The following is a 57,671-nucleotide window of genomic DNA, read 5'->3' as shown; positions in this document are numbered from 1 at the left end:
GAATAGTGATGCAAATAAGAGTAGTGATGAAAATAAGAATAGTGATGCAAATAAGAGTAGTGATGAAAATAAGAATAGTGATGCAAATAAGAATAGTGATAAAAAAGATCAGAATGAAGATAATTAACTAAAGCAAAATCCTACCTTGAGAAGAAGTATGGGCTATGTTTTTCTGAAAACAAAAAGCATAGCCTTTTTTTATTTTCTTGAAATATTGGTAACACAAAAAACAAAATGGATCAGCAATGGTATCTGCAGCTCATCTGGAGTAACCCTACCCAAATAAAATAAAAACCGCCAAGACCCACTCGACGGTTAAATATTATGCTTTTCACTCCATTGGAGCGTACCAAACTTACTGAGTCTTGATAATCTACGTTTTCGATCCATTTTTTCCCAATTCGATCGTGTCCAAGTTAATTTTTGATTTAGATACAGAAATTCAGGGTTAAAATCACCATACCCGATAGGAGGGAAACTTATTTGCTTTTGACCTTTGTTTTGAATATCAATTCTAAATAAAATCGGCAGTGCCCTCTTGGAGGGTTTATTTGACCATTCTATTTCAGGTGACCTGGAAACAATTACATTCTTATCGCTCTGCCATGTAAAACTTAGATCAACAAAATTTTCGGGTGTCAAAATAAGAGATTGCAAAGCAGGGAGTTCTTTTACTTTCAAATTTTTGTTCTTGAATCCAAAGATCATTCTACCGCCCGCCACCTTGAATATATCCCAATAAATTGCTGGTGGGTGCCCATGAAGCAGTTGGATGGACAATATGTACTTTTTGCATGAGCAATGAGTGATCCCTGCAAACAAAATAGAAAAGTTGGGATCAATAAAAGTCTCTGCACCTCACCACCTCCAATTCAATGTGATTTTCCCTAAAATTGATCTATATATCCTTTTAAAAAGACCCTTTAAATAAAAAGTCCTGAACTTGACTTTCCATGTAGAGTAGAGAAATGCAAGTTAGCCACACTCAATGTGTCATAATAAACTATACTTCAACGTGACGTCTGCCGTGGGGAACAATAGCGTCAGATTAGGGTTAATTTATGATTTATCTGACGCTTTTCGCAATTCCCTTGTGATGTCTGTGTTGGGCTCTTTGCTCCATATACTCAGAGCATCGTCCAACGGATAAAACTCTCTTAATCGATACTCCCAACTCAAATCATAACTTAGGAATAAAGCGAGCAATATAGTTTCCAGATTTGGATTTAATTTTACGGGAACAAAAAGTGGACCCTAAGAATTCGAAAGACACGTTTGAATAGTTTCCTTTTCGGTTAGCATCTTTGCAATAAACAATTTTAGTTTTTTGTGGATGGGTGACAAGTTTGTGATTTCTGAATCTTTCTTGGATTTGGGACAGTAACTCTTTCGCGATGGATTCACTTTTGCAATGACAAATTATATCATCAGTGTAACGTTCGAAAGGAATTTTAGGATGATTCTTTTGCATCCACTCATCAAATATATAGTGCAAATAAAAGTTGTTCAGTAAAAAGTTTAGTTTGTTACCTTGTGCGAGCCCCTTCTTTGTCTTGATTAATGCCCCGGTTTTCTTTTGGACAGGTGCTATCATCATTCGGTGTGTGTATAACAATACCCATTTATCCCTTATGTGTTTCTCTAACATACTCATAAGTAATTGATGGTCAATGTTATCGCCAAATTTTTCAATATCCAGTACAAGAGCCCAATCATATCGTAAACACCGTTTTCCGGCCATTTCTATAGCGTCTTCCCGTGCCTGTGATTTTTGCTTATACCCATAAGAGTTCGGATGAAAGAGAACCTCCAATTTGGGGGAAAGTTTATTCTTTAAGACAGTTTGTACAATAAAATCTTTCACAGTTGGAATGCCTATAGGCCTCCATCCACCCTTTTTTTTTGGTATATAGACCCTGCGAACAGGGGAAGGAATATAATTGCCGGATGTCAACTGATCCCACTGTTCATGTACAAATTTTATTCGATTCCGATTATAGTATTGCATTGTCTGACCATCTACGCCTACGACTTTGGTTTTTTTTGATTGTTTGAATGCCTCCCAGAATACTTTCTTTGGTATTTGAAATCGTCTAGTTCTCTCCATTTTTCCCCTCCTTATTGATCAATGGATAACTATAAGAATGTTATATGCACTGGTGTTTGTTTTGCTTGTGTAGCAGCCTATTATGGGATTCGTCTTTTTCTTAATAAAGCGATGATCTTATTCGACAATGTTATTCAGGTATGTCGTTTGCCGAATACCTGTCTCTCGTTTAGAGATAAAATTCTTGATTATATAGGTCATAAAAATAAGTTGCCGTTTTTCACGATACCTTCACATTTAGCACTTTTATCGGGAAGGCGATGCTTAAGAGATTAAATATCCGATCGCCTTTTCACTTTTTATATGTTGTCACTGTCTACTCCACACATGTTGAATCGGTAGCGCAGTTAGTGCGAAAGGACAAGTAACCGGAGATCTATTGGAGGAAATAGTAAGGAAGGGGCGCCCCCCTCTTTTTTTTGAATTTATTGGGTGAGTATGCTTCTCTCTGGGTTATGATATACTTTGCTTTAACATGCTGTAATCGAAGAAGAAGTAAGGGCATAGACAGGTAAGTTTTATTCTACGGGATAAAGATATGTCCCGGTATCCATAGAGAGGTTTTTGATATGACAAAACATTTTTGGCGTGATTTACCACGGCCTTTTTTTATACTGGCGCCCATGGAGGATGTGACGGATGTTGTTTTTCGTCATGTCGTCAGTGAAGCGGGCAGACCGGATGTGTTTTTTACGGAGTTTGCGAATACAGAGAGTTATTGTCACCCGGAGGGGAACCATGCTGTGCGCGGGCGTTTGACTTTTACAGAGGATGAACAGCCCATTGTAGCTCATATCTGGGGAGATAAGCCGGAATTCTTTCGTCAAATGAGCATCGGTATGGCGGAAGAAGGGTTTAAAGGCATCGATATTAATATGGGTTGTCCTGTAGCGAATGTAGCAGAGAATGGGAAGGGGAGCGGCCTGATCTGCCGTCCGGAAACTGCAGCGGATATTATCCAGGCCGCAAAAGCCGGGGGACTGCCCGTAAGTGTAAAAACAAGGCTCGGTTTCAGTAGCTTAGACGAATGGCGCGACTGGTTAACCCATATTTTGAAACAAGACATTGTTAATCTTTCCATTCATCTGCGGACAAGAGAAGAAATGAGTAAAGTAGCTGCTCATTGGGAACTGATTCCAGAGATTAAGAAACTTCGTGATGAGGTGGCACCAGATACACTTCTGACCATAAACGGGGATATCCCTGACCGTCAGACCGGCCTCAAGCTCGCTGAGCAATACGGTGTGGATGGTGTTATGATTGGGCGCGGTATTTTTCATAATCCGTTTGCTTTTGAGAAGGAGCCTAAGGATCACAGCAGTGAGGAATTGCTTGATTTGCTACGGCTGCATCTGGATCTCCATGATCAATATTCAGGACTGGAACCACGTTCGTTCAGACCTCTTACTCGATTCTTTAAAATATATGTCCGTGGATTTCGAGGGGCAAGTGAATTAAGAAATAGCTTAATGAACACAAAGTCAACAAGTGAAGTGCGTACGTTGCTCAATGAATTTGGAAACAAGGAGCATGATGGGGCGGAGGAACGTGGAAATTAAGTTGCCAAGATTGGAGAAACAACAGAGAATTGGAGTAAAAACTGGTTAGTTCGATAGTAAGAATAAATCCATGTAGAAAATAGAAAAAAGACATGAAAAGATTGAGGATCGGATGAATGGAAATGGGAGAAAACCCAGAGCCACAAGCCTTTCCTTTATATTGATGGTTTTAAGAGAATAACAGAGATGTAACAGTTTGCTCAAAAGTATTGTTTATGTTAGTAGGCGGCTTAACTCAGTTGGTAGTCCAATATGCGTTCAGTATGAACATAGCGTTGCGATTACAGATAATGGACCCCAAATACTTATGTGCTATGACGATAGAGCGGCTTGTCTATTCAGGCGACCTTTTTGAATTATCTTCAAAAGGTTGTGGCTCAGTATCCGACAGGCAAAATCGTCATCGTGTTAGATAACACCCGCATTCATCATGCGAAGTTACTACAACTGTTTTCTCGGGAAGAACTCCTTCTCCTGTAACAGCGGTGAGGTTTTTTTGGCGAATAGATGCTGAGGCATTGTGTAATACAAAAGTAAACGGGTAGGAGCCGAATGCTCCTGCCCGTTTACTTTTATTATCTGGCAATGACCGTGAATCGTATTATTGAATTTTCACTTTGTGGTTTTCGTTTACAGGGGTTTTTACATACAGAACTTTCTCTCTCGAATCGAAATAGTAACCACTTTCCTGTTTGTTCAATTCTTCTGCACTGCCGGCTTTGGCATATTTGTTATTAGCCGCTTGCACTTTATTCGGTTCTTTAGCATTATGCAGTTTAAGCGTGTAGGACTTAATATCGGATGCATACTTTTGAGTCTTTTTGTCCTGCTTGAACTCGATGTGGTTACCTTTCTTCTCCACATGGAATTCTGTGACATTATATTCGCCTTGTTTGTAATCCAACGTCTTAGCATCGTCCTCGTAGAAGCTGTAGCTGGCTTTACCGTTCAGGTAAGTGTCAAGAATCAGATTTTCCAGCTTCTTCTCATCCGTGTGCTGCTCTACTTCCTGACGAGGGATGATCGAATTATTTTTCACGAAAATAGGTAGTGTTCCAAGATCAGCTTTAACTGAAATAGTCTGATTACCGTCAAACTCTTCTCCTGTCCAGTAATCCACCCATGTCTCGCCTGCCGGCAGGTACACTTCACGGCTCGTTTGACCTTCTTGTACAACAGGTGCAAGCATGAGTGAATCACCGAACATGTACTGATCTTCAATGTTGTAGGTTTTCGCATCATCCTGGAACTGGTAAACAAGCGGTTGCTGAACCGGTTGACCGTTTTTGGCTGATTTATTGAATTGATTGTACAAGTACGGCATCAGCTCGTAGCGCATCGAAATGTATTTGCGGCTGATATCTTCGACCTCTTTGCCGAATTCCCAAGGCTCCTGTCCGCTTCCGAGTCCTGATTTTGCGCTATTGTCATAGTGGTCTCGGGCAAATGGCAGGAAGGCACCGACCTCGATCCATCTTGCGAACAGTTCAGGCGTCGGAACATTGCCCGGCGATTTCGCAAAGCCGCCGATATCATTGCCGACAAACGGAACCCCGGACAAACCGACGTTGGCATTCATCGGAATCGACATTTGCAAATGCTCCCAGTTACTTACGTTGTCCCCGGTCCAGAGCGCCGCGTAGCGCTGCGTTCCAGCGTACATGTCGCGGGTTAACACGAACGGACGGGTATTCGGTTTATTTTTCAGAGCACCGTTATAAGTTGCTTGCGCTTCATCATGTCCATAAAGATTGTGGTATTCAGTATGCAGTTTCTTCTCTCCATTGTCGCCTTCAAACACGGTATCCAGCGGCATCGTATGGAATGGACCGTCAAAAACAGCAGGTTCGTTCATGTCATTCCAGATACCGTCAACTCCTTCGTTATAAAGGGTACCCAGATTGTCAGCCCACCAGTTGCGGACATCCTTCTTCAGGAAGTTCGGGAAAGCGGATTTACCCGGCCACACTTCTCCAATGAAAGTGGAACCGTCCGGATTTTTCGCCCAATAGTTATTTTGGGTTCCTTCTTGGTACATACGGTAGTTTTCGTCCTGCTTGACAGCAGGGTCATTGATTGTAACCGCGTGGAATCCCTGGCCTTTCAGCGTCTTAAGCGCTTGTTTATATTGATCGTTCCAAGTGAACACGCGGTAGCCATCCATGTAGTCGATGTCAAAATGCATCGTATCGAGCGGTATTTGTTTCTCACGGTATTTATTGGCCACATCCACCAGTTCTTCAGGAGTATATCCCCATTTACTTTGATGGAATCCAAGTGACCACATCGGAGGAGTTTCCGATTTTCCTGTAAGCTCAGTATATTGATCGATCACATCACCGATCTCCGGACCGTTGATGAAGTAATAAGTAAGCGTGCCGCCGTTGGCGTAGAAATAGTAATAATCGTCTTTTTCACTGGCCATTTCATAATAGGAGCGATACGTGTTGTCGAAGAAAATACCGTATGCTTTTGTATCTTTCAGACCTATGAAGAATGGAATGGACGTATACAGATATTTTGTATCCTTATTATAGGAATAAGCGTCCGTATTCCACATGCCAAGACTTTTGCCGCGTTTATTCAGCCCTCCTGATTGCTCACCGAATCCATAGAAATTTTCACTGGCATCGGTTTTCTTGAATACATATGGCTTCCCGTCTTCATAGCCTACACCTTGTGCTGCATCTTCGTTTATAACATTTCCCTGATTGTCCAAAAATTTGACACCGAACGGACTTTTATTAATTTTCACTGTAATTTCATTAGTAGATAGAGTGTATTCTTTATCCGTTTCTTCGGTCTTAAATTCAGGTGTTTCCCAATCCTTCTTAGCAATACCTGGGGAGATAAATTCTTCTTCACCGTTTTTCACTACCGAGACTTTCGCCATATCTTCATCGAATAGGCGGATATAGCCTTGGAAGTCGCCCAGGTTTAACTTCACTCCGTTCTCCAAAGCTTCTAACGATTGTACGGATAGTGGCTTAAGATTCTGTTTGTCCAGCGGGGTATCCGCTTCAGGCTGCGTTATCGCAGCAAAAGCCACGTTGGCCGGAAGCGCGACCGCGACCGTTCCTGTCAGCAGAGTTAGACACATAGCAGCTTGTGCCAGTTTTTTTGACGTGCTCAAAACCTTTAACTTCTTTATCATAATTTCTCTCCCACTCCGATTTAGTTTAGAAAGCAGGCATACTCTTTTCAAAGTAAAAACTTCGATTTCCGGTGCCTACTACAAAGTTAGCAAGTAAAAACGGCATGAACAATGGGGAAAACCTCCTATGGGCTTCCTTAACAAGTTGATTAACAGGAGAGAGAGGGTTCTCATATAGGTAGATCAATCAAAGCAAAACTAGTCCTGACATGGATTTATGCTTGTTCAAGTTTTTTTTTGAGGATTAAATTTGAAGTTAATCATTACCAAAAATATGTATATATATGGATAAACATAGTTCTATAGGGCTACGGGTTAGACATTTTAAAAAGTACATGATGTGAAGATCAACCTTTTTTATTATTGAATTTCGTAAATTAAGACACTTGAACCGACTAATTTTGGTATTATTGTATGTTTTTGTTAAAATTGAACTTTGACCTTCCAAATTTTAGGTGAAAATTGGAGGGGGTAATATATTATGCCTTTATGAAAATATAAAACACTTTATTGTTTGGGAACGATTACATGTACGTGTTAGCAAAAGAAAAATGTGAGATGGCTTATCATAATTGTTACTTGAGACATTTGATTGTAGAGCTGTTTTTCGGATAATGTTAAGAAACTATGGATAGGAGTGAGAGAAATGAGAAGTTTCAGGATGATGCGGCTGGTCGCGGCTCTTGCGTTCAGCGGGGTTATATTGATGATACCGACTTGTGGGAATGCTGCTGACAACGTTGCTGATTTTCGAAAGGATGTCCATATTCAAAGAGGTCCACTGCTCGAGGAGCTGTCTACGGATAAGGCGGCTTATAAACCTGGAGAGGATATTCAGCTTAATTTGAAGCTAAAGAAGTCTGTACGCAGAGGAACGTTTCATATCCGTTATTTGCACATGGACCGGATCATAAAGGAAGAAAGGCTGGAAGCGGAAGGCGATCAATTGACTTGGAACTGGAGACCGCCTGGGGAAGAAGGAAGAGGCTACTTAGCCGAAGTGTTCTATGAGCAAGACGGTAAAACGGCCGATCAAATGAATATTGCTGTGGACGTTTCCTCCGACTGGGGAAAATTTCCCCGCTACGGTTACTTGGCAGATTTTCCGGCGATGAATCAGGACGAGATGTCCCGAGTTATCGAACGTTTAAACCGGTTCCATATCAATGGCATCCAGTTCTACGACTGGCAATATAAGCATCAAGAGCCTATTCCCTTCGAAGACGGCAAGCCTGTGCGGGAATGGAAAGATATTGCTAACCGTTCTGTAGCGTTCGATACGGTAAAGGGCTATATCGACCTGTCTCACAATCGCAACATGAAGGCAATGAACTACAACTTGCTGTTCGGGGCTTATGCCGATGCGGAAAAAGACGGTGTGAAGCAGGAGTGGGGATTATTCAAGGACCCAATCCATATGGATCAGGATAAACACCCTCTTCCGAAAGAATGGGCAAGCGATATTTATATGTATGATCCCTCTAATACGGAATGGCAGAACTACTTGATCGACAAGGAACTCAAGACGTTTGAGGCACTACCCTTTGATGGTTGGCATGTGGACCAGTTAGGAGACAGGGGCGCACTTTGGACCTATGACGGCAAAAGCATCAACATGGCTGAGACTTATCCTGCATTCCTGAATAAATCCAAAGAGAGGCTGGATGTGGATTATGTTATGAACGCAGTTGGCCAATACGGTCAGGAATTCATTGCCCGTGAAGCTCCCGTCAAGTTTCTGTATACCGAGGTGTGGGGGAATCACCCGGGTTATCAGAATTTGAAAGAAGTGATTGAGGAAAATTCAAAGTACAGCGGGAACCAGCTAAACACGGTATTGGCCGCTTATATGAATTATCATTTTTCTGATTCACCGGGCGAGTTCAATACACCGGGGATCCTGCTGACGGATGCGGTGATTTTCGCTTCCGGAGGATCTCATCTGGAGCTTGGAGAAAACATGCTGTCCAAAGAATATTTCCCTCATAAGAATCTAAGACTGTCTCCGGATTTGGAAGAACAGCTGATCCACTATTACGATTTTCTGGTAGCTTATCAGAATCTGCTGCGGGATCACACGGAAGATTCCATACTGAAAGCCGAGGGAATGGGAGAACTAGCCGTTTCGGATCAAGCCGAGCAAGGTAAAGTGTGGTCCTTCACGAAACGGAAGGATGGTAAAGACATCTTTCATTTCATTAATTTCACAGATGCTTCCACTATGGATTGGAATGATGACAACGGAAAGCAGGCGGAGCAGACAGAGAGGCTGAATGTTAAGGTTTCTGTGAAAATGGAAAAACCGGTTGCCAAAGTATGGTTCGCTTCCCCTGATTATAACAAGGGTTCACCGCAATCTTTAGCGTTCTCGCAGCGGGACGGCATATTGCAATGGGAGCTGCCCAAGCTGAAATATTGGGACATGGCGGTTGTGGAGTATAAGGAGTAGAGGGCTCATTTCCTGCAAATGACATTGGTATTGCATCTTTCATCGTGTACACTCTTAGGAAGAAACAAAATAGGAGGTACTATGTTTCGAAAATTCAGAATATCAAATCGCTTCACGACTAAAATCATACTGATCCTCCTGCTCGTTATTTTAATCCCGATCATTTTTACCAGCTGGTCCTTCTATTGGGTAGCCGACTCCATCCTGAAGAAAAACGTACGGGAGTCCACCCTTCAAATCGCCGAGCAAACGGCGGAGTCGCTCTCTTTTATTTTAAACGTAGGAGTAGATACCTCCGATTTTATTTCCAGCGATCCAAACATTCAACGCGCTGCTTTGCAAGTAAACAGCAGTCCTTCGTACGAAGAAAACAGGAATTTTCAATATATTAATACTTTGCTGAACAACTATGTCTATTCTAATTCCTTTGTCAAAATCGTTTATTTATTGAAAGAGGAGGGTGGAGGGTGGGGCAGCGGCACCTTTTCCGGCTCTGGACTTAAGCAGTTACGTCTTTCAGATATGGAGTGGGTGAAAGACGTCAAAAGAAAAGATGGAGAGCTGGTTTGGCAGGGCCTTCAGTATGACCATTTCAGCGGAGGCGGTGTCAATACGGACCTCGTTTTGCCTGTCGGAAGGGTTCTGAAGGACTTTAATACCATGCGTAATATCGGACTGGTGCAGGTTCAGTTGAACGGGCAGTCGATTCTGAATACGATCCGGCAGCCGAAACTCGGGGTTACGGGAAAGTTTTTCGTTGTGGATTCCAAAGGGAGACTCATGATCGATTCCAACCTCGAAATGATTAACCAGAAAGTGAAGGATCAGGGCTTGTATCAAAGGATTGTGAGCGATGACGCGGTGGAATTTGAGTTTGACATGAAAGGGGTGCCTTATTACGGGGTTAAGCAGCTGCTGAGCAACGGTTGGATGATTGTAGGGACTGTTCCGGTCGAAGAAATCAGCGGACAGCTGGAAAATCTCCAGACCTGGATATTGTTGTCTTCCGCAGTTTTCTCCATGATTGCTATCGGTATTGGGCTTTTCATAGCAGGATGGGTGACCAAACCCGTAAAACAACTTACCCAAAGTATGCTTCACGTTCAACAAGGAGACCTAAACGTAAGGGCGGTCGTTCGAACCTCTGATGAAATCGGCTTTTTGAGCAAGCAGTTTAATAAAATGCTGCAGAAAATCGGGAATTTAATGCAGCAGGTGGAGGATGAACAAAGCGAGAAGCATCATGCTGAACTTCGGGTTGTCATGCACCGGGTTCATCCCCACTTTCTTTATAATACGCTCAGCACACTGCGGTGGCTTATTGATTCTGGCCAGAACGACCGGGCATCTCAAGTTTTGCACGCGCTAAACCATTTGCTCGAGGCTAACATGGGCAAAAGCGGGAGTATGATACCGGTGGAAGAGGAACTGGATATCATCCGGAAGTACTTGATCATTTTGGAGCTTCGCTACGAGAAAACATTTGATCTGGAGTTGGACGTTGAACCGGGTTCTGAGAAGTTTATGATTCCCCGCATGCTGCTGCAGCCATTGGTGGAAAACGCCATATTTCATGGGATCGTACCCAAAAATACGGCTGGCCGGATCTCGATAAGAATTCGTACGTGTAGAGGAGACTTGGAATTTCTCGTAGAAGATGATGGTTTAGGCATTGGGGATGAAAAGCTAAAAGCATTGAACGACCCGGGGACTGCTATTGAAAATGGAGAAGTTGGCATCGGTCTGCGCCATATCTATGACTCATTGCGGCTTTATTATGCCCGAAATTGGGAATGGTCTATCGTAAGCAGAACCGGCCAAGGAACCGCAGTACGCATTTTGTTAAAAAAACTTGTGGAATCGGCATCTGAGAACTAGCAGATCAGGGGGGAATATCATGTATAGAGTTCTTATTGTAGACGACGAGCCTGTCATCCGCAACGGTATCAGTGCGTTTATCGATTGGGAAAAGGAAGGGATGACGGTTGAAGACCATTACGCTAACGGTGAGGAGGCATTGTCTGCTTTAGAAAGTCTTTCCTTCGATATTCTTATCACAGATATCAAAATGCCTTTGCTGAACGGCATTCAACTGATGAAACAAGCGCTGGCGCTTTGCCCTTGGCTAAAGGTGATCCTCATCAGCAATTATAGTGACTTTGAATACGTAAAAGAAGGACTTAAGCTGGGGGCCGTCGATTATTTGTTAAAGCTGACCTTGAAGGGGGAAGACCTTCTTGCCGTCCTTCACCGTAGTATTTCCATGCTGGAGGAAGAAAGGAGAAGGGATTCTGAATGGAATCATTACCAACAAGGGGCTCTCTATCTGGACCGAAAGCGTGTCGAACAGGAAATCAAAAGATACATCGTCCAAGAACAGACCTTTCCTGAGTCTACCGGTTGGGCTCCGGCATGGCTGGAGGATTCCTATACCTGTGTTTATCTTATGCTGGATGCCGCTGAGGAATGGAGAGAAAATTACGGATATTTGTATGTGCAGCTGCTGCTTGAGGAACTGCAGGAAGCGTTTTATTTGCAGATAAGGGAAGGATGCGCACTGCTGGTGTCCGAAAGCAGCCTGTTTGTCATCTTTCCGGATCTCGAAGGGGAGGTTGAACAACAGCTCAGCCATTGGAAGCGGCAGCTCGAAGCGAAATGGGGAATTTCGACGTCGGTCGGCTTCGTCAAAGAGCAAGGAGTGAGCCGAATTCTTAAGGGATATGCCGAGAGCAGTTTGGCCTGCCAAAGACGATTTTTTGAAGGGCTGGGCGGCTTGTATCGAGGGAGCCGATCGGAAACCAATCCTGTTCAAACGTTAACAGATAGAGAACTAAATCATGATTGGGCTCCCTTCTTTGAGATGATTCATAACGGTGATCCGGCTTCATCCGCGGTTAATTTTGCGCTTGAACGCTGGAAGAGCGGGATCTTGAACCCGGGAGAAGTACAGCTAGAGGCGTACACCCTGCTTACAGGCGCTTATCAGCCGCATGAAGACGCAGGAGCCCTACTCTCTGAACGGTATGAACTGCTTTCCAAGACAGAAACATTGGAACAACTGGCATCATTCATGATTTGTGAGCTGGAGGAGATGGGCAAGTCTTTTATTCCTAAATTGTCCGATAACGGTTACAGCGGGCAGCTAATCACGAAGGCGCTGGAATATATAACAGCCCATTATACCGAGAACTTGACGCTCCAAAGCGTAGCGGATATCGTTCATCTCAGTAAAAGTTATTTCAGCCATTTATTCAAAAAACAAACCGAACGAAACTTTATCGATTATCTGATCGAGCTGCGGATTAGGGAAGCGAAGCGGTTGCTTACGCAAAATGACTGCCGGATTTACGATGTGGCCGGAGCCGTGGGATTTAAAGACGTAAAACATTTCAGCAAGGTGTTCAAAAAAATAACAGGACTTACTCCAGTAGAATATAGGGAAAGCATGAAATGACAGTTCCCGCACACCGATTAAGAAAGGAGAATTACCTAGTGGTCATCCGGTGGATATCCTTTTTACTGACTCTAGTGTTAACGGCCGGGTGTGGGAGTCCGTCCGTAATCTCGGATCCAAATAATGTTCAAACGCTCCACGGAAAGGATACAACCGTTATTACCTTCTGGCATACCTATAACGATGCAGAAACCCGGCTGTTAGTGCAAGAATTGATTCCGGCTTTTGAGCGCATGAACCCGGGCATTCGGGTCAATTACATTAACTTAGCCAACAATAATGAACTAAAGTACAATTTGATTGGACGGGCCTCCTCCAATCGTGGTCCGGATGTGGTACGAATGGACATCTCTTGGGTGCCAGAGTTCTCACATAAAGGGCTCCTTGAACCATTAAACGGGTTCCCGGGATTCGAACTTCTGCAGCAAGCGTTTCACCATAAGGACATGAGCGTTGGTTTTTATAAGAATCGATACTACTCCCTGCCGCTTAATTTATATACCAAGTCGGCCATTTTTAACCGGGAGCTTCTGGAGCGGGCGGGATATTCAGAACCTCCACGCACCATGGATGAAGTTCTGGAGCTTGCTTGTACGTATCACTTCACAATTGGCTTGGGGGGATTGGAGGCTTGGGATACACTTCCGTACCTTTTCAGCCTTGGAGGCTCGTTTATGGATGAGAATTCCACCAGGGCTTCCGGATTTTTGAACAGCAAAGCCACCATCCGGGCGGTAGAGAAACTGGTTGGTCTTTATAAGGAAGACCTGATTCATCTTTCTACGGTGACCCTAAACGGCGATAACTGGAGGGAAGTACGGAACGGAAACATGATTTTAACGGACGAAGCGCCGTGGTTTTACAGATTGTTAAAAGACTCGGAAATCAAACAAGCACTTCAGCAGACCGTACCTGTACCCTTTCCAAAGGGGAATGGCCCGTCTTCGATTATTGGCGGCGAAAACTTAGTCATTATGAAGGGCAGCAAACATCCTGCGGAAGCGTGGGCTTTTATGAAATGGATGACAGGAAAGGAAGCTCAGCTGATCATGGCACGAGCCGGTTTAATCCCGACTAACAAGGAGGCGGTTAAAGCGCTGAGTCTAGACAAGGATTTTTACCTTTACCCATACGTGGAAGCTATGGATGATACCTTTCTGAGGCCGACTGTGAAAAACTGGAGCAGAATCGATGAAGTGTATACCTTGTACCTGTATAAAATATTTATGGGTGAACTGCCCGTTAAGGTTGGATTAGATCGTGCGGCGGCTGAAATAGACAAACTATTGGAAGATTCTGATTGACATATCTTATTGAACGCACAGGATCTTAATGTGCATGAAGAGGAACGAATTGGGGACGATAGCTATCATCAAAGAGCGCATACAACACATGTGGAGAATGCAGACGAGCGGGCTCAGGGTAAGATTTCCCGCAGATATGCTGGGTACCAAGTGCAGCCAAGAAAAACGGTCTCCTTGCTTAAAGGCAGGCAGTGGACAGTTAGTTATGAAGAGGGACTGCAGAAGGTATACTACGCTGAGAATTTGATTGCGAACCTTTATGCGATGGCGGATTGGTTCTCTCCTTCGGAGATTGAAGCATAAATTACACCAGATCGATATGTGAACCTGACGGAATCATGAATTTCGTCAGGTTCTTTCTGCATTCTGACTCTTGTTGAATCAAAGCAATCCAATCAAAAATAAAGTTATTTAATTCATTTGTATAAGTATACTTTACCTTTGTAAAAAAATAGTTTATAATTTGATTCATGAGGTGATGGTTATGAAGAAAGATTTTGGTGATTCGATATCAAATAAGGTTTATGAATATCGCGTACTTGCCAGAATGTCTCAGCAAGAATTAGCAGAGAAAGTCGGGGTTTCCAAACAAACCATCTTCGTCATGGAAAAAGGAAATTATGTTCCGACACTACTGTTAGCCTTTCGAATTGCCGAATTTTTTAATGTTGATGTAAACGATATTTTTACTTATGAGAAAGGAAGTGATCATAGTGATTAATTTTTCTGATATCTCTAACGCTATTTTTAACCCGTTAAAGTCTTGGGCTGAACAATCACAAGGAAATTGGAATCTTCTCATTGTTAGCGGTTTTGTATTGGTTTTTGTCGGAGCTATTCTAACATACGTACTACACAAAAAAATGGGTAAAGCTGATGAAAGAACAAAGCAAATATCTTTAAATAGTGCCCTTATAGTGTTATGTGTAGTAATTTTATGCGACGTGATTTTCCCGAAAGAATATATGTGGCAGATTTTCTTCTTATTTAAATATTCTATTGCATTCCTTGCATCAGCAATCTATCTAGCGGTTCGATATAAAAAAGACTTTTTTTAACTAAAGAACGAAACAGGAGGACCTGAGAAATGCTTGTAAATTCAATTGCTAGAAATATAGTGGCTTAGTGGTTTTAAAAGATCTCACTTTCGATTTCAGTCAAGGAGAAATTGTTGGCCTGATTGGAAGAAATGGTGCTGGAAAAAGTACTCTGATGAAGATCATAGTGCAAACGATTCAAATCTATGATGGATTAGTTGTAGACAATAATCAGGCGGTTGAACTGCTAACTGCCATTCTCGGAACGATCCATATTCAAGGTACAATTCATAAGCTGTTACTTGAGGCGTTTCTTGAAGAGTCGAGAACAAAATTGCTGCAAGCGATTCTGCTTGATCCGCAAGCACCAACCTATTATCAAGCTTGTGCAATGATCGATGAAATGTGTGAACTGCAAAAAGATGTGTCTCCAAAACTGGAGTGGAAATAAGAAATAATAAAAATTGCCTCAGTCTGCTGATATTCAGGACTGAGGCCGTTTATTTGATTATTTTGATACACCTAACTCTAATTCTTTATCTAAAAAAGGTTGTACTAAACGACGTACCTCATCTGTTGAATTGGCTTGCATTAATTGATTTTTTAGTTCGATTGCATCAAATCCACGAATATAGATTTTGAAGAAGCTCCGAAGTGGATTAAATAGACGTGGTTCGAGTTCTTTAGAATATTTTTCGTGAAGATCTAAGTGTAAGAATAGCAAATTGAGAAGATCCTCCACGCTATGTTCTTTAGAATCTTTTTCAAAAACATATGGATTGGTGAAAATACCGCGCCCAATCATTACGCCATCAACGCTGTATTGTTCTACTAATTTTAAACCTGTTGCGCGGTCAGGAATATCTCCATTAATCGTTAACAACGTATTTGGAGCAATTTCATCGCGTAATTTTTTTATTTCAGGGATGAGTTCCCAGTGAGCATCTACTTTACTCATCTCTTTTTTTGTACGAAGGTGAATGGAGAGATTCGCAATATCTTGTTTGAATATATGTGTTAACCAATCGCGCCACTCATCAATTTCACTATAACCCAATCTTGTTTTGACACTAACCGGCAACCCACCTGCTTTTACTGCTTGAATAATTTCTGCGCCACTTCAGGATGTCGAATTAATCCAGCGCCTTTTCCATTGGAAGCGACGTTTGATACTGGGCATCCCATGTTGATATCGATACCGCGAAAACCAAGTTTTTTCATATCCATGCTCATCTGTTTAAAATACTCCGGTTTATTGCCCCAAATATGAGCGACAATCGGTTGCTCATCTTCTGTGAATGTTAATCGACCACGTACACTTTCTTTTACTTTTGCTTTAGGATGACAGTAGTTTTCTGTACTTGCGAATTCCGTGAAAAACACATCGGGTTTTGCAGCTGCACTAACCACGTGACGAAATACAACATCTGTGACATCTTCCATAGGTGCTAATATAAAAAACGGCTTCGGTAAATCAAGCCAAAAATTTTGTTCGTTACTCATAATATCTCCTTCTTCTGCAACATTTTGCCCATCATACATAGTATCATTTCTTTTCGTTTAATGCACAGAATTAAAGGAGGCCTCTTTTTTGCATACTGAATTGATATTGTATGTGCTGATTTTAATCTCAAACATTTATCTTTTTTCTATAATCGCTCGGGGTTATACCAGTACTATTCTTAAATAAACGATAAAAATACGAACTACTAGTAAATCCCGTTTTTTCCGCGATATCAACAATGGTACATTCAGAGGTCTTCAGCAGCTCTTTGGCTTTATTCAACCGCATTTCGCTAATTTTATCGGGTAGTGCTTTTGTAGTTAATTGTTTATATAACCGGCTCAAATATATTGGAGACATCGAGAGCTCGTCTGCAATTGAATTTATGCATAGGTTGGAATTGCTATAATCTCGCTCAATAATTTGATGTACTTTTCTAATGAGATCTTCTTGTTTTGTACTTCGTTTCTCTTCGAGTTTTTCACTTATTTCTTCAAATATCTTGAAATATGGAGTGTTGATTTCTTCCATGGTTTCAACATGATTTGGTAGTAAGAACGTTGTATCGAATTCGGGTAATGTTATAATCGCATTGTTCTTTTTTAATGTTCGCAAGACGTTATTAACAGTAAGTGCTAAATGCGATACGACAAGTTGAACAACGGTAAAAGAATATTCTGATATTTCTCCTACGATATCGATATAGATGCTCCGTGCCTTTTCCGCATTTCCTGACATCAAGGATTCAATAAACTGTTTTTCTTTGTGAACTGGAAACATATATTCTTTGGTTTTTAAGTTCATAATGTCAATCGAAAAGAGGATGCTGCCGTATCCTTTGAATAATCGATGGTAAGAAGCCTCAAGTACTTGGTTGTAGACTAAGATGCATTGCTCGATTGATTCCTTCACAGGACTAAAGGTAATCGTGATGGATAATTTTAAATGTTTGGTGATTGACAACTGCATAAGCTCTGCCATTTCAATCAGCGAATCCCGTTCCGTTATATAAAGCGGATCATGAAAGTTTAGCAAAAGTAAAAGACTATCATCCCCCATATCAATGGCTTCGACTTGAAAGATCGGTGAGGAAATTTCTGTACAAATGTTCATTATGGCATATTTGAGCAATTTTATATCTTCTTTGTATTTCTCAAGGACAGTGGGGAATTGATCGATCCTTATCAAAACAATCAGTGATTTACTATTAACCATAAGCTCTGAATTGAAGTAATGTAATTTCTGTTGTAACACCTCAGCATTATTCGTTTCTCTACCTAAAATCGTATTTCTAAGGAAATCCTGCTTGAGAATATGTTGATGGTTACGTCTTTCTGTTTCCAGGGTTTTGAACTTGCGTATGACTTTGTCAATCGGGCGATATACGCTATGGGATAAAGTTAACGAAATCAACAATCCTAAGAGAAGAATGCCAATACAGATAAATAATATTCGATACTTCATTTCATTTATTTCTTGAGTGATATTGCTATAAGGGGTAATCCGAACATATTTCCAGCCTAATGAATCGGGTGTAGTAAACGTTATTAAAGATTTAACTCCATCCACAGTGTCTACAAAATATGTAGATTCTGAAGTATCCTGAATAATTTTCTGTATATAGGTTTTATCAGATATATCAGTTAGCATCTCTTGCTTATCATTACTGGAATATAATATTCCATCCTGATTAATGATAAACGTGTTATTCTCCGAGATCTCTTTCCCCGACTGATCCATTCGCAGGCCTAACCATGATGCCGAGATATTGACAACAACAGCTGTATTTAAATCTTTATTATCATCAATGACGCTATAACATAAGTAAGTGTAGCTTGATACTGGAGTGGTCTGAACCGAACCGATGTTATAGGTTCTGGGAATCGGTTGAAAGGGGCGATGTTCTTTGAATTTCATAAAAAGGTCTAGAATTCCATCATCATCCAGTTCGGACTTCGGTTGAATTCCGCTTCGTGAATTATTGGAACTAATATAGAACTGATTGGATTTCGCATTATATACATAAATGGATTCAATGAATGGTAAAGATGCGCGATAGTTATCAAGTTGTTGCTGTGCAAAAATGACATCATAGATATTCAAGTCCGCATAATACAACAACTTAGATACCGCAGAATCATAGTAAATCTGGGAGGACAGTGAGGTAACAGTCTCTGTCATAGTAGATAATTCTGTTTTAATTTGATTTAGACTATTTGAATCGGAACGATAAACTTGTTTAAGTGCGATGCTTGTAAAGTTCATATAAAGAATAGTTGAAGTTATCAAAAGGGTAATAACAACACATCCAATAGAGCCAAGGAGTATTCGGCTGTAAACTTTTTTATGCTCTTTAGACCACAGTTTTATCATTTGTTGAAACCCCTTTCATCGCTGGTCTGAGTATAAATCATCAGTCTGGTGCTTTCAATCAAATTTATAAATCCAGCAGCCGAAATTAGGTTAAATGTAGTGAATATTCACAAAAGTACAGAAATTTCATACTTCACAAGTACCGAGATTACAGCAATATGTGTCATTGTACAGTATATTATCGAATCCGCTTCTTCTATGATTCGGAAGTAAGATTCACGAGCAATTCTATTCAGGAGGAGGTCAGTCATGTTTAAGAAGAAAGGTTTTTTATATGAATTAAATAAGAATAGAATCATGTTTTTGATGATAGCACCGACACTGCTTTTTTTCTTAATAAATTCTTATGCTCCAATGGTCGGCATCTATTATGCATTCACAAGTTATGATTTTGCAGGTGGTTTATTTGGAAGTCCGTTTGTAGGATTAGACAATTTTAAATTTTTAACGCAATCTGGAATTCTGTTGAAGTTGACAATCAATACGCTTGGATACAACGTGGTGTTTATCATATTAGGGAACGTGATATCTATAGGGGCAGCAATCCTATTAAGTGAAGTCCGAGGGAAGTTATTTAAAAAATTATCACAATCCATTATGTTTCTACCCTACTTCGTTTCGTTTGTTCTGATTAGTGTTTTAGCGTTTAACATGTTTAATGCTGATTCCGGTTTTGTTAATCAGTTACTCAAATCGTTAGGATTTGATCCAGTAGACATATACAATACACCATGGCTCTGGCCATTTCTGATCACAGCATTTTATATATGGAAAAACTTGGGTTATTCCATGGTCATTTATCTTGCATCCATCATGGGAATCAGCGATGAGTATTACGAAGCTGCCAAAATTGATGGTGCAAATATTTTTCAGCGAATTTGGTATATTACCATACCTATGCTGAAGTCAACATTTATCATTCTGCTCTTATTTGCACTCGGAAGCATTATGAAAGGTCAATTCGATCTGTTCTATCAGCTTGTCGGGAACAATGGAGTGCTCTTCAACGTTACGGATATTGTCGATACTTACGTTTATAGATCTTTGAAAGTTAATTTTGATATTGGTATGGCAACTGCTGCTGGCTTGTATCAGTCTATCTTCGGATTTGTGATGATTATGACAGTGAATTATATCATCAAGAAAATTAATGATGATTATGCATTGTTCTAAAATAGGGAGGAGGGATTACATTGGATGACAACATTCTAAGTTCTAGAGTTTTCCGCATGATGGCTTATCTGATCATTACGATTTTTTCTTTGCTCTGTCTCTTTCCTTTCCTTCTGATCATTTCAGGCTCATTGACAGCCAATGAATCCATTATTCGCGACGGTTTTCACTTGATTCCTAAAGTGTTCTCGCTGGAAGGTTATGAAATGGTGTTTATCTTTCCAGCTCAGCTAATCAAGGCTTATAGTGTTACGATTTTTGTAACTGTGGTTGGAACGCTGGTGGGATTGTTTCTTATTACAATGGCAGGTTATGTGCTGCAGAGGAAAGATTTCAAGTATCGCAATCCATTGTCCTTCTTCATTTATTTCACCACGCTGTTTGGAGGGGGGCTTGTGCCCTGGTACATCATGCTGACTACATACTTTGGGCTGGCAGACACCTATGCCGTACTGATATTACCTGGTCTTATGACACCTTTTCTCATTATTTTAATGAAAAACTTTATCAAATCTGCGATTCCGGAAGAATTATTCGAATCGGCCAAAATCGATGGCGCGAACGACTTTAGGATCTACTACAGTATCGTGCTGAAGCTTGCTATGCCTGGCATAGCGACTGTCGGTCTGTTCCTTGCTCTGACGTACTGGAACGACTGGTTCATGTCTTCTTTGTTCATTAATGACGTTAGCATGTATCAGCTTCAATACTACTTGTATAACACGATCAATACCATGATGTTCGTTTCTCAAATGGCCACTGGAACTGGTGTAACCCTAGGGCGTGACATTCCGACAGAGTCGACCAAGATGGCAATGGCGATCGTCGTTACTGGACCCATTATTTTCTTATATCCGTTTGTGCAGCGATATTTTGTGAAGGGATTAACGATTGGTGCGGTGAAGGGTTAGTACCGAAAGCAAACGAAAGGAATTCGTATGCGATCGGCTGACATAGATCATTTAATTAAGGGGAGGGTTAGTATGAGAAAAGGAAAAAAGAAATTGTTAACGATCGGCACTTCTTTATTCTTAACTGCAAGTTTGTTTGCTGGTTGCAGTGGTAATGCCAAAACTGGGGAGACTACGTCAAATACCAGCACGGAGGCTCCAACTGTAAAAGAAGAGGCTGTAAAAGAAGAGACTGTAAAAGAAGCGACTGGAATCGACACATCCAAGAAAGTGGAGCTTCAGTTCTATATGTTGGGCGATGCCCCAAAGGATTTAAAGCTCATTCAGGATGAAGTTAACAAAATGGCATTAGAAGATTTGAATGCAACCGTCAAATTCAACTTCACAACCTGGACAGATTGGGATCAGAAGTATAAGCTTCTGTTGTCCTCAGGGCAGCCGATTGACCTGATCTTTACGGCAGAATGGACAAATTACCAGTCATATGCGATGAAAGGGGCGTTCCTTCCGCTAGATGATCTCATACCGAAGGCTGCGCCTAAGCTACAAGCATATGTACCACAGGATTTCTGGGAAGCAGTCAAGGTTGACAAGAAAATTTACACCGTTCCAGCTATCTGGAAGGAGTATGTAAATGATGGTATTGCCTATCGGGAAGATTTGCGTAAAAAGTATAATTTGCCAAAGCCGGAATCACTCGAAACGCTAGAGCAGTATTTGGATGGCATACGCAAGAATGAACCGGATATGCTACCTCTGGCGGATACTGAGGTTAGTCATGTAGATTCCATCCGTCAAATGACTACTAAAACTGTGAATACCAACGATAAAGTTCCATATGGACTTAGCATCATGTATGACACTCCAAGAGACGTAACCAGCTATTGGGGCTCTCCGCAGCATTTGGAAGATTTAAAAATGTTCAGGAGTTGGCAAGAAAAAGGGTACTTTATGAAAAATATGCTGAATATTAAAGATAGTGGTAGTGATATATTTGCTGCCGGTAAAGCCGCAGCAATTTTGGGAAGTGAGAATCCAAACCGCTTTGGTGATGCTGTTGTCAAAGTGAAATCACTGCATCCGGATTGGGAGCTAGGCTATTCCCCGTATCCGAACATGAAGGGATTCTCTTCACCCGTTCACCCGATTCATAATGGCTTTGCAGTTCCGCGCAGCAGCAAAAACCCAGAGAGAGCTCTTGCTTTCTATGAGAAAATGGTCACGGATAAACGCTACAATTGGCTGACGCAATACGGTATTGAAGGCAAGAATTTTGAAATTGAAGATGGGAAATATTATAAAATGCTTGGTGATGCCCAATCAAATGGATTCACAAGAGAAGGTATGAATGGATGGGCATGGAGAAATCCGGAGTTCATGTTGTTTGATAAGAGCTATCAAGCTGTACTAGACATGTTCGATGAAATGGATAAGATAGCAAAACCGAATATTTTCCAAGGTTTCGGAGAGGATTGGACGTCTTATCAAGCAGAGAAGGCGGCCCTTCTACAAGTTGAAAAGCAATACTTATATCCTTTGAATGATGGTATGGTTAAGGATGTTGAAGCCGGCTTGAAGTTATTTATGGAAAAGGCGAAAAAAGCTGGTCTCGATAAAATTCAAGCGGAATACACGAAGCAGTGGATAAAGTATTTGGATGATAATAACATTAAGTAAGCTAGTCTAGCGTTACTTAGAGAGAACAACAGGACTAACGTCCTGTTGTTCTCTACTACAAAGGTGGAATTTTTATGAAGGTTCATTTTCATGGAACAGCTGCATTTGAAGGAATCCCTTCCTTATTCTGTCATTGTGAGACTTGTAAGCAAGCCAAAGTACTTGGTGGGAAAAATATCCGTACACGCACTTCGGTCTTGATTGATGAAGTACTTAAGATCGATTTTCCGGCGGACACCTTACATCATTCCATTCGTGATTCTGTAGATATGGATAAGGTTCGTGATTTATTGTTTACACATTCACATTCCGATCATTTGTATCCTGAAGATTTACTGATTCGTGCGCTTGGTTATGCTCAATTTAATGAAGAGGAAGAACTTCATCTATACGGTCATGATTTGCCTATTAAGCACTGTAGTCAATTGCTTGCCACGGAAAGGCATCGCTTCCAATTTCACAACTTGAAGCCCTTTGAAACCGTACAAACACAAACAGCTACGATAACGCCATTGCTTGCCAATCATGATTCTAAAGAAACTTGTTTATTGTATTACATAGAAAAGGATGAAAAAGCCATTTTCTATGGTCACGACAGCGGTTGGTTTCCCAAACAGACTTGGGACTGGTTGAAAGGAAAAAAACTGGATCTTGCTATTCTAGAATGTACGACTGGGAATGCCCCAAATTGTGAAGTTCACATGAATGTTGAGGATACTCTAAAAACACGGGAATGGTTAATCGAGAATTTTGTTATGAAAGCAGAAGGGCGAATCGTAGTCACTCATTTCTCTCATAATGCTCATCTGTTGCATGAAGATTTGGTTCATATTTTTGAGCCGAATGGGATTACAGTAGCATTTGATGGGATGCAGCTGGACATATGAGTTAGCGCATAAGTGAAATGAGGATATTTCTATGATTTCAATGGCAGTCTTTTTAGTTTTATTTTCAGGTATTACACATGCGGTATGGAACCTATTTACAAAGAGAAGTCTGAATAAATACGTATTTCTCTGGTCGATTCATATTGTTGGTACACTTGCTCTATTACCTTATTTTATTATTGAGCTGCTCCAAGTTGAGCTTCCGGCGGAGACACTTGGCTATATGGCGATATCTGCTTTATTTCAAGGGTCGTACTTCATTTTCCTCTCTAAATCGTATTCCTATGGTGATTTATCGCAGACCTATCCAATCATGCGAGGTACTGGTGTCATGCTAGTGACCTTGTTAAGTGTTGTGTTATTCGGGGATTCCTTAACTCTAGTAGGCTGGATAGCCTTTTGTTGTATCATAGTAGGGCTCTTTATTATTAGTGGAATCGCTAATCGTCATGCAAATCAAGGGGAAACGACTCATTCTATATCCATTCTTTATGCAATTGTAGTAGGGATGTGTGTTGCGGGCTATACATTAATGGACAAACTAATTGTCCAGCAATTATCTCCACTATCAACACTTGAATTATCCAATATTAATTATGTAATCGTCGCTTTCTTCATGGTTATAAGAGCCGGTCGTGCACAAATTATAAGGGAATGGCAACAAAACTGGAAAATGATCTTGATTGGTTGTATTTGCTCGCCAGCTTCTTATTTTATGTTTCTGATGGCTATGAAGCTTGCTCCACTAGCTTCAATTGCGCCAATACGAGAAATTGGAACTGTTGTAGGTACGATTCTTGGCATACTTGTTCTAAAAGAGAAGCAAGGCGTGCGAAGAATAATCATGTCGGCTGTGATTACCTGTGGGATCATCTCCATTGCCATATGGGGATAAGTTGACTTTACTAGAATTGAGGACTACGTTCTGACCGTATAGGGTGAAAATGAAAGGCCTCTCGTAGGAATACGAGAGGCCTTTCATTCTGTTTAGCATTAGATAGTTCGATTGAAATGATTCTTGATTAGAAGGAACGTTATCAGCAATAAATTCACAGGTGAATATGCCTCATTCTAATTCTTGCTCTAAAACAGTTTTTACTAAACGACGTACTTCATCTGTTGACCTTGTATCCATTAATTGGTTTCTTAATTCGCCTGCGCCTCTAAATCCACGAACATAGATTTTGAAAAAGCGCAGAAGTGGTTTAAATAAACGTGGCTCGAGTTCTTTTGAATATTTATCGTGAAGATCCAACTGTAATAGAAGTAAATGGAGAAAATCCTTCGCACTATGCTCTTTAGGTTCTTTTTCAAAAGCAAATGGATTGGTGAAAATGCCGCGGCCAATCATGACGCCATCAACGCCGTATTGTTCTACTAATTGCAATCCTGTTGCGCGGTCAGGAATATCTCCATTAATAGTTAACAACGTATTTGGAGCAATTTCATCGCGTAATTTTTTAATTTCAGGGATTAGTTCCCAGTGTGCGTCTACTTTACTCATTTCTTTTTTTGTACGCAGGTGAATGGAAAGGTTCGCAATATCTTGTTTCAATATATGTCCTAACCAATCGCGCCACTCGTCAATGTCAGAGTAACCTAATCTTGTTTTAACACTAACCGGCAATCCACCTGCTTTTGCTGCTTGAATAATTTCGGCTGCAACTTCAGGATGTTTTATTAATCCAGCACCTTTTCCATTGGATGCGACGTTTTGCGCTGGGCATCCCATGTTTAAATCGATACCACGAAAACCAAGCTTTTTCATATCAATACTCATCTGTTCAAAAAATACAGGTTTATCACCCCAAATATGAGCGACAATCGGTTGCTCATCTTCTGTGAACGTTAATCGACCACGTACACTGTCTTTTCCTACAGGGTGACAATAACTTTCTGTATTAGTGAATTCTGTGAAAAACACGTCGGGTTTTGCAGCTTCACTAATGACGTGACGAAATACAACATCTGTGACATCTTCCATTGGTGCTAATATAAAAAAAGGCTTCGGTAAATCAAGCCAAAAGTTTTGTTCGTTACTCATATTATCCCCTCTTGTTGCAATATATAAAAACGATATATGCTAATAGCATAGTCCTTTACCCATCATACATAGTATCATTTCTTTTCGTGTTATGCACTTAAAACCCTTGTAAACACTGCACATGGAGGTTCGACTCCCCTTGCCTCCATGTGAAAAACCGTCAATCAAGGTTTCTGCGGATTGTAACAGATCACATCCTAGGTTAATATGTTCCCGCATACGAAACATATGATTGGATAATTCCATTAGCACATTTTGACCACGAACACTACTAACACATCAATTTGACTTGAAAATATAGGACTGAATTTTAAGGGGATTCGGATAGAAAACCTATAATAAGACCTGAAAAACACATACAACTCATCTAATATCATGGGTGGCATGATATAATAATGTTTCCCGTAAGGGATACCCCAGTTGACCACATTGTGTTATTTATGTCCCGATAATTTAAGACGACACCGCGTTAATGTTGTATGTATTTATGTGCAGTTCCCATACCCTTCTCTATTTCCTTTGAAGCACCGTTTATTTTCATATAAGGATTATCAACTAGTAGGAACTTTTTCATCTTCAAGCAGAGCTCTGAGTTTAACAGGTTGAGTGGCAGCAGTTAGCTGAACTGATGCTTTTAAAACCGGAGTATTCGGTAGTAATTGTTGATGTACCACTGCTTCTTGTTGGCGTGTTATTGAGATATCAATTTCTTTTTTTTTCGATCAGCTTAGAGCTTATAAGAGCATCCACAAGTTAATGTTCTGCTTGAGTACAACTTTCAATGCCGGAATAGCGAGAAGGTCTTTTTTTGCTCCGTAAATTTTCCATACCCCAATCTGTGGATTGTCCTGTTCACTCGGCACTCCATATTTGTTACATTAATAGGATCAATAAAGAATGCGCTTACTTTTCGCGCGGCAAGGGGGCGGCATGTTCGGTTCGTTGAGATATCAGACCAAGATTTTTTTGATGCTGTCTGTCTTCTTGTTCGCTGTGCTTACTATTATTAACGTCATTTATTATTTCCGTAATGAATCGTTGATCGAAAATGATTTGGCGCAAAACAAGCAGCAGACGACGATCAAGCTTCAGGAGCAAGTTGACGACATGCTAGAGGAAATGGACGAACTTTCAATCTCCGTTAATGCATCCAACTCGATTATGGGCGTGTTGAAGGGGATTGCGTCCAATTCCGAAGTGAACTACTTCACCGCACATCCGGAAATTAACGCGGAGGTGCGTAATACGCTGTTGTCTTTCACGTCGCTGCAGCCGCTTAAAGGGAGAATCAGCATCGTCAGCCGCTTCGGCGATTATATGGGATTAAGTAACAAGATGGATAACGTGAAATCCAACAAATTCCAAGTGCGCGCCAAGCCGACGTTCCGGGAGTACTTGGCCATGGACGATTATAAACGGTTTTTGCCGCCCCATCCCGACCCATGGTCCGAATCGGGAGATCGAGTTGTTTCGATCGTACGGCCGCTCAGGGATAACTACAACGTGTACGGATATGTGGAGATCAGCTATTCGGTCATGGAGCTGGAGAACCTCTTTTTTTTCCGTAACGACCTGTCCTTCGGCAACGTGCTTATTCTAGGTCCCGATCGCGGCGTATTGTTCAGCAGCTTAAGTCCGGTCATTGCCGGTAATGTCGAGGAGAACGACCGCTTGAATATGCCGCTGGATGAAGAATTCGGGCATTTCCGAATGCAGTTTTCCGGGACCGACGAGATGGTGTTTTATTCGAAGCTGACGGCGGCGGATTGGACGGTGCTGCTGATCGAGGACGTATCCGTTTACCGCAGGCCTATCAAGTATTTGCGCTATAGCTCCGTTACAATTTTTTTGTCGGTGATGGTCGTGTTGCTGCTGACTCTCTATCTCTATACCAGCCGTGTGACAAGACCGCTAAGGAGACTGAAGGATTCACTAGCCAACGTCGACCTTGCGAAGCTGGAGCTTCTGCCCTCGAAGCTGAGAACCTCCAACGAAATTACGCTGCTTGGTGTAGCTTTTCAAGGTTTGCTCGACGAGCTGAAGCGGACGATGCGCCAAGAGGAGATGGCCAAGCAACGAGAGATGGTCGCGCAGATGAACGCGCTACAAGCGCAGGTCAATCCTCACTTCCTCCATAATACGCTGACAGTCATTGCGGCCTACGGAAAAAGCTCAGGCAATCCGAAGGTTGTGGAAATGTGCATCGCGTTGTCTGATATGCTCCGATACACCATGAAGTTCGAAAGGAAGGATTCTACCGTCGGGGCGGAGATGGAACATGTGGAGCAATACTTGACATTGATGCGGAGCAAGTACGAAGGATTCTTGGAAATTGAAATGAACATTGATCCCGATATAGGACCCGTTCCAATTCCGCGATTGTCACTGCAACCTCTCGTTGAGAACGCATTTCAGCACGGGTTCGCGGGAATCGATCCGCCGTGGAAGCTTGCCGTGTCGGGGATGGTCAGCGACGTCACGTGGACTGTCTCAATAGTCGATAATGGAATCGGCTTATCGTTTGAGCTACTGGAGAAGGTTCGGCAGCAAATTGGGCGATTGAGAGACGACCCCGGATCGGAGACGGACTGTCTGGCAGAAGAGAAAGGCGCGGCGGGAGGTTTACCGATACGAGAGGGCAATGGCATCGGCCTTGCGAATGTGGTTGCCCGGCTATACTTATTTTACGGTGAGGCCGTCGAGGTTCGGGTGGACCAAGCTCCGGCAGGCGGCGCGGTATTTACGATAACGGGGAGGCGATAAGGGATGAACCGAATGATGCTGATCGAAGACGAACCGCCCATCCTTCATATGATTAAGGGAATGATCGAGTCTTCTCCCCAAGGTTTTGTCGTGTCGCATACGGCGTTCAACGGGGCGAAGGCGCTGAAGATGCTAGAGGACGGAGCAAAGCCGGACTTGATCGTGACAGATATCCGGATGCCGGTTATGGACGGACTTCAATTCATGAGGGAGCTGTCCGAGAGAGGGTACGAGATCCCATGCATCATCATGTCCGGCTACAGCGACTTTAACTATGCCCGGGAAGCCCTACAGCAGAACGCATGGGATTATTTGCTCAAGCCGCTGAAGGAAGACCACCTGGAGCAAGCGCTGGCCAAAGCATCCGTTATGCTTCGCAAGCGCAAATCTAAAGCGGAACGAGCCTATATGAAGCGGGCATTGCAGCTGGCCGACGACTTCGGAGAGGAACAACCCGCGAATCCGGGATATCTACATTATCAGTTGCTGCTCATAAGGAGAGGATCCTACCGGACCGGCGCATGGGAAGATCGGCTATCTTCGCTCGGCGATTTCTATCGCCGATGGGATGATGATGCCATGGAGGCGGCGATTAGCCCCGAATGGAAGGCGGATCCCGTATGGTGGATAAGCGGATGGGCGTCGAATGAGAGAATCGTGGTTCGCGCCTTGATGGATCCGCAATCGGGAGCCGTTCACCGGGAGGTTGCGGAATCCATGCTGGCAACATGGGCGTCCCATGCGGAAACGGATGAAGGGGCCGTTAATATGGCCGTCTCCGTGTCCGTTACCGAGGAGAGGCTCGCGGTTACGCTTCGTACTCTTAGGGAAGCATTGGCCCGCGAGACGAGGTTCGGTGAATCGCGCGTATGGATGCAAGGTGATATGCGGCGTCCTGGCTTCGTCTTGTCGTCTGAGCTGGATCAGGCCTGCCGTAGTTTGGCCCATTCGGCCGACTATGAAACGTTCGAGAAGGCTATGCAAGGATGGGTAAGAGAGTGGCGTAAAGAAGGCTACGGGCAGCCCGAGGTGGAGAGCTTATTCGCAGCGATCGTCCGTTCCTTCCAAACGTATTGGCCAAAGGAAATCGCTTCGACAATTGCCGCATTCGGTGCGAACGAGCTTGTATCCGGTTGCCGAACGCTGGATGAAGCGGTAAAGCAGTTCTGCGGATATATGAAGGAAGGATATGCGGCTTTGGTCAAGAACCGTCCGGATCGTTCGGCGAAAGATTTGATGGAGGACGTACGACGTTACTTGGATGAACACTTGATGGAGCCGATCGGCAGCGACAAGCTTCAGCTAGTGTTCGGCTATAACAAGACGTATATCTCTAACGTGTTCAGCGAAGTCTTCGGCATGCCACCTGGAAAATATTTATCGAAGCTTCGCATCGACAAAGCAATCGTGCTCATCTTTGAACGACCGGAACTGTCGCTCCGCCAGATCGCGGAGCTTGTCGGCTACGAAGACAGTCTGTATTTCAGCAAGGTATTCAAAAACGCGACAGGGCTCAGCCCGAGGGAATACAAGGAGAGGCGGGAGAAGGATGGGCATAGCGGGGGTATATAATGTGTGGTTCTTCCGTGTTTTCGTAGGGTTACTGCTCGTCTTTACTGCGCTCTTCCTCTTCGGCTGCAGCGCAGATAGAAATGAGCCGGACGGCGTAATGGGTAAGACGCGGCCGGTTACGCTTACGCTGATGGCCAACCAGGATTGGACGGTCAAGCCGATTATGAAGCGGGCCATTGCGCTCTATGAGGAGCAGACCGGCAACCGGATTGAGCTGCAGGCTCTTCCGATCGACACAGTCGATACATTAATCAGCAAGAGGGTCGCGATTGGCGAAATTACGGACCTGGTTATGCACTTCGGGGGAGCTGCACTCAGCGACTTGCATCCTGAGCGTAACTTCGTCGATATGAGCAGTGAGGACTGGGTGGCGGACCTGACCGACGAGGTGAAGCCGCGCCTGTCCAAGGACGGCAGGTTATACGGCTTGCCCTTATGGGAGGCTTCCACCAGCGGGACTTTGTATAATAAACGCATATTTGAAAATCTAGGCTTGCGGGTTCCTGAGACGCAGGAGGAATTTTTTTCCCTGTGCGAGAGGCTGTTAGAGGCAGGCATCGTTCCGGTCTATTTGGCTAGCAAAGACGTATGGCCGCTAATGCCTCAATTCGGCATGGATTACTCAGCCGAACGGACGCCGGGATTGGTGGAAGCACTTAATGCGAACAAAGTGAATTTGGCCGACGTGCCGGCTGTCCAGGAAGTTGTCGATTGGTACAGGACGATGTATGTCCGCGGGTATTTCGGCAGCGATTCTTCGAACAACAACTGGGACGGCTTGCCGGCCGCGCTTCATAGCGGTGATTACGCCATGGTCATGTCATGGGACGTATATTTGTATTCCGATCTGGAGATGAAGTATCCCGGATTGGCAGGCGATTTCGGGTTAATGCCCCTCTTTGTAGGCGGTAAGGACGCCAAGCTGTACGAAGGACCGAATGCAGCCATGATTATGGTGAACAAAAACGGAAGCCATGCCAAGGAAGCGATGCAGTTCACCCGTTTCCTTGCACAGCCAGCCGTCTTGAATAATATTTACCGTAATCTGAAGACGGGAACGTATTTCGGCAGCGTGACGACAAATCAACCAACGCCTCAATATGTGGAGAATAAGGAGCAGATCGTTCGTCTCAGTTCTCCCTCCATCACTCCGTTTATCGTAGGCTACAGCCAATACGAGATGGCCAAGTGGGTCCAGCAAGCGATGATGGGCACCATTACGACACGGGAGGCGCTCTCTGGCATGGACAATTACCGCAAGCAGGCTGCGATCGACCGCGGCATCCCCGAGTTCCAATATCCCCGCTAAAACGATGTAAGATTTCCATATCAACTCATGTGGAATGTCCATGGGCGCCCCCTTCGGAGCATGTTACGCTTGTTTTGCAAGCGCTTCATACATGCTAGAAGGGGGGATTATCCATGAAGAAACCAGTCAACAAAACTTATTCTCTGCTAAGTACGCTCCTCGTATTTGCCATGACGCTGGTCGCATGCGGCACATCGAACGGGGGCGATAAGCCCGAAGCCAGTGCGTCAGCAGAAAGCGACAAGCCGTCCGCGACGGCGAGCAGCGAGGAAACCGTCACATTGAAGTTTTGGACGTGGCATCCGTCCGCGGATCTCTACAAGCCAGTTATCGAGAAATTCGAGGAAACGCATCCGGGCATTAAAGTCGAGCTTACGGTCATGGAGAGCAAAGACTTCCAGACGAAGATGCCGCTGGCGCTCAGCACGCAGGAAAACCTAGATGTCGTAGGCGTTCAAACCGGGGCGATGCCGAAGCAAATTCAGGCGGATCTGCTGCCGCTAGAGGAGCTACTATCCGAAGCGCGGCCGGATTGGCAATCTGTCATTAGCGAGAACAGCGTTGCGCAGGCGAAGTCCCAGGCAGACAACCTGAAGTTCTTGCCGATGGCTTCCGTCGGCTCGATGGTTATGTATTACAACAAAGACATTTTGGATGAGCTTGGTCTGCCGGCACCGCAAACCTATGTGGAGTGGAAGACCGTATCTGATAAGCTTCACAAGACGAAGAGCGACAAGTTGTCTGTAGCCGTCGGCGGCAAGGACGCATGGATTATGGATGAGCTCGTCTGGACGATCGCCGGTCAGCAATCCGACCTGTTCAACCAGTGGCGATACAACGGCAAGAAGCTGGACGGACCTGAGTTTACGCAGGCAGTTGCTGGCTTCCAGAAAATTTTCGATGATGGCATCATAAGCAAAGACGACGTGCTCGATATGGACTATACGTCTTCCCGTACCGCCTTTACGTCCGGCCAAGCGGCATTTTTTATCCAAGGAACTTGGGAGGCGAACCTGCTGCTGGAGAGCTTCCGCAAGTCCAACCAAGTGGATGTGGGCGACGTAGGCGTTCTGCCGATCCCGGCTATCGAGGCAAACGGAAAACCGTCGATCCGATCCTTCATTGATCTCGGTATCGCCATTCCGGCGCACTCTACACATCCGAAGGAAGCAATGCAGCTGATTGACTTCCTCGTATTCGGCGAAGGCAACGACATGCTCGCCTCAACGTTCGCCTTCTCGACCAACAAGACGGGCTTTGCACCGGATGCTTCTCTGCTGACGACGCCGACGGCGCAACAATCCTATAAGATAGTATCTGATTTGCTCAGCTTCCCGACGGCCGACCGGAACAACAATTCTCCGTTCTCTGATGTCGCGGGACAACAGCTTCAGAAGCTGCTCATAAGCAGCCAGACGCCTGAAGAGACAGCCAAGTCAATCGAACAAGAATTCCAGACGGGCAAATACCCGAACGAATGATAGCCCGACCGGAGTTGCAGACCGCCTGTAGCTCCGGCCTTGCTAAGCAGGGAGTGTGCATCTTATGAAAATCTCAGGTAGAGAACATGTTGTCGGGTTTATGTTTATCGCGCCGCTGCTGATTTTGTTTGCCGTGTTTTTGGTTTATGGATTTTATTTTATAGTGCATGCTAGCTTCTACGACCAGACGCTGTCGTTCAGGGATGCGACGTTCGTGGGCTGGGACAACTATGCCACTGCATTGTCGGATAACCGATTTTTGCGCTCTATTGTCAACAACCTGGCTTATTCGGCGGCCGCCATTCTCATCAGCTTGTCAGTCGGATTTTTGTTATCCGTCGTCTTGAACATGGGGATCAGAGGCTCCAAGCTGCTGGGCTCGCTGTTTTTTATCCCGTCTTTCATGCCGCTAGCCCTGATCGCGATGGTATTCTCCATCATGCTGGAGTTTCGCTTTGGCACGCTGAATCAGCTGCTGCACGGTATAGGTCTCGATTTCCTTGCCCAGCGGTGGTTAAGCGATCCGACGCTCGCTTACATGTCCGTCATCTCCATCTCCGTGTTTCTAATCGGGCTGCCCATGATGTACTATAATGCGGATATGACCACGATTAATACTGGCATACTCGAAGCGGCCGTCATCGATGGGGCGGGACTTGGACGCATGCTGTGGAACGTCATGTTTCCGCTCCTCAAGAACGCCCACAAGACGATAATATTGTCCACGCTGCTTGGCAGCTTTCGAGAATTCGAGAGGGTGTTCTTGCTTACGCAAGGCGGCCCGGCGGGCACAACGGAAAATTCGAGTGTTTATATCTATTCCTTTGCCCGGTCCGCCGGGGCGAATATCGGTTATGTCTGCGCGGCTTCCGTCATCGTGCTCCTAATCGCTTTGGGGATATCCGTCATCCAGCTTATCGCTTATCGTCCTCGGACGGGAAAGGGGGGAGGGCATGAATTTCGCTCTCGCAAACCGCAAGCAGAAGAGAATCATTAGCGTGTTTTTGTATGCTTTCGCTCTTGTTTGGCTGTTTCCGTTTTATACCGCTATCCGCAATTCGCTGAAAGTGAACGGGTTTCGGAATTACGTCGATTTGTTCACCAGTGATTTGAACGGCATTTCGCTTATGGGTACTTTCCGGAACTCGGCGCTTATTGCGATCGGCTCGACGTTTCTGCTGCTGTCAATAGGTGCGCTTGCTGCCTTCGCCTTCTCCAAGCTTCGATTTTTTGCGAAGGAAGCTATTTATGTATCGGTTTTACTATGTCTGGCCGTACCTGGCGTCGTCATTTTGATTCCATTTTATTACATTTTAAAAAACTTGGATCTCTACAATACGCTTTGGGCTGTCATCTTCTCGGAAGCGGTTCTTACGTTGCCGTTCGCCGTCCTGATGTTGCGGAATTACTACGACAATCTGCCGCCCGAGCTGATGGAGTCGGCTTCAATCGACGGGGCTTCTAAGCTGCAGGCCTTCATACACATTTATTTGCCGCTATCCATTCCTGCGTTAATTAATCTCGGAGTGCTTTCGATCATGTGGTCGTTCCAAGATTTTCTACTCCCGCTTATGTTCCTGACGGATAAGTCCATGCTGACCGCTACGGTTGCCGTCAATACGCTAAAGGGCTTATTCGGCTTCTCTCCCGCCGACCTGGGGAAATTCAACGCGGCGCTAGTTGTACTGGGGATGCCGGGTGTCGTCATCTTTACGTTTGCGCGGAAGTTCATAACAAGTGGAATTACTTCTGGAGCAGTAAAAGATTAGGTAAATGCTTGTGTAGCTAACACGTTTAGGAGGATGGAACGATGCGACACGAAGAACAGACGCAGGTCAATTATTACCTTAGTCCGTATGGGGACGACTGCGCTCCGGGAACAGAGAGCGAGCCGTTCGCCACCTTGGATCGGGCAAGAAGGGAACTTAGAATTACTGGAACTGCGGGAGTGTGCTCGGCAACGGTTTGGCTTCGAGAGGGCACGTATTACGTGGGCGAGCCGTTCGTGCTGACGGCGGAGGATTCCGGGACGGAAGAAGCCCCGATTCACTACCGGGCCTACCCAGGCGAGCGTCCCGTCGTTAGCGGAGGCATGCGGATGCACGGGAATTGGGAGCCGTACCGGGATGGCATTTGGGTATGCGAAATCCCGGAGTGGCGAGGCGTCTCGAAGGAGAGCTTGTTCACCGAGCTGTACGTTAATGGCGCGAGGCAGACACGGGCCCGCTATCCGAATACCTTAAATGGCGAACCTGCTTATTTGCGTCCTCTTCGTGAACCGGCTACGTGGCCTCATGCTGAATTCGCCTTCGATCCCGTCACATTTACCGGCAAGGAATGGGCGCATCCGGAAGATGCGGTCGTGCACATCTTCGGTAAAAATAGATGGGGCAACCTGCAATGGCGCGTGAAAAAAGTCGACCGAGAAGCGGGCTTCATCCGTCTCGGCGACGGCGGTTATCAGATTAATGACATTATACAAGGGGCCGATGCCACCGGCATTGACCAGCGTTCCGATTATTACATCGAGAACGTGTTCGAGGAGCTAGATGCGCCGGGCGAATGGTATGCCGACCGGGAATGCGGCCTTCTCTATTGTTATCCGCCTGATGGCATCGATCTCCGTGCTGCCATCGTGGAAGTGCCGGTCTTGGATGGCATCGTCTTATGCAGTGGAACGCAGTGGAATCCCGTTCAGCATGTAGCGTTTATCGGACTAACCTTTAGGCATACGGCGCCGACTTACCTTCAAGCTTACGAGGCGCCATCGCTTGGAGATTGGACTATCCACCGGGGAGGAGCCGTCTTTCTGGAAGGGGCGAAGCATTGCGAGATCGCGTATTGCCGCTTCGACGCCGTTGGGGGAAATGCCGTGTTCATGAGCCTGTACAATTGGGGGAACCGGGTACATGGCTGCTGGATGCATGACATCGGAGAAAGCGGCATTTGTCTGGTCGGCTCCAAGCAGCTCACGCTCGGTAGCCAGCATGCTTACCCTGCCGAAATTACGGTTAGCAACAACAAAATCCACGATATCGGCGTATACGGGAAGCAGACGGCCGGTGTGTTCATCTCGGTCAGCAGTGACAATGTCATCAGCCATAACGAAATATTCCGGCTGCCACGAGCTGCTATCTGCATAAACGACGGCACTTGGGGCGGGCACGTCATTGAGTTTAACGATATCTACGACACGGTTAGAGAGACCGGGGATCACGGCCCCTTCAATTCATGGGGACGAGACCGATTCTGGTGCTTGTCCCAATCCCATGGACCTGCGTCGCATGGCGTCGGAGATGTCTGTCTGGATGCCCGGAAGCCGGTCGTCATTCGTAACAATCGGTTCCGCGACCGCAAAGGATGGGGTATCGATCTGGATGACGGCTCCTCCAATTACGTCGTGCGGGAAAACTTGTGCATCGGCGTATCGATTAAGCTGCGGGAAGGCGATCACCGAACGGTTGAAAACAATATTTTCGTGAACGGGGCTAATCCTCCCGGCATCCATATTGGATACGAGGGGAACAGCGACCGGTTCATCCGGAACATCGTCGTCGCGAACAGCGAATGGGATAACCCCGAGGTCGACATCGATTTCCAGAAAGGCGCGTCCAAAGGCGTATTGTATGAGTTCATCGGCCCTCCCGTTCATGGCGCATGGGTGCGGGAGCTGGATGGCAATGTGTTCTACAACGATGTGGGACGGTTTCTTGCTACCGTTCATTACCGTCCACTAGGGAGCCGGACCGAGACGTACGAATGGTCCGATTGGCAGGCGATGGGTTGGGACGCCCATTCCGTATTCGGCGCCCCATTGTTCATCGATCCCGAGGGAGGCGATTATCGCGTTAGACCGGAATCCCCAGCGCTGGCGCTTGGATTCCGCAACTTCACGATGGATCGATTCGGCTTGGAAGATGATTTCCCTGACTTCAGTTGACTTCGGAGAGGAAGACGCGGACATCTGATCCGTTTTTATAAGTCAAGCACCTGGTAGGCCTGCTCCTTGTTTATGAAGGGCGGATTACTGTAGATAAGCTGTTTCTTCAAAATGCTGTGCTATGACCCAATACTGACATTATCATAGCGTATTCATGAGAAGTTTATTGAGAACAGCGATCAGAGTGATGCAGCTGGCCTTTTCTCGGACGGCCACCCCACGATTTCACGCGTGCACAGATCCATTACGCCAGCCAAGTACAAACGACCTCCCCGAAAAGGATTGTATGTAATGTCGGTGGTTTGCACACAATGGAGCGAAGCTTCATTTGCCGCATATACACGCTCAGGGTGCGTTCAGTAATGGAATAGCCTTCTTGAAGCACAACGCTCATTTCTTTCAACTGTGGCTCGATTTCTCGTACTCGTTCTACGCTGGCTGCCGGTTCATTCTTCAGTTCCCAATATTGGCTCATCCATTGATGTAGCGTACTTTTTTTTGGGGATGTTGAGTCCTTCCACCAAATCGCATATCGTCTTTGTTTGTTTTTGAATAAATCTGCACGTCTGTTCTTAAATGCTTCATTATACCGCTGTCGATATTCTCCCATATGAACACACCTCCGTGGTCTCATCATCTGCAAGTCTGTTAACTGGTGTCCACTTTTATTCTAGCTCAGGATGTCCGCTGGAGGAGGTGAAGAGGCCATATTTTTTGAAATAACGGAACCCATATTCTAACAGCACGAAGGCCAATCATTGAGACGTTCTCACCATAAACTCTGCTTAATGCTATTAAACGGAAGCGCTTTCAAATATGTTGGAAGCAGGTGCGACCGTTATGCCATAAAGGATTAGCATCTATCATGAGTGAAAATAAGAGGGAGGAAAATGAAAAATGAGAGCAAAAAAGTGGTTGGCGATGGTATTGGTGTTAGTTTTGGTACTTCCGTTCCTGCCCGCGGCGAATGTGTCAGCACAAGCCCAGCAAGGCGGAACGATTGTGCTTAACCCGGCAAGAATGATCGATAATTTGGAGATGCTGCCGGCGGCGGCGGCGGAACGGGACGATGCTATCACCATATTTAACGCAGGGGTGCCGAAATATTTTTGGATAAACAATTTTGGTGCAAGAAGCAGCGACGATTTGAAATGGACTGTGCGTTCGGATTTGAGCGAAACAACCGATTATTTTGTTTGGCTGCATTTAAAAGCATCGGCAGGTACGCAGTTCAAACTGACCGTTACGCAACATCAATCCTCTACTGAATCGAATTTCACTAAATTGCACAACGGCTGGGAAGTAGCGGAAGTCGGCGTACTGCAAATCCCGCCAGGGGAAAGCACGATTACGCTTACGAAGGTGACAAGCGCTAATCAGAATATTTCCATTAAGGGGCTCGATATGATCCGCCTTTCCGACAAGGCGGCATACTTGGACAGGGCAGCCTCTTATAAAACCGATGGAAGCGAGCAACGGGCCAAATTCGGCAATTCCGGCTACGGTTTGTTTTTCCAGTACGGCACATGGGGGTATCCGCAATTCGGATCGAAAAAGAACGCGGAAGATTCCACGAATGATTTTGATGTCGAAGCGTTTGTAGACATGTTGGAAGATACGGGCGCAAGTTTCGTCATCTGGTCGATCACTTGGTGGCAATACAGAATGCAAATGCCTGTGCAGGCGGTTGACGACATCATGGGCGATTCTTCGCTGACGACGGAACGCAATTTGGTGGGTGAAATCGCCGCAGCCACCAAGGCCAGAGGCATCGACTTTTACTTGTATTACCACCAAGGCATTCAGCAGGAGCCGAATTGGAAGGCGAAACAAAATTGGCCAAACGATTTTACAAAATACGGAGTCGGGGATCGCAGTACATTTATTAATAACTGGGAAAAAGTCGTTAAGGAAATAGGCACAACTCTGGGAACGAATTTGGACGGCTGGTTTTTCGACGATGGCTGCGTCTATTATCCTGCGCCGTTTGAGAGAATGGCCATCGCGACAAAGGCGGGCAACCCGAATCGGATTGTATCTTATAATTCCTGGGAAGGGACGAAGATCACCGATTTCCAAGATATGATCTTTGGCGAAGGCACTTGGGGAGACATTACGGAGCCTACGACGGACGGTATATTCCAGGGGGGCAGAGAAGCAGGCCTGCAGCAAGTGGGGATGCCGATGCTGAATAACGATAACTGGGGCATAACAAGTCAGAACGAAACGATTGATCTGACGGTTAATACGAATACGTTGATTGCCAAAGTGAAAAGCGCGTCAGAGAGAAAGGTGCCCGTTGCCCTTAACATCAAAATGTGGGAGGGCGGCACGATCGGTGATTCCACCATTCAAGCTCTCTTTGCGTTGAAGAAAGCGATCCATCAAGCAGAGTACGAGCCGGAAGTGTTGGTGAACGATAACGACACCCGGATCAAGTACTCGGAGGATACCGGCTGGACCTATGGCCCGGACATCTACAGCGGTTACTATAACAATGATACCCATTATTCCAAGAATACGGCGGCATCACCATCCGTCGAATTTGAGTTTACGGGTACCGGCATTGGTGTTATCGGCAAAAAAGCGCCATGGTCGGTGAATATGGACGTCTATATGGATGGAGATATCGTGACGGGCACAATTACGGGCAGCGGAGCCTTTAACGGTACACCTGAACAAAACCAATTCGAAGCTTACAAAAAGACGGATCTGTCATACGGGACCCATCAAATCAAAGTGGTGTATAAGTCCGGAGCCCAAGAGGCGCAATTGGATGCATTTAAGGTTTATAACAATAGCGGTGAGCCGCCTGAAGACATATATTCGGTAAAAAAAGTGCTGATTTCTAGCGAAAGCGATGACATAGGATTATCATCGTCTATGCAGATGATAGCTTCCGTCATTCCGCAATACGCAAGCGACAAATCGGTCGAATGGTCTGTCACAACCGTTGACGGCAGCGCCACAACTCTCGCCGCGATCGACATTAATGGTTTGTTGACATCCAATCAGACTGCAGGAATGGTTAAGGTTGTCGCCAGAGCCAAATCAAATGCGGCTATCGTTGCGGAGAGGCTCATAACGATCAAAGTGCTGCCGAAAGTGACAACGGTCTACGGAAACGACCCGGCTATCGTGAAGACTGGCACGTGGACGACTAGAGATTCCAATAAATCGATCGATTCAACAGTGGCGGGAGCAACGGCTAGTCACAGCTTTACAGGCAATTTCATCGAATGGTATAGCGTTATCGGCGACGATCACGGCATTGCCGATGTCTATATCGACGGCCAATACGTGACGAACGTAGATCTGTATTCGACGAGCCGAGAAACAGGAGCTTTGTTGTTCCGTTCGGAAGATTTGGGAGGCGGTCAGCACACGATCAAAATTGAGGTGCAGGACAGCAAAAACCAAGCGTCGTCTAATCGCTATGTAGAGGTGTATTCTTTCCGAATTGAAGAGTCTGTTAATAGTGCATCTACGGACAAAAGGGAGATTAAGGATTTAATCGATTATGTTGAAGAACAGAAATTAACGCTGGAATATCCCTATCTCGTACCAGTGGTCAAGGAAGCTATCGAAAAAGCGCTGGAAGAAGCATATGTAATCTATATGAAGGATGATGCATCCGAAGTAGAAATCACGGCTGCCTATGAAAACCTTCTTGGGAAAGTGCATTTATTGAGTTTTACAGGCAACAAGACGGAATTGAACCACTTGTATAACTTATATGAGGACTTCGCGCAAGGCGATATGCCCGACGAAGTATGGGGAGTATTTCAGGAGGCATTGGCGGTGGCGAAGGAAACGTTAGCTGAAGTGAATGTATTACAGGCTGAAATCGATATGGCAAAAATCGAACTACAAAGTGTAATCGATCGTTTGGGCACGACATTGCCAACCACCTATACCGTAACATTCAACAGCAATGGTGGCAGCGATGTTTCTACCCTGACAAATGTTACTAGCGGCAGCGCGATCACGACACCCATTCCTGCCAGAACAGGATATGTCTTTAACGGTTGGTATAAAGAATCGACATTTAAAAACGCATGGAATCTTTCAACGGACAAAGTAACGGGAAACATTACTCTGTATGCGAGATGGGTAGAGAATACACCGACAGGACCAACAGACCCAACACAACCCACACAACCCACACAACCCACACAACCCACACAGCCGACACAGCCAACACCATCAACACCAGAAATATCGAAAGGCGGAATTGTTGTTGAAAATCTAAAACCGAACAAAGCCGGAAATGTAATTCTAGAGATCGGTGAGCGGGATATGGATGCGGCTATAAAAGCTGCTGAGGTCAAAAAAGATGGAAGTAAGCGAATAACTGTAAGTCTTAATAGCAAGGAAGATATACAACAATATACGATAACCATACCTTTAGATTCGGCAGCAAAGGAAAAGGCTGATATTGTGCTGGAAACAGCAATTGGCAGCGTTACATTACTGAATCATGTCGTAAAAGAGCTGGCAACTGATAGAAACAGCAAGATCGATTTGATCATAAGTATTGCTGATAAAAATCTTTGGATTAAGGAGATACAGCGACTTGTAGGAGATAGACCGATTGTAGATGTGAAACTTTTGCAAAATCATAAAAAAACAAATGCAACCGCAAAAGTGTCTATAAATTATGATCCAAATGAACAGGAATGGGCTGATTCTGAACATATTGTAGTTTATGAAGTAGCGAATGACGGTTCAATTGTGATAAAAGCGAATGGCAAATATGATGCAGCAACCGGAACAGTTACAGTATCAGGACAAGCAAATGGAACCTATGCGGTAGGTTTTGTTAAGAAGACATTTGACGATACATTAAACGTTAAATGGGCTGAAAAACAGATATCGGTACTTGCATCCAAAGGCATAATAAATGGAACAAGTGAAACTAGCTATTCACCTGAAAAGAGTATAACAAGAGGGGGTTTCTTGAAGCTGTTAGTAGATATCTTGGAGCTTAGCGCTGATGCCAACAATAACTTTCATGATGTGGCAGAGGATGCCTACTATTTTAGGCAGATTGCAATAGCCAAGGCATTGGGCTTGGCAACCGGTGCAGGAAACAATCATTTTTATCCGGAATCCGAGATTAGCAGACAGGATATGATCGTACTGATAGATAGAGCGTTGAAGATTGCAGGGAAAGCGCCTAGCCAAGGGGATAAGTCTGACTTGGATTCATTTGCCGATGTGGAGAAAATTTCTGGTTATGCATTAGAGAGCATAGCGTCATTGGTAAGAGAAGGAATTATATCGGGCACCGGCAGTGGAATTGATCCGAAAGGAACGACAACCAGAGCGCAGGCAGCTGTAGTGCTTTATAACTTGTATAAAAGATGACCGCCAACGTCCGGAATACATTTACGGGGAGTGAATGGAGTGAAAATAAAAATGATTAGCACGATACTATCTGGGGTTATTTTGATGGCAGCGATTTTCCCGAGTTTTTCTTCTGTACATGCGATGAATCCAGATAACGGCATCCAGGAGGACTTATTATATCTTTCTGAAGAGCTAATCCTGAATGGAAATGATGCAACGAATGTTGTATCTAGTAGGTTGGACCTACCCAAAACGATTGGAACAACGACGACTGTCGAATGCACATCAAGTTTGCCTGATGTGATTAATGCAGCTGGCTTTGCTATAGGGTCTAATGCATTTACATTTGAACCTGTACAGGCACAAAAAGTACGACTGTTTGTTGCAATGGCTGAAGGAGATATTCCAAGCATTTGCGAATTCGAGGTTTATAATACGAAAGAAGCTCAACCGGTTAAATATACGATTAGCTTTAACTCAAACGGTGGCAGTGCAGTTGATTCGATTACAGCGATACCTAAGAATACGAGCATTACTCTGCAGTCGCCAACCAGAGATGGATATGTTTTTTTAGGCTGGTACACGGACAACAATACTTTTGCTCTTGAATTTACTAACCGAACACGAATAAACGCAAATACAGCTCTTTACGCTAAATGGATTGATACAGCTTCAGTAAGGCATACTGTAATTTTTGAAGTCAATGGAGGTAGTGCGGTCAACCCGATTACGGGAATTTTGCATGGTGAAACAATGCCTATGCTTCCAAGATCAACATTATTGGGCGGTTTTGTATTTGAAGGTTGGTTTTTGGACGACAATACATTTGAATATGAATTTACAACCGAAACAGCTGTTACCGCAAATTCTACCGTATACGCTAAATTTGCTTTGCGAAGTACTCCTGAGGTGAATAAAGCTTTGCTTGATGCCAATATTGAATTTGCCCAAAAACTGAATGTTGATCAATATCTAGAAACAGGAAAAGCAGAGCTCTTAGATGCTCTTGCAAACGCTGAAGAAGTATCCGAAAACCCGAGCGCACTTCAAGAGGAAATTGATTTAGCAAATCATAATCTTAAATACGCGCTTTTTAGAATGAGAATGATACCAAGTAAGGACAAACTAGAAGAGTTAATTAGCAATTAAAGTAATCAATAGCCGGCGATATGGTGGATAGCAGCGGAAACTAAAATGAAATGCAAGCAAACGGGCGGGACATGATCCATTCATGTCCCGCCCGTTTCCGCTGATGCGTTTTTTCCTTTTTACTTCTGCGTATCAGTTAGTTCTCTTGCAGATAAGTCCGAATAACGTACTGTAACCAGCAATATCATTCGTACAAAGATGACCCTAAAGATACGAACCAAATGGCGCAAGTATTTGCCGCTTACCCTCATGACCCTACCGGTTTATTGTATTTTTGCTCGTTAACAATGGATACTCGTGGCGACGACCACGTACCACTTATTCAGCAAGTTATGAATCGTGGTCTGCATGTCGGCGGCATGATGTAATACAGCAAAAAAACCTTGCTGTAACAAGGGTTTAGCTGTAAGGGAAGTCGATTTCCCTACATTTTCCCACATAAGGTAAAATGATTAGAAGCTTCTCATAAGTTCATTGAACTTGTGGGAAGCTTCTATTTTATGCGCAATGGGTGGTGCGTCATTGTGGTACAAAAAATACGATTGATCAATATAGTCTAAATGAGTATTATGAGTAGGTATGTTCTTATAAAAATAGAGATAAGTAGGATGGAGAGCACCATGAAAACATCACGACAGAACGCATTGATTTTCTCGTTTACTTTTATGGCGTTTATTCTCGGTACGACGGAGTATATTATTGTTGGTTTACTCTCGGAAATATCCTCGAGCCTCGGAGTAACGCTAGCGACAGCCGGGGGGCTGGTATCTGGTTTCGCGATCGCTTATGCCATTGGCACACCCATTATGATGTCCTTGTTCAGCCGTATTCCGAAACGGATTACGATTCTTGTGTCGCTTGTATTGATTCTGCTACTGAATTTGTGGAGTGCTATAACTGGAACCTACAGTATGCTGCTAGTGACTAGAATAGTTACTGCCGTACTATGTGGTTTTGTTCTTTCTGTAGCCATTACGGTAGCGAATGAAGCGGTGGACCCGGAGAAAAGAGGCAAAGCGATTGCTACTATTTTGAGCGGCTTCGCTGTTGCAAATGTATTTGGTGTACCGATCGGCACTTTTGTAGGGCAGTATTTCAACTGGCCTGCAGCATTTATTCTAAATGGGGTATTATGTGGAATTGCCATAGCACTAAATTATGCCTATATTCCACGAAAACTACCGAAGCCTGTTCCTAGCTCACTTAAGGATCAGATCGAACTGCTCACAAATGGACGCATTATTCTTGCATTTCTCATTCCAGTTACGGCAGTGGGAGCGGTGTTTGTGATGTACACGTACATTACACCATTCCTGGAGCAAGTGATGAATATTCCTAAGAGCTCGGTTAGTGGTGTGCTGTTTGTATACGGGATTGCCACGATTGTCAGCAACTGGATTGGAGGCAAGGTTGCGACCGGAAATGCGGTAAGCAAGCTTAGATTCGTATTTCTTATCCAAGCTGTGGTCTATATCGTCTTTAGTATGACCGCATCGATCTCGGTTCTAGGAATGATCGTACTAATGATGCTAGCCGTAATGTCGAGTATTGTGAGCGCACCGGCCCAGCTCTATTTGATAGATTTGGCCAAGCAGTATTCACCAAGATCGAAGGATCTTGCTGCATCGTTGAATCCAGTAGCGTCTAACCTGGGAATCGCAGGCGGATCTGCGATTGGTGGAGTGGTTGCCGGGCATGGAGGATTAATCTCCCTTCCTATTGCTGCTTCTATCCTGGCGATATCGGCATGTGTGATTGCGTTGATATGCTTTAAGTTAGATCAGCAAAGTCAAGAAGCAGTTATCGCTCAGCAACATAACTTAACCTGAGGAGAAGTCATAGAGGTCGCCGGAAATGATCCGGTGGCCTTTTCGTATATCAAAAATCAATCTAGTAAAATAACACAAAAAAAATCCGTCGGAAGGAGAAATCTCACAAACGGATCTAGAGTTATTATATGCAAATCCAACCAAGACCGGGGATTTCTTTCCAAGTGCAGTTACCAGGGCCGCTACCAGAACCACTCCCCGGACCACTACCAGTTCCCCCGCCAGATCCACTACCAGGAGTAGCTGGCATTGAGGGGAATGGCCCTTCAGCCATGGATATCATTTTTACGTCAATGACAGCACTTTTGCCATCTGCAAATAGCACACTAATTGAATCGGCATTAACTGTATTGACATAGGCTACAACCTTTTGACCACTACTTAAGGTGAAAATTCCCCATTTTCCGAGGAAAGGTTGAATATCAGTGATGGTTAGATATGCAAATATTGGGCCACCACTAGAATGCGTCTGCATTCCTGGCTGTTGCTGTTGGGTGCCGCTTCCAGGATATATGGGCATTGGTCCGAGTGATTGGGTACCACCTGGAATCATTGGTTGGAATGGGGGGAAACTACGACATGGGCTCACATAATGCGGATTTCTGAAATAAAAATATCCCACTTATTAACCTCCTTAGATATCTCAAATTAATTAACAGATATCTAAAGTCTATGCTCCTGCCCATCTATTGGTGTATAGGCGTTAGAAAACACTCACTAATCTCTAGTTTGAAAGAACGTGATGAGAAGTTTTTCTTTCTCAAGTCTTAAGTTTTTAGAGTGTTCTGGTAAATACGGAGCGCCGCATCAGATGGAATATGATTCAATGAATATTTGACATTTTCTTTTCCTGAAGCAATCATAATCTTGATTGATGCCAATTGCTTTCGTTCTTGTAACGTGGTTTGACGTATAGATACCCATTGAATTCTTCCTCGTTTAATAATGACGGTTTTACGAGATAGGATCCCGTATTGAACAGTTAAATAATGGTCACCTTGGTTCCAACTCATCTTTCGGTATTCCATCCAGCCAAGGGATAAGAGAGCAACAGGTACAATCGATGCAAAATAGCGATAGTGAGTCGGTACGAACAAAATAATCGGAACTGTTATAAGCAGCCCAACTATAAATGGGAGAACGATGTAATGAAATGTAGCTCCTTTTGTGAGTGGATGAAGGTCTCGGCTTTGCTCATAGCCAGTAAAGGACTCGAGTATTGATGATGCCTTAGCTTTTTTAATAAGAGGTAAAATAGAAATGGTTTTTTCATGCTGTTCATCTTTGCTATTACGTATGACAACCGCCTGAATAGATACATACCCCAATAAGCGATGCAATGGTCGCTCAATGATTTGTATGGCCTGTATACGATCGGGGGAAATCGTTCGATGTTTCTTTTCAAACAGTCCTTGTTCAATTTCAAGCTCACCCTTACTATTCTTCTTCATGTAAAAATGATAATCGCTCCCAAAAGTAAGCAGCAATGAAAGCACAAACGATATAAGAAGTATTAGAACGATTGTTGTGATAATCCAATTCGTCCCAAACCAGCTAGACAAGTAAGTAAATAACGTATTATGGTCGACTTCTCTCATCATATCCCAATACTTAAGTAGTCCGAGAGATAGTATCGTTAAGATGATGCCGAATTTAGGCGATAGAAAACTATGCAAGATTAAATCATTTTTAGATAATTGAATAATAGATTCATGGTTTGAATCTTTCGAATCAATCTCTAAATGCATCTGTAAAGTTGCACGAATATGCTGTTCTTCTTCACTTGAGATGCAGCTCATCGTGATACTGGCCTCATCTGCTCCCGCAAGTTCGAGGGTCAATGATCGCGTTGATAATAAATGGTCATATATGCGAATTGTAGAGTCAATGGATTGGATACGATCAGGTGTAACCCATCTTTTCTTAATAACGAATAAGCCAGATCGGATATATATCACCTTATCACCGATCTCATACGTAAATGCTCTCCATTTAAGAAATGCGATCACTAGGAACATCATTAGCAAGAACCCACATGCAACTACGCCGATTACTACTGTTGGAATTTGGTCACTCATTTGTTCATGAACAAACAAAACCAGTAATGGGAATATCCAAATGAATGATACAGATTCCTTAGCTGCCGTAACGATAAAGTAAAGTATGGAGGCAGGATGGAGATGTTTGTTCTTATTGTTTTTAGACTTGCTCATCATCTAACCTCGCATTTATTTCAATTTCTCTGCGGATAGAGTTGGCAGATTCTTCATTCAATCCTGGAATATCATGACTACCTACGGCCGTAGCAAATGTCACGGTATATAAACCATATTTTTTAAGAATAGGTCCTTGTTTTGCACCAACATGCTGTACTTTTCCCATGGGGATTAGAATTTTTTTCTTAAATAGGATGCCTTTTTGAATTTGAATACTTGTTTCATTCACCTTGTAGCGCCATATACGATATTTCCACATGGGTATCCAGTACAATTCGAAAGGAATCGAAACGATCATAATACCTGTGATAAGCATGACGATCCATTTAGGCCATTGGAAGGCAAAAGTACAGTAGATTAATGCAAGGACAATAGCGGCATATACACATGCGGAGATGATTCCTTCCAGCTTTCTAGCAGCTATAACTTTCTCGTCTAACCGTAAAAAATCAGTATTATTCACAAGCTCACTCCTTATGTCTTAAACATTCTTCCTTGTTGCAAAATCAAACGTATCCGCAATTTCCGTTATGGTTTTCTCCATGTCTGATATGTCATCCTTTGCAATCCGAGGCCCCATTGAATCGATTACACTTCGTAGCGTTTTAGCCATAATGATAGGAGTGAATGCTCTAAAGCTTCCCTCACCCTCTTGCCCCCACTTAAATATTTCTACGAGCGGTTCGTAGATGGTTCCATTGTCATCCTTAAAAAGCAACTCACCGTTTTCAGTTCGGGCATTAGAGACAACTTCAATAATTGCCAGCACATATTTTCTGTTTTCGAACATGAATCTTAAGTTTGATTCGATATAGCCACGTAGCACCATAGGTGCATTATCTACTAAACCTTCCATCGACTTCTCCATGAAAAGAGCTCCACGTTCGTAGCAATATTCCACTACTGCTTTCATCAGTTCTTCTTTATTGGGAAAGTGATACGTCATCACTCCTTTACTAATTTCACCTCTCTTAGCAATGTTCCCAATAGAAGCATTCACATAGCCTTCTTCAACGAGTAATTCCACAGCATCTTCAATAATTTGTGTTCGACGATTTGTTTTTTGTTTATCCATGATTTCATATTAGTACGATCGTACTAATTGTGTCAAATGAAAAGAATTGACTATATTCATAAATATGTTATAATTCAAACATATGTTATTAATATAACAATCTATATTGGTAATATAACATGTGAAATATCCTGGAGTTATTAGAAGGAGGAGTGTGATTCAGAACAAGTAATTGTTCCTGTAAGTTATTGGGGAAAAACCTGATTTGTAGCGGGAAACAGAGGGATTGTAACTTATACCGATACATATTAGGAGCACTAATTAGTTGCAGTTGCACGCACCCAGAGATCGGTTATTCATCTACATCAATGGCTATGGAGGAACTAGTTCTTTGTAGTGCAACAACAATTGTTAGAATAGTAACATTTTAAATGTTTCATAATTAAATATAAAGGGAGAAGTGAATAGAATGGATGTTAAGGATATATTAGCAAAAGTAGATCATACCCTGCTAGATGTTACTGCTACATGGGATGATATAAAGAATTTATGTGATGATGCGATGAAATACCAAACGGCCAGTGTTTGCATCCCAAGTGCTTATGTTAGAGAAGCTGCAAATTATGTAGAAGGCAAAATAGCAATATGTACAGTTATCGGATTTCCGAATGGTTATAGTACACAAGCCGTTAAAGTATTTGAAGCAACGGATGCAATTACAAATGGAGCATCAGAAATTGATATGGTGATCAATGTGGGCTTCTTAAAAAGCGGACGTTATGAGGAAGTTTGCGACGAAATACATGCCATTAAAAATGCATGTGGAAGTAGAGTATTAAAGGTAATTGTTGAAACCTGTTTGCTTACACAAGAGGAAAAAGTGAAAGTATGTGAGCTTGTTACAAAAGCTGGAGCTGATTATATCAAAACATCCACTGGATTCTCAAAAGCTGGAGCAACCAAAGAGGATGTCAGCCTGTTTGCACAGAACATAGGTGAGAATGTGAAGATTAAAGCAGCTGGAGGTATTCGCTCTTTGGATGATGCTAAAGCATTTATTGATTTGGGCGCAGACCGGTTAGGAACTAGTGCCATCGTTAAAATTGTAAAAGGGCAGGAAGTATTGGGGTATTAGATATGGTATAATTCTGATAATTATACTTTATTATTAGTAGTTAGGATGAACCGGCATGGATAAGCAAGAGAGAGTAAATACAATTGTATCAATCCTAAAAAATAAAAGTGGCGCATCCATCAAAGAACTTTCACATCAACTTGATGTCACAGAAATGACTGTTCGCCGAGATATTAAATATCTAAAAGAAAATAAAATCGTTCAAGTTGTTTCAGGTGCGGTTATTTATAATGGTTCTGACCCTAATGAGAATAAACAAGATGAATATGATTTGACAACTCAAAAAAATAATCGAGCATCAGAAAAATATAATATAGGTAAGTTAGCAGCTTCACTAATCGAGCCTAACGATATTATTTTTATTGATATTGGTACAACAACAGCTCAAATCATCGAACATATTCCGTCAAATCATTCTGTGGAAATTGTTTGCTGTACTATGAACGCATTAATTGAGATTCATAAAAAAGGATTTAAGGATTTTATTCTTATTGGTGGTCATTACCGTCCAGAACTTCAAATGTTTGAAAGCAGAGAAGGGTTGGATTTAATAAGTAGAACACGAACAACAAAAGCATTTATTTCTGCTGCTGGAGTTAATGCTAAATTAGGCATTACTTGCACGAACAGTTGTGAAGTGGACACAAAGAATGCGGCAATTAATTGTGCCCTTGAGAGAATTTTAGTGATTGATTCCTCTAAGTTTGATATGGTTAAATCCACTTACTTTGCTTCGTTAAATGATTTTGATGCGATTGTAACCGATAAAGGTTTATCAGAAGAGTGGATTGAGAAAATCAAACAATTAAATATTTCTCTTTATCTAGCTTAGAAATACAGCGCGTGCCGATACTCAATCGGTGCGCGCTGTTCCATGAGGGGATATATATTTTTTGTTTGGGTTTTAGGATTTTTTCTCGGAATTATTAAACATTTCTCCGCTCGTCATTGAACCCGATTTCTTGGCTAGAAGTCGGTAATCGCGTGGAGTTAGGTCACAGCTACGGCGGAAGCTTTGTGAAAAATAGCTTTGAGAAGAAAAACCAGTGGATTCGGCAATTTGAGAAATAGAAAGATCCGTGGTTTCTAATAACTCCTTGCTCGCACGAAGCCTGACCTCAATTAAATAATTGATGGGTGACATGCCATAATATTTAGCGAAGGTATGCACCAGATAATACTTACTAAAATGTGCTTTTTCTGCCAGATAGTCAAGCGAAATCTCCTCTGAATAGTTCGAATCAATATAACGTTTGATCCGGCTACATACCTTGTTGACCCTTTGAGTAGCCACGACTAAAATTGGATGACCTGAGTTTCGCATTAATATAGTGACTACGACCTCTAGTAAGTTTTGACAAATATCCTCATAGTTATCCTCTTTATTTTCTGTTTCCCGAAGCATGGCGTTGAAATAGAAGAATAGTTCATCCCTCTGATTTCGATAATTGATGATCTCATGATTACGGCTACCACTTTGGTCCCCAAAGTCAAAGCTCATCCCCTCAACCCCAAGCACGACATACTCTAGAGGATCACTACTAACGGATAACTCGGTATGCTCCACATTCGGGTTCACGATGACCAGATCATCCTGTTTCACCGGATAGATTTCATTCTCTACAATGAAATTCCCCCGCCCGCTTCGGACATAAAACAGCTCCGCAAAATTATGAGAATGACGCATGCTGGACCAATCACCTTCATAAATAGAGGAACTGACATAGATTAACTTAGCGGGAATTTCTCCACGTCCTTTACCAGGTAGCCAATAGCGTACATTTCCCAATTGAGGTCAGTCCTTTACGATGATATAACTTTACTCTACCATAATTACTAGATTACATAACAATAAATTGGGTGAGTTTATAATTTATATTTATTTTTTATAATAGCAAGATATATAAAATGAACGACAACATGTTTGTTGAAAGAAACTTGAACGATCGGATAAGATAAATGAGTAAGAAAGCTCTTACGTATGCGGCTTACAGTACCAATAAAAGATAAATATGGAGGGTTATTATGAGAAAAGTTCTTAGCCTTGCACTTACAGCTGCACTGTCTCTAAGTCTTGCGGCCTGTGGTGGTAATACTGAAAGTAATTCTAGTTCCACATCTACAGATGCCACCAACACATCGAAGAACTCTAATTCGACTGCCGAAACTCGTACTCTTAAGCTAGCCGCTTTAGAAACCGCTTACGGATCTGATGTATGGAAAGAGGTAATTTCTGGATTCGAAAAAGCTAACCCTGGTGTGAAAGTTGAAACAACGATCGACAAAAGCCTTGAAGATGTTATCGGACCTGGTATGAAATCGGGAGATTTTCCTGACGTCATCCATCTTGCCGTAGGTCAGCCTAAAGGTTTGACAGAAACCTTCATTAAAGACAATAACCTCTCTGATCTTACAGACGTGCTTTCAATGACTGTTCCTGGTGAGAGTGTTACCGTAAAGGAGAAGCTTATTCCTGGGTTTACGGATACAACCATTACGAACCCTTATGGTGATGGAAAGACCTTTCTGATGCCAATGTTCTATAGCCCAACGGGTCTATTCTACAATGCTGGCTTACTTGAGGAAAAAGGCTGGAGCGTCCCTACCACTTGGGATGAAATGTGGGCACTAGGTGACAAAGCTAAGGCTGATGGAATTGCATTGTTCTCCTATCCAACGACCGGATACTTTGATTCTTTCTTCTATGCTTTACTTAATGAAGTTGGTGGTCCTGAATTCTTCACGAAAGCGATGAATTACACTGAAGGCATATGGCAATCACCAGAAGCAACACAAGCATTCGACATTATTAATAAGTTAGCAACCTATACCGAAAAGACAGTTCCGGCGAATGGAAATAAGGATAACTTTACTAAGAATCAACAGCTTATTCTTGATAACAAAGCTATCTTTATGCCAAACGGTACTTGGGTTGTTGGTGAAATGGGTAAAGCCCCTCGTGCAGAAGGATTTAAATGGGGATTCACTGCTCTACCAGCTGTAAAAACTGGTGGTGACAGATTCTCCTACACCTTCTTTGAACAAATCTGGGTTCCTGCCAAGGCTAAAAATGCAGATCTAGCAAAACAATTTATTACGTATCTTTACTCAGATGAAGCAGCAGGCATTTTTGCAAAAGTAGGTGCAGTTCAACCTATTAAAGGCATGGCTAGCAAACTAGAAGGTGACAATAAACTCTTCTATAGCATCTATGACGGTGGTGCAAAGGCAGCTATGGGTGCATTTGCTACAACAGAACCGGTTGAAGGGGTAAGTATTTCTGATACCGTATTTGGTACCGTGGATTCCCTCGTGACTAAGGCAAAGACACAAGCACAGTGGGTTGAAGCGATTACGAAAGCAAGCGATCAATTACGTGGAGCATTAAAATAATCTAAGGCAACGCAAGATACCAATTCAAGCTGTGAACAATGGTGGCATGCGCAAAGCGGCCACCATTGTTTTTACCTTAAGAAGGAGATGGACTAATGGAAATCAAGAAAGGACAAGGGCGTTTTATTTTCTTCTGTCTTGCTCCCGCCGTAATCCTATTCATTGTTTTTCTAATCATACCTACAATTAACGTATTCCGTATGTCCACATACAAGTGGGGTGGATACACAGATGACAAAACCTTTGTAGGGCTGCAAAATTTCGAGAAGCTTTTTCATAGTGATAAATTTTATCAAGCATTTCAGAACAGTCTTCTACTTATTATTTTAGTTACGATTATTACCTTTGCTTTTGCACTAGTGTTCGCGTCTGTGCTTTCTCGTGAGAATTTGAAAGGACAAAATTTGTTACGAGTGATCTTCTACATCCCGAACATCTTATCTGTTGTCGTTATCAGTGCGATTTTCTCTGCAATTTATGATCCGAATAGTGGACTCTTAAATGCAATCTTGAATTTATTCCGTGGTGCAGCATCGGACCCAACACTTTGGTTGGGTGATCAGAAAATCGTTATTTTCTCACTCGCAGGTGCTATGATCTGGCAGGCTATCGGTTATTACATGGTTATGTATATGGCGAGTATGGCAAATATCCCGGAAAGCTTATATGAATCCGCTGACCTCGAGGGTGCAGGCAGGATGCATCAGTTTTTCACTATTACGATTCCGTTAATCTGGACGAATATTCGTACCACACTTACCTTTTTTGTCATAAGCACGATAAATATGAGTTTCCTGTTCGTTGTGGCGATGACTGGAGGCGGTCCTGACGGTTCCACTGAGGTGTTCTTGAGCTATATGTACAAAGAGGCTTATACCAACTCCTCGTATGGTTACGGCATGGCAATCGGTGTCATCGTGTTCCTGTTCTCGTTCGCACTAGCTGCTATCTTGAACGCAGTCACGAGCCGTGAACATTTGGAATATTAAGGAGGGGACAACTTGAATAATAATAAACTCATACATCATGGGGCCAGAGATAAGTTCTATAAGGCCTTCATCTATGTTGTGCTGATCCTACTAGCCATTATCATTATCGTTCCTGTGGCTTGGGCGTTCATGGCCTCCATCAAACAGGATGTAGAATTCTATGCTAACCCTTGGGCTCTTCCAAAAGGGGTTTATCTGCAGAACTTTGCGGATGCTTGGCAGAAAGCAAAGATGGGCAGTTACATGTTCAACTCTGTAATCGTAACTGTGATTGCGATTGCTCTTCTACTGGTCATTGCATTACCAGCAGCTTATGTGCTTGCTAGGTATAAATTCAAGGGAAGTGTCATCTTGAATTTGATGTTTATGGCAGGATTATTTATCAATGTGAACTATATTGTTGTTCCAATCTTTCTGATGCTCAATAACGGTGACAAGGTTGCTCGCGATTTATTTGGACAGCCGATTCTCTTGAATAATTTGTTTATTCTAGCACTTGTCTATGCTGCAATGGCGCTTCCGTTCACTGTTTATCTACTTGCAGGCTACTTTAAATCATTACCTAGGGAATTTGAAGAAGCAGCTTCTGTAGATGGCGCAGGATATTTCCGAACGATGGTACAGATTATTATGCCAATGGCTAAACCTAGCATTGTAACGGTTATCTTGTTTAATTTCCTCTCCTTCTGGAACGAATATATTATTTCGATGACTTTACTAACGAAGCCAGGACTTCGAACATTACCAGTTGGTTTAATGAATCTGATGGCTGCTCAGAAATCAGCCGTTGAATATGGACAAATGTATGCAGGTCTAGTAATAGTCATGCTGCCAACCCTTATTCTTTATATTTTAGTACAAAAGAAGCTTACCCAAGGCATGACCATGGGCGGGCTGAAAGGTTAAGGTGCTACTATGAGTAATCCGTTACGCAATTTGTTGATACTGATTGTCTTCATCTTCGCGCTAGTACTCGTTATTATTGGGCAAAAAAATATTGGTGCACCCGGGCTTGGACTGATGCTGCTAGGGTTTGCACTTCTAATAGGTCTTCTCTGGTTCTATAATCGGAAATTTAAATAAAGGGAGAGTTATTTAAGATGAACAAAGGACGGGTCACAATTCCAACAGATCTGGATGTTATTCCTGAAACCATAGAAGTCATGAAACGTTGGGGCGCGGATGCTGTACGTGATTGCGATGGTACTGATTTCCCAGCAGAATTGCGTGATATCGATGCTAAGGTGTATTCCACTTACTATACGACTCGTAAAGAAAATGGATGGGCAAAAGCAAATCCGGATGAAATCCAGCAGATGTATCTCATGACGCCTTTTTATACTGCTGAAGGCCCTAGTCTAATCATCCCTTTAATGAAGGGATTTTATCCAGATATGCTGAAAGTGAATTCTCGTGACGATATCAAGCGCTGGTGGGAAGTTATCGATCGTACCACAGGAGATATACTATCGACTGAGCAATGGAGCTATAACGAAGAAACGGGCAGTGTTATTATTCATGCAAGTCCCTTCCACGATTACACGGTTAGTTTTCTAGCCTATATTATGTGGGATCCCGTTCATATGTACAATGCGGTCACGAATGGTTGGGAAAATGTTGAGCCCCAGATCACCTTTGATGTTCGCCAACCGAAGTCGCGTGAGTTCACAATGCAACGACTACGTCAATTTATTGATGAACATCCATATGTCAATGTCATTCGATTTACGACCTTCTTCCACCAATTCACACTCGTCTTCGATGAGCTTGCACGTGAGAAATATGTGGATTGGTATGGTTATTCAGCATCCGTTAGTCCTTATATTCTTGAACGATTTGAACAAGAGATGGGCTATCCGTTTAGAGCCGAATACATCATTGATCAGGGCTACTATAATAATAACTACCGCATTCCGACCAAGGAGTTCCAAGACTTTCAGGCATTTCAGCGGCGTGAGGTTGCCGCGCTTGCTAAGGAATTAGTTGATATTACTCACGAATATGGAAAGACAGCCATGATGTTTCTTGGTGATCACTGGATTGGTACCGAGCCATTTATGGAAGAATTCTCATCGATTGGGGTAGATGCTGTCGTCGGTAGTGTAGGTAACGGTTCCACCCTTCGGCTGATTAGTGATATCCCTGGCGTGAATTATACAGAGGGACGGTTTCTACCGTATTTCTTCCCTGATACATTCTATGAGGGTGGAGATCCTGTACGTGAAGCCAAAGTAAACTGGGTCACAGCAAGACGGGCGATCCTTCGTAAGCCGATTGACCGAATTGGTTATGGTGGATATTTGAAGCTGGCACTGGATTTTCCGGATTTCATGAGCTACATCGAGAGTGTGTGTGATGAATTCCGTACTTTGTATGATAATGTACACGGAACAACACCTTACAGTGTCAAAACCGTTGCAGTACTCAACTGCTGGGGTAAAATGCGTGCATGGGGTAATCATATGGTTCATCATGCCCTTTATCAAAAACAAAATTATAGCTATGCAGGGATCATAGAGACGTTATCTGGTGCACCCTTTGAGGTCAAATTCATTAGCTTTGATGATATTAAGAATGACCCCTCTATCCTTAAAGGAATCGATGTCATTTTGAATGTAGGGGATGGCGATACGGCTTATACAGGTGGAGATTGGTGGCTGGATACAGATATTGTAACAGCAGTGAAGCAATTTGTTCATGAGGGCGGAGGATTCATCGGAGTGGGCGAACCCGCAGCTCATCAAGCGAACGGAAGGTACTTCCAGCTTGCAAGTATCCTCGGTGTAGAGCAAGAAAAAGGATTCACTCTAGGTTATGATAAATATAACTGGGAAGAGCAGGATCATTTTATTACTGAAGACTACGGAGTAGATGATAAAGGAAATAAGATTATCGATTTCGGTGAAGGAAAGAAGAATATATTCGCGCTCGAAGGCACCACTGTCCTTCGTCAGGTTGATAAAGAAGTTCAACTGGCAGTGAATGAATTCGGTAGTGGACGGTCTGTCTACATCAGTGGATTGCCTTATAGTTTTGAGAACAGTCGCTTACTTTACCGTGCGATCCTCTGGAGTACTCACAGCGACCACGAGCTAAACCGCTGGTTCAGTGAGAACTATAATGTTGAGGTTCACGCCTATGTTAAGAATGGTAAATACTGCGTCGTGAACAACACTTATGAGCCACAGGAAACTGTCGTTTATCGTGGTGATGGCTCTAGCTTCTCACTCAAGCTGGAAGCGAATGAGATCAAGTGGTACGAAATCTAAAAATCTATCAGCACGACAAAGCTGTCCCAAAGCCATGAAAATGGCTACTTGGGACAGCTTTGTCTTTTAATTAGGATTAACGTGGTCGCTTAGGTGAACGCTTCCGCTTTTATCTCTTTGTATATTCAATAAACCATAGATTAACTATCAAATGAAAGAAGACCACATGCGAAACGGAGGCCACTGAAAAACGTGTACTTTACGAATCTGTAAAATGTGCCTGAATAGATAAAGGCGAATTCTGACTCCAGTTCGAGTAAGAATTCGCCTTTATTTTATATATGTCCTCATGTTTTTTACTTTAATAGCGTCAATATTCTTTTGAGATTTACTGCAAATATAGCCATTGCCCCTTGCATGTGCATGCCAACGAGACCTGAGGAAGATGCTACATCATACCCGTGTCTGTGTTTTAGTTCACTATTCTTCGCTTCGATTTTATAGCGTTCTCTTGCTCTCTCTTTGAAATATTCACTTTCTTGAAAAGTTTGCTGCTCACTATGCTCCGTGGATTTGATACTCACTGAATAGGTTTTTGATTGTGCGCCCTCTTTATAACATCCTTCTCTATAGGGACATTGCTTACACTTATCGATATCAAAATAATAAGTATATATTTGATTTCT

43 protein-coding genes and 2 pseudogenes (1 of these 45 running past the window's edge) are annotated in these 57,671 nt (G+C 43.3%); 32 read left to right on the top strand and 13 right to left on the bottom strand.

Annotation, left to right across the window (positions count from 1 at the left end):
* Positions 1-127, top strand: the 3' end of a protein-coding gene (locus UQ64_RS18435) for an anti-sigma-I factor RsgI family protein (RefSeq protein WP_060625002.1). The gene continues 1,055 nt to the left of window position 1, outside the view; the window shows 127 of its 1,182 coding nt (coding positions 1,056-1,182); its start codon lies off the left edge, out of view; its stop codon occupies positions 125-127.
* A 188-nt stretch (positions 128-315) separates the two neighbouring features.
* On the opposite strand, the gene UQ64_RS18430 is transcribed toward UQ64_RS18435, so the two are convergent.
* Complete coding sequence (locus UQ64_RS18430) at positions 316-780, bottom strand: hypothetical protein (protein WP_209445835.1); 465 nt, start codon at positions 778-780, stop codon at positions 316-318.
* A gap of 400 nt (positions 781-1,180) precedes the next feature.
* Entirely contained in the window at positions 1,181-2,107 is a 927-nt protein-coding gene (locus tag UQ64_RS18425) for a reverse transcriptase domain-containing protein (RefSeq protein ID WP_060625000.1), read from the bottom strand.
* A 569-nt stretch (positions 2,108-2,676) separates the two neighbouring features.
* Between UQ64_RS18425 and UQ64_RS18420 the strand changes: the two genes are divergently transcribed.
* The gene (locus UQ64_RS18420; protein WP_060624999.1) at positions 2,677-3,666 is read left to right on the top strand and encodes a tRNA dihydrouridine synthase; all 990 of its coding nucleotides are present in this window, start codon (positions 2,677-2,679) and stop codon (positions 3,664-3,666) included.
* A 601-nt stretch (positions 3,667-4,267) separates the two neighbouring features.
* Here the strand turns inward: UQ64_RS18420 and UQ64_RS18415 are convergent.
* Complete coding sequence (locus UQ64_RS18415; RefSeq protein ID WP_060624998.1) at positions 4,268-6,820, bottom strand: glycoside hydrolase family 31 protein; 2,553 nt, start codon at positions 6,818-6,820, stop codon at positions 4,268-4,270.
* Positions 6,821-7,466: 646 nt separating this feature from the next.
* On the opposite strand from UQ64_RS18415, the gene UQ64_RS18410 reads away from it, so the two are divergent.
* The 8 genes and pseudogenes from UQ64_RS18410 (at position 7,467) to UQ64_RS18375 (ending at position 15,515) form a co-directional block, all read left to right on the top strand.
* Positions 7,467-9,269: a glycoside hydrolase family 66 protein gene (locus UQ64_RS18410; RefSeq protein ID WP_060624997.1), complete on the top strand. Its 1,803-nt coding sequence runs from the start codon at positions 7,467-7,469 to the stop codon at positions 9,267-9,269.
* Positions 9,270-9,350: 81 nt separating this feature from the next.
* Complete coding sequence (locus UQ64_RS18405; protein ID WP_060624996.1) at positions 9,351-11,147, top strand: cache domain-containing sensor histidine kinase; 1,797 nt, start codon at positions 9,351-9,353, stop codon at positions 11,145-11,147.
* Positions 11,148-11,166: 19 nt separating this feature from the next.
* The gene (locus UQ64_RS18400; RefSeq protein ID WP_060624995.1) at positions 11,167-12,723 is read left to right on the top strand and encodes a response regulator transcription factor; all 1,557 of its coding nucleotides are present in this window, start codon (positions 11,167-11,169) and stop codon (positions 12,721-12,723) included.
* 38 nt (positions 12,724-12,761) lie between these two features.
* A complete protein-coding gene (locus UQ64_RS18395; RefSeq protein WP_060624994.1) occupies positions 12,762-14,027 on the top strand; it encodes an extracellular solute-binding protein in 1,266 nt (421 codons plus the stop codon).
* Positions 14,028-14,123: 96 nt separating this feature from the next.
* Positions 14,124-14,327, top strand: a pseudogene (locus UQ64_RS18390) (hypothetical protein); the annotation flags it as partial.
* Positions 14,328-14,511: 184 nt separating this feature from the next.
* Positions 14,512-14,748 carry a helix-turn-helix transcriptional regulator gene (locus UQ64_RS18385; protein ID WP_060624992.1) on the top strand — a complete coding sequence of 79 codons (237 nt, stop codon included), beginning with the start codon at positions 14,512-14,514 and terminating at the stop codon, positions 14,746-14,748.
* The gene (locus UQ64_RS18380) at positions 14,741-15,085 is read left to right on the top strand and encodes a DUF2178 domain-containing protein (protein WP_425339599.1); all 345 of its coding nucleotides are present in this window, start codon (positions 14,741-14,743) and stop codon (positions 15,083-15,085) included. The genes UQ64_RS18385 and UQ64_RS18380 overlap by 8 nt, the downstream gene beginning before the upstream one ends.
* Positions 15,086-15,152: 67 nt before the next feature.
* Positions 15,153-15,515, top strand: a complete 363-nt coding sequence (locus tag UQ64_RS18375; protein WP_060624991.1) for an ATP-binding cassette domain-containing protein — start codon at positions 15,153-15,155, stop codon at positions 15,513-15,515.
* A 57-nt stretch (positions 15,516-15,572) separates the two neighbouring features.
* On the opposite strand, the pseudogene UQ64_RS18370 reads toward UQ64_RS18375, so the two are convergent.
* Positions 15,573-16,567: pseudogene (locus tag UQ64_RS18370) on the bottom strand (tRNA dihydrouridine synthase).
* A gap of 127 nt (positions 16,568-16,694) precedes the next feature.
* Positions 16,695-18,941 carry an AraC family transcriptional regulator gene (locus UQ64_RS18365; protein ID WP_060624990.1) on the bottom strand — a complete coding sequence of 749 codons (2,247 nt, stop codon included), beginning with the start codon at positions 18,939-18,941 and terminating at the stop codon, positions 16,695-16,697.
* 249 nt (positions 18,942-19,190) lie between these two features.
* Here UQ64_RS18365 and UQ64_RS18360 point away from each other — a divergent pair, with 249 nt between their 5' ends.
* The 5 genes from UQ64_RS18360 to UQ64_RS18340 all read left to right on the top strand — a co-directional run bounded on the left by UQ64_RS18360 (position 19,191) and on the right by UQ64_RS18340 (position 24,484).
* Positions 19,191-20,114: an ABC transporter permease gene (locus UQ64_RS18360; RefSeq protein WP_082651191.1), complete on the top strand. Its 924-nt coding sequence runs from the start codon at positions 19,191-19,193 to the stop codon at positions 20,112-20,114.
* A gap of 56 nt (positions 20,115-20,170) precedes the next feature.
* Positions 20,171-21,025 (top strand): carbohydrate ABC transporter permease, encoded by an 855-nt coding sequence (locus tag UQ64_RS18355; protein ID WP_425339602.1) that lies wholly within the window; start codon positions 20,171-20,173, stop codon positions 21,023-21,025.
* Positions 21,026-21,097: 72 nt separating this feature from the next.
* Positions 21,098-22,702 carry an extracellular solute-binding protein gene (locus tag UQ64_RS18350; RefSeq protein WP_060624987.1) on the top strand — a complete coding sequence of 535 codons (1,605 nt, stop codon included), beginning with the start codon at positions 21,098-21,100 and terminating at the stop codon, positions 22,700-22,702.
* A gap of 74 nt (positions 22,703-22,776) precedes the next feature.
* Positions 22,777-23,589 carry an MBL fold metallo-hydrolase gene (locus tag UQ64_RS18345; RefSeq protein ID WP_060624986.1) on the top strand — a complete coding sequence of 271 codons (813 nt, stop codon included), beginning with the start codon at positions 22,777-22,779 and terminating at the stop codon, positions 23,587-23,589.
* A 31-nt stretch (positions 23,590-23,620) separates the two neighbouring features.
* A complete protein-coding gene (locus UQ64_RS18340; RefSeq protein ID WP_060624985.1) occupies positions 23,621-24,484 on the top strand; it encodes a DMT family transporter in 864 nt (287 codons plus the stop codon).
* A 171-nt stretch (positions 24,485-24,655) separates the two neighbouring features.
* On the opposite strand, the gene UQ64_RS18335 is transcribed toward UQ64_RS18340, so the two are convergent.
* Positions 24,656-25,633, bottom strand: a complete 978-nt coding sequence (locus tag UQ64_RS18335; protein WP_060624984.1) for a tRNA dihydrouridine synthase — start codon at positions 25,631-25,633, stop codon at positions 24,656-24,658.
* Between the two features lie 930 nt (positions 25,634-26,563).
* Between UQ64_RS18335 and UQ64_RS18330 the strand changes: the two genes are divergently transcribed.
* The 7 genes from UQ64_RS18330 to UQ64_RS18300 all read left to right on the top strand — a co-directional run bounded on the left by UQ64_RS18330 (position 26,564) and on the right by UQ64_RS18300 (position 36,698).
* On the top strand, positions 26,564-28,396 hold the full coding sequence (locus tag UQ64_RS18330; RefSeq protein ID WP_060624983.1) for a cache domain-containing sensor histidine kinase: 1,833 nt from the start codon (positions 26,564-26,566) through the stop codon (positions 28,394-28,396).
* 3 nt (positions 28,397-28,399) lie between these two features.
* A complete protein-coding gene (locus UQ64_RS18325; RefSeq protein ID WP_060624982.1) occupies positions 28,400-29,968 on the top strand; it encodes a response regulator in 1,569 nt (522 codons plus the stop codon).
* Positions 29,946-31,277 (top strand): ABC transporter substrate-binding protein, encoded by a 1,332-nt coding sequence (locus UQ64_RS18320; protein ID WP_060624981.1) that lies wholly within the window; start codon positions 29,946-29,948, stop codon positions 31,275-31,277. The genes UQ64_RS18325 and UQ64_RS18320 overlap by 23 nt, the downstream gene beginning before the upstream one ends.
* A gap of 113 nt (positions 31,278-31,390) precedes the next feature.
* The gene (locus tag UQ64_RS18315; protein ID WP_060624980.1) at positions 31,391-32,758 is read left to right on the top strand and encodes an ABC transporter substrate-binding protein; all 1,368 of its coding nucleotides are present in this window, start codon (positions 31,391-31,393) and stop codon (positions 32,756-32,758) included.
* A gap of 64 nt (positions 32,759-32,822) precedes the next feature.
* Positions 32,823-33,755, top strand: coding sequence for a carbohydrate ABC transporter permease (locus UQ64_RS18310; RefSeq protein WP_060624979.1), 933 nt, complete (start codon positions 32,823-32,825; stop codon positions 33,753-33,755).
* A complete protein-coding gene (locus tag UQ64_RS18305) occupies positions 33,712-34,527 on the top strand; it encodes a carbohydrate ABC transporter permease (RefSeq protein WP_060624978.1) in 816 nt (271 codons plus the stop codon). Before UQ64_RS18310 ends, UQ64_RS18305 begins: the two co-directional genes overlap by 44 nt.
* A 41-nt stretch (positions 34,528-34,568) precedes the next feature.
* Positions 34,569-36,698, top strand: a complete 2,130-nt coding sequence (locus UQ64_RS18300; RefSeq protein ID WP_060624977.1) for a right-handed parallel beta-helix repeat-containing protein — start codon at positions 34,569-34,571, stop codon at positions 36,696-36,698.
* A gap of 244 nt (positions 36,699-36,942) precedes the next feature.
* Here UQ64_RS18300 and UQ64_RS18295 read toward each other — a convergent pair whose 3' ends face one another.
* A complete protein-coding gene (locus tag UQ64_RS18295; RefSeq protein ID WP_060624976.1) occupies positions 36,943-37,308 on the bottom strand; it encodes a transposase in 366 nt (121 codons plus the stop codon).
* Between the two features lie 287 nt (positions 37,309-37,595).
* Between UQ64_RS18295 and UQ64_RS18290 the strand changes: the two genes are divergently transcribed.
* From UQ64_RS18290 to UQ64_RS18280, 3 genes are all read left to right on the top strand, one after another.
* A complete protein-coding gene (locus UQ64_RS18290; protein WP_060624975.1) occupies positions 37,596-42,068 on the top strand; it encodes an S-layer homology domain-containing protein in 4,473 nt (1,490 codons plus the stop codon).
* Positions 42,069-42,107: 39 nt separating this feature from the next.
* Entirely contained in the window at positions 42,108-43,199 is a 1,092-nt protein-coding gene (locus tag UQ64_RS18285) for an InlB B-repeat-containing protein (RefSeq protein WP_156417604.1), read from the top strand.
* 620 nt (positions 43,200-43,819) lie between these two features.
* Positions 43,820-45,028: an MFS transporter gene (locus tag UQ64_RS18280; protein WP_060624973.1), complete on the top strand. Its 1,209-nt coding sequence runs from the start codon at positions 43,820-43,822 to the stop codon at positions 45,026-45,028.
* Between the two features lie 124 nt (positions 45,029-45,152).
* Here UQ64_RS18280 and UQ64_RS18275 read toward each other — a convergent pair whose 3' ends face one another.
* The 4 genes from UQ64_RS18275 to UQ64_RS18260 form a co-directional block, all read right to left on the bottom strand.
* Positions 45,153-45,548: a hypothetical protein gene (locus tag UQ64_RS18275; RefSeq protein WP_209445834.1), complete on the bottom strand. Its 396-nt coding sequence runs from the start codon at positions 45,546-45,548 to the stop codon at positions 45,153-45,155.
* 247 nt (positions 45,549-45,795) lie between these two features.
* Positions 45,796-47,244, bottom strand: a complete 1,449-nt coding sequence (locus tag UQ64_RS18270) for a PH domain-containing protein (protein WP_245238078.1) — start codon at positions 47,242-47,244, stop codon at positions 45,796-45,798.
* Complete coding sequence (locus UQ64_RS18265) at positions 47,228-47,707, bottom strand: PH domain-containing protein (RefSeq protein WP_060624970.1); 480 nt, start codon at positions 47,705-47,707, stop codon at positions 47,228-47,230. The genes UQ64_RS18270 and UQ64_RS18265 overlap by 17 nt, the downstream gene beginning before the upstream one ends.
* Before the next feature lie 18 nt (positions 47,708-47,725).
* On the bottom strand, positions 47,726-48,319 hold the full coding sequence (locus tag UQ64_RS18260; protein ID WP_060624969.1) for a TetR/AcrR family transcriptional regulator: 594 nt from the start codon (positions 48,317-48,319) through the stop codon (positions 47,726-47,728).
* Between the two features lie 409 nt (positions 48,320-48,728).
* On the opposite strand from UQ64_RS18260, the gene deoC reads away from it, so the two are divergent.
* Entirely contained in the window at positions 48,729-49,394 is a 666-nt protein-coding gene (gene deoC / locus UQ64_RS18255; RefSeq protein ID WP_060624968.1) for a deoxyribose-phosphate aldolase, read from the top strand.
* Positions 49,395-49,449: 55 nt separating this feature from the next.
* On the top strand, positions 49,450-50,226 hold the full coding sequence (locus UQ64_RS18250; RefSeq protein ID WP_060624967.1) for a DeoR/GlpR family DNA-binding transcription regulator: 777 nt from the start codon (positions 49,450-49,452) through the stop codon (positions 50,224-50,226).
* A 72-nt stretch (positions 50,227-50,298) separates the two neighbouring features.
* Here UQ64_RS18250 and UQ64_RS18245 read toward each other — a convergent pair whose 3' ends face one another.
* A complete protein-coding gene (locus UQ64_RS18245; protein WP_060624966.1) occupies positions 50,299-51,183 on the bottom strand; it encodes an AraC family transcriptional regulator in 885 nt (294 codons plus the stop codon).
* Between the two features lie 236 nt (positions 51,184-51,419).
* Here UQ64_RS18245 and UQ64_RS18240 point away from each other — a divergent pair, with 236 nt between their 5' ends.
* The 5 genes from UQ64_RS18240 to gnpA all read left to right on the top strand — a co-directional run bounded on the left by UQ64_RS18240 (position 51,420) and on the right by gnpA (position 57,045).
* The gene (locus UQ64_RS18240) at positions 51,420-52,787 is read left to right on the top strand and encodes a carbohydrate ABC transporter substrate-binding protein (protein ID WP_082651188.1); all 1,368 of its coding nucleotides are present in this window, start codon (positions 51,420-51,422) and stop codon (positions 52,785-52,787) included.
* Positions 52,788-52,882: 95 nt separating this feature from the next.
* Positions 52,883-53,776 (top strand): carbohydrate ABC transporter permease, encoded by an 894-nt coding sequence (locus UQ64_RS18235; RefSeq protein WP_060624964.1) that lies wholly within the window; start codon positions 52,883-52,885, stop codon positions 53,774-53,776.
* A gap of 12 nt (positions 53,777-53,788) precedes the next feature.
* Complete coding sequence (locus UQ64_RS18230) at positions 53,789-54,682, top strand: carbohydrate ABC transporter permease (RefSeq protein WP_060624963.1); 894 nt, start codon at positions 53,789-53,791, stop codon at positions 54,680-54,682.
* Positions 54,683-54,691: 9 nt separating this feature from the next.
* Positions 54,692-54,859, top strand: coding sequence for a DUF6903 family protein (locus UQ64_RS31320; protein ID WP_167348498.1), 168 nt, complete (start codon positions 54,692-54,694; stop codon positions 54,857-54,859).
* 17 nt (positions 54,860-54,876) lie between these two features.
* Positions 54,877-57,045, top strand: coding sequence for a 1,3-beta-galactosyl-N-acetylhexosamine phosphorylase (gene gnpA / locus UQ64_RS18225; RefSeq protein ID WP_060624962.1), 2,169 nt, complete (start codon positions 54,877-54,879; stop codon positions 57,043-57,045).
* Positions 57,046-57,341: 296 nt separating this feature from the next.
* On the opposite strand, the gene UQ64_RS18220 is transcribed toward gnpA, so the two are convergent.
* The coding region (locus UQ64_RS18220; RefSeq protein ID WP_209445833.1) for a transposase at positions 57,342-57,671 on the bottom strand (330 nt) is incomplete at its 5' end.

The sequence above is a fragment of the Paenibacillus etheri genome (assembly GCF_001012825.1).
Classification (GTDB): domain Bacteria; phylum Bacillota; class Bacilli; order Paenibacillales; family Paenibacillaceae; genus Paenibacillus_AQ; species Paenibacillus_AQ etheri.
Note: the sequence above shows the minus strand (reverse complement) of the source record. Positions and strands in the feature narration are given on the sequence as shown.

Bases quoted from the DNA above. Each gene is read 5' to 3' on its own strand.
- UQ64_RS18270 (WP_245238078.1), bottom strand. From the start codon at position 47,244: ATGATGAGCAAGTCTAAAAACAATAAGAACAAACATCTCCATCCTGCC.
- UQ64_RS18260 (WP_060624969.1), bottom strand. From the start codon at position 48,319: ATGGATAAACAAAAAACAAATCGTCGAACACAAATTATTGAAGATGCT.
- UQ64_RS18280 (WP_060624973.1), top strand. From the start codon at position 43,820: ATGAAAACATCACGACAGAACGCATTGATTTTCTCGTTTACTTTTATG.
- UQ64_RS18410 (WP_060624997.1), top strand. From the start codon at position 7,467: ATGAGAAGTTTCAGGATGATGCGGCTGGTCGCGGCTCTTGCGTTCAGC.
- UQ64_RS18310 (WP_060624979.1), top strand. From the start codon at position 32,823: ATGAAAATCTCAGGTAGAGAACATGTTGTCGGGTTTATGTTTATCGCG.
- UQ64_RS18240 (WP_082651188.1), top strand. From the start codon at position 51,420: ATGAGAAAAGTTCTTAGCCTTGCACTTACAGCTGCACTGTCTCTAAGT.
- UQ64_RS18350 (WP_060624987.1), top strand. From the start codon at position 21,098: ATGAGAAAAGGAAAAAAGAAATTGTTAACGATCGGCACTTCTTTATTC.
- UQ64_RS18400 (WP_060624995.1), top strand. From the start codon at position 11,167: ATGTATAGAGTTCTTATTGTAGACGACGAGCCTGTCATCCGCAACGGT.
- deoC (WP_060624968.1), top strand. From the start codon at position 48,729: ATGGATGTTAAGGATATATTAGCAAAAGTAGATCATACCCTGCTAGAT.
- UQ64_RS18385 (WP_060624992.1), top strand. From the start codon at position 14,512: ATGAAGAAAGATTTTGGTGATTCGATATCAAATAAGGTTTATGAATAT.
- UQ64_RS18330 (WP_060624983.1), top strand. From the start codon at position 26,564: ATGTTCGGTTCGTTGAGATATCAGACCAAGATTTTTTTGATGCTGTCT.
- UQ64_RS18290 (WP_060624975.1), top strand. From the start codon at position 37,596: ATGAGAGCAAAAAAGTGGTTGGCGATGGTATTGGTGTTAGTTTTGGTA.
- UQ64_RS18405 (WP_060624996.1), top strand. From the start codon at position 9,351: ATGTTTCGAAAATTCAGAATATCAAATCGCTTCACGACTAAAATCATA.
- UQ64_RS18425 (WP_060625000.1), bottom strand. From the start codon at position 2,107: ATGGAGAGAACTAGACGATTTCAAATACCAAAGAAAGTATTCTGGGAG.
- UQ64_RS18295 (WP_060624976.1), bottom strand. From the start codon at position 37,308: ATGGGAGAATATCGACAGCGGTATAATGAAGCATTTAAGAACAGACGT.
- UQ64_RS18345 (WP_060624986.1), top strand. From the start codon at position 22,777: ATGAAGGTTCATTTTCATGGAACAGCTGCATTTGAAGGAATCCCTTCC.
- UQ64_RS18420 (WP_060624999.1), top strand. From the start codon at position 2,677: ATGACAAAACATTTTTGGCGTGATTTACCACGGCCTTTTTTTATACTG.
- UQ64_RS18335 (WP_060624984.1), bottom strand. From the start codon at position 25,633: ATGAGTAACGAACAAAACTTTTGGCTTGATTTACCGAAGCCTTTTTTT.
- UQ64_RS31320 (WP_167348498.1), top strand. From the start codon at position 54,692: ATGAGTAATCCGTTACGCAATTTGTTGATACTGATTGTCTTCATCTTC.
- UQ64_RS18340 (WP_060624985.1), top strand. From the start codon at position 23,621: ATGATTTCAATGGCAGTCTTTTTAGTTTTATTTTCAGGTATTACACAT.
- UQ64_RS18250 (WP_060624967.1), top strand. From the start codon at position 49,450: ATGGATAAGCAAGAGAGAGTAAATACAATTGTATCAATCCTAAAAAAT.
- UQ64_RS18320 (WP_060624981.1), top strand. From the start codon at position 29,946: ATGGGCATAGCGGGGGTATATAATGTGTGGTTCTTCCGTGTTTTCGTA.
- UQ64_RS18325 (WP_060624982.1), top strand. From the start codon at position 28,400: ATGAACCGAATGATGCTGATCGAAGACGAACCGCCCATCCTTCATATG.
- UQ64_RS18305 (WP_060624978.1), top strand. From the start codon at position 33,712: ATGAATTTCGCTCTCGCAAACCGCAAGCAGAAGAGAATCATTAGCGTG.
- UQ64_RS18300 (WP_060624977.1), top strand. From the start codon at position 34,569: ATGCGACACGAAGAACAGACGCAGGTCAATTATTACCTTAGTCCGTAT.
- UQ64_RS18365 (WP_060624990.1), bottom strand. From the start codon at position 18,941: ATGATAAAACTGTGGTCTAAAGAGCATAAAAAAGTTTACAGCCGAATA.
- UQ64_RS18275 (WP_209445834.1), bottom strand. From the start codon at position 45,548: ATGCCCATATATCCTGGAAGCGGCACCCAACAGCAACAGCCAGGAATG.
- UQ64_RS18235 (WP_060624964.1), top strand. From the start codon at position 52,883: ATGGAAATCAAGAAAGGACAAGGGCGTTTTATTTTCTTCTGTCTTGCT.
- gnpA (WP_060624962.1), top strand. From the start codon at position 54,877: ATGAACAAAGGACGGGTCACAATTCCAACAGATCTGGATGTTATTCCT.
- UQ64_RS18415 (WP_060624998.1), bottom strand. From the start codon at position 6,820: ATGATAAAGAAGTTAAAGGTTTTGAGCACGTCAAAAAAACTGGCACAA.
- UQ64_RS18315 (WP_060624980.1), top strand. From the start codon at position 31,391: ATGAAGAAACCAGTCAACAAAACTTATTCTCTGCTAAGTACGCTCCTC.
- UQ64_RS18360 (WP_082651191.1), top strand. From the start codon at position 19,191: ATGTTTAAGAAGAAAGGTTTTTTATATGAATTAAATAAGAATAGAATC.
- UQ64_RS18355 (WP_425339602.1), top strand. From the start codon at position 20,171: ATGATGGCTTATCTGATCATTACGATTTTTTCTTTGCTCTGTCTCTTT.